Here is a 48946-nt window from a genome sequence, read left to right as displayed (position 1 = left end):
GCTTGCCCGAGAAGTTGATCCGCATCCCGTGGGTCAGGTGACCACCGTGGGCCAAGTCCAGACCCATGATGGTGTCACCCGGCTTGAGCAGCGCGAACATCGCCGCCGCGTTGGCCTGCGCACCCGAGTGCGGCTGCACGTTGGCATACGTGGCGCCGAAGAGCTCCTTGATCCGCTCGATGGCCAGCCGCTCGACGACGTCGACGTGCTCGCAACCACCGTAGTAACGGCGGCCCGGATAGCCCTCCGCGTACTTGTTGGTCAGCACCGAGCCCTGCGCTTCGAGCACGGCCTGGGGCGCGAAGTTCTCCGAGGCGATCATCTCGAGCGTGCTCTGCTGCCGGTTGAGCTCGGCGCCGACCGCCGCCGCGACCTCGGGATCCACCGCGGCCAGCTTGTCGTTGAACAGGTCCGGTGTCGACATGGTGTTGCCTCCTGTGTTTCTCTCAGGCGTTGCGGCGGTAGAACGGCAGCTCGACGACCTGCACCGCGACGGCCTTGCCGCGGATGTCTACCTGCAGCTGGGTGCCGGGTTCGCTGTGCTCGCGGTCCACGTAGGCCATCCCGATCGGGTGACCCAAGGTCGGGGACGGGGCGCCGCTGGTGACCACGCCGATCTCGGCGCCGTCGGCGTCCAGCACGCGGTAGCCGTGCCGGGGCGCGCGGCGCTGGTCGGTGCTGAGCCCGACCAGGGTGCGCTCGGTGGGCTTCTCCGCGACAGCCGCTAGCGCGGCCTTCCCGACGAAGTCGGCGGTCTTGTCGAGCTTGACCACCCGGCCGAGGTTGGCGTGGAACGGCGTGAGGTCGGCGGACAGCTCGTTGCCGTACAGCGGCATGCCGGCTTCCAGGCGTAGCGTGTCGCGGCAGGACAGCCCGGCGGGCTGCAGGCCGTGCTCCGCGCCCGACTCGGTCAGCGCCTGCCACACGGCCTCGGCGTCGCCGGGGGCGGTGAACAGCTCGAAGCCGTCCTCGCCGGTGTAGCCGGTGCGCGCCAGCAGCACGTCCTTGCCCGCGACCTGGGCCCGATAGCCCGCGTAGTACTTGACGCCGGACAGGTCGGTGTCGGTCAGCGGCTCGAGGATCGCGACGGCGTTCGGGCCTTGGACCGCGATCAGCGCGTAGTCGTCGGAGACGTCCTCGTGCTGGGCGTCGAACCCGCTGATCCGCTCGGCCAGCTCGGCGGAGACCACGGCGGCGTTCGCCGCGTTGGCCACCACCAGGAACTCCTGCTCGGCGAGGCGGTAGACGATCAGGTCGTCCAGCACACCGCCCTGCGCGTTGCAGATCATGGTGTAGCGCGCGCGGCCGGGCGTGATGCCGGAGGCGTTGGCGACCAGCGCGTGGTCCAGCGCGGCCGCGGCTTCCGGACCGCTGATCCGGATCTCGCCCATGTGGCTCAGGTCGAACAGGCCGGCCGCGGTGCGCACCGCGTTGTGCTCGGCGATGTCACCGGAGTACCGCAGCGGCATCTCCCAGCCCGCGAACTCGGTGAGGTTGGCGCCGAGCGCCTCGTGCACGTGGTGCAAGGGCGTCCGTCGTGGCGACGACATGGTGGTGGGACTCCTCCTGGTGGGCGCCGGTCGGCAGTCGAGGGCCGGTCAGCTCACTGTCCCAACCTTATCGGGGGCACCTCGACCCCGACCTGCGCGGGCTTGCGCTGGTCGGGCGGTCTCCCCGGAGTCATTGGCCTGAGAGTTTCGCCACCTCGGGAGGCGGCTTGCACCGTGGGCGAGAAGCGGGTGCTTCTGCTTTTCTCCGTGATCGCCTGGTGCCGTGCGGTGCCGGTGCCTGAGAGTTTGCTGGGGAGTATTGCTCCTTCGGCGCCCCGGTCCCGAGAAGGGCCGGAGTCTCTCCCGCACGACGTCGTAGGCGCGCTATTCGGTTCTGCTGAAGGACGCTACGAACCACCAGTGACCCACGTCAACCGGAAGGATGAGTGATCTCCACCGGGCTTGCCCCGGAGTTCTGAAGAAGTTCAGAATGGAGGCATGCGTGAGGTGCAGTGGAGTGAAGTGCAGCGCGATCCCAAGAGCGTCGCGGAGTTAGTCGATCAAGGCGACGTGCGCATCCGCCGCAGGGACGGCGCACCGCTCGTGCTCACCCGAGAGGACCGGGCGTCCGGGGAGTCTGACGGAGCCATGCTCGCTGGACGTGCGGTTCGTGCTGTCTTTGATCGCTTTTCCCCGGACGAACTGATCGACATCTTGTCCGAGGAGTTCCCGTGGGCGGCGCTGCTGCCGTCCGGCGCCCGATCGGAGTTCGCTCTCGACTTCGTCCGAACTTTTCGAGCGTCCGCGGAGTTGGGCAGCTGGGCGCCGCTGAACCAAACGGTCCACGAGTGGAAGGCCACGGCGCTCGTCTACACCGACCCCGAGCTGGTGAGAGCGCTGACCGAGCCTGCTAACGAGGACTTCGGCCGGGTTCCTCCGCCTGAAGGGGGCGACGGTGACGCCTAAGCGAGGCGACCGGGTAGCGCCCCCGGCGCCGCCCAACGGCTGGGAGGTCCGATTCCGCCAACAACGAAGCGGTCAAGGGTTGGGAAGAGCTCTGTCGGACAGCTCGAAGCAATACCTGGGAAGCCTGGGTGGTGCTCAGCGAACGGCCGCTAGAGCCGGAGAATCCGCGTCGCCAGCATCCGATGAAGTGGGAGCTCGCAACACACGTGGTGGGCGGGAAAACACTTGATCAGTGGCAGTACGAGGTGACGTCATCTGGACGCATCTGGTACTGCCCCGATCCTGACAAGCGCATCGTGTGGATAATGCGCGCGAGTCCGGATCATCCGAAGTGGACGGACTAGCTGCCATATCCCTGATCACGACGCGTCGCCCGGTCCATGTCCTCGCGGACGGCGCTCACTTCAGCGGCGTCCGCCGGGTCGTCCGGCGCTTCTTGGGACTCGCGGCGCATCCGCTCATCGCCCCCTAGCTCGCGGTACTGCTTCTGGAGGCCGTCGATGAGGGCTTCGAGGGCTAGTTCGAAGCTGGCCGCGTCGATCTCCGCTGCGTGTTCGCGGAGGAGGTGAGCCTTGTTGAGGTGGGGGAAGCGGTCGCCGTAGAGGTCCGCGTCGTCCGGGAAGCCGCCGCTGAACGAGCCCATCGCCGAGCCCACCACCAGGTACTTCGTCGAGGCGCCGATCATCGTGGCGTAGCGCTGCGGCCAGCCCGCGCTGGTCAGGCCGCCGTGCACCGCGTCGGCCCGGCGCAGGGCGTTCTCGCGGCGGGCCGGGCCGTAGGCCAGGAACGGCACCAGGTTGGGGTGGGCGACCAGGGCCGCGCGGTAGGAGCGGGCCCAGCTGCGCAGGCCGGTCGTCCAGTCCTGCTCGAAGTCCGAGACGTCCACCGAGGCCATCACGTCGTCGGCGATCTCGTGCAGCAGTTCTTCCTTGGTCGCGACGTGGTTGTAGAGCGAGGCGGCGCGCACTCCGAGCTGGTCGGCGAGGCGGCGCATGGACAGCGCTTCCAGGCCCTCGGCGTCGATGATCTCCAGCCCGACGCGGCGGATGCGTTCCGGCGACAGCCGGGGAGTGGTCGGTCTGGGCACGTCTTCTCCTCGTCGGATCCCTTGCGGCGCTCGCTGGGGCCGTCTTAGGCTGCCACAAAACTAACAACGTTAGTTAGATGGCCGCAGGAAAGGATCCGGCGATGGTCGACTTCTCGCTCTCCGACACCGAGCGCGACATCAGGGACTGGGTGCGCAACTTCGTCCAGCGCGAGCTGGTGCCGCTGGAGCCGGAGGTGCTGCGCCGCGAGCGGGCCGGCGAGCGCGGCCTGACCAAGGACGAGCAGCACGAGCTGCAGCAGAAGGCGAGGGAAGCCGGGTTCTGGGGCGTGCAGACGCCCGAGGAGTACGGCGGCATGGGCCTGTCGGCGGTGATGTCCGCGCTGATCGAGATCGAACTCGGCCGCACCTACGTGCCGTTCCGGTTCGGCGGCTACGCCGACAACATCCTCTACTACGCCAACGACGAGCAGAAGCAGCGCTACCTGCTGCCGACCATCGAGGGCACCCGCAAGTCCTGCTTCGCGATCACCGAGCCCGGCGCCGGGTCGGACGCCAAGGACCTGCGGACCACGGCGGTCAAGGACGGCGCCGAGTGGGTGATCAACGGCGAGAAGACGTTCATCACCGGCGGCATCGACGCGGACTTCGTGATGGTCTTCGCCGTCACCGACAAGGAGAAGGGCGCCAACGGCGGCGTCACCTGCTTCCTGGTCGACCGCGACATGGGCTGGAAGTCCGAGCCGATCGACATCATGGGCCCGTGGGAGCGCCAGCCCGCCGCGCTGGTCTTCGACAACGTGCGGGTTCCCGAGGGCAACGTCCTCGGCGAGGTCGGGCACGGCTTCAAGCTCGCGATGCAGTGGATCGGCCGCGGTCGCTACATGCTGCCCGCGCATGCGCTCGGTGCCTGCGAGCGGCTGGTCGAGATGGGCATGGACTACGCCAAGCAGCGCGAGACCTTCGGCAAGCCGATCGCCGAGCGCCAGGCGATCCAGTGGATGGTGGCGGACTCGGCGGTGGAGATCGAGGCGCTGCGCTGGCTGGTGCTGCAGGCGGCCTGGCAGATCGACCAGGGCATGGACTCGCGCCACGCGCAGTCGATCGCCAAGCTCTACGGCGCCACCCGCGCCAACGAGATCGTCGACCGGGTGCTGCAGATGCACGGCGGCATGGGCTACACGAAGGAGCTGCCGATCGAGCGCTGGTACCGCGACCTGCGCCTGCTGCGGATCTTCGAGGGCACCGACGAGATCCAGCGCCGCACGCTGGCTCGCAACCTGCTCAAGGGTCACGCCTCGGTGCGGGGCGTTCTGGGCTGATTCTCCCGAATCGCCGGTACGCTGGTGGCCAACGGTGAGTCCGACGTTCGGGGAGTAACGATGTCGCTGTTCGACAAGGTCACCCAGTTCGCCAAGAGCGAGCAGGGCAAGAAGGTCATCGACCAGGCGAAGAAGTACGCCACGGACCCGAAGAACAAGGAGAAGCTCGACCAGGTCAAGGACAAGTTCCTCGGCAAGGGCGACAAGAAGGGCTGACCCCAGGCCCAACGGCCCCCGACTCCTCGGTTTCCAGGAGCCGGGGGCCGTTGTCGTTCGGGATCAGACAGCGGGCGGGTAGTGGAAGACCGGGATCGGTTCGGATTCCGTGGTAGTCGACGTGCGCAGCAGAGCCAGTACCGCGTTCACTGTGTCGCTCGTCAGATCAGCCAGGCCGATGTGCATGGTTTTTCCCTCGGATCCTGCTGCAGCCAGGGCAGTCGGCAATCCTTGGATGAACTGCTCGGTGGCTTGCCGGTTCTTCACCCACTGCTGCTCGAAACCGGTGACCAGCACTACTGTTGTCGGTGATTGCAGGAGTGCTTGGTCGAGCGATTCGGCGGTCGGGGTGATCGCCTTGACCAGGGCGTCGAAGGCCATCCCGGTACGCACGTCGATCTGCTGCACCTGTGCACCCGGGGCGAGTTGGGTGAACGCATGGAGAAGCGATGGTGGTAGGTCCACGTGCAGTGTCGCAGGTTCGTTGCTGATCGGTGCGAACTGCCCTGGGGGTAGGTCGTGGACAACCGCAGCAAGCTTTTCAACGCGCTTGCTGTAGAAAGTGATCTGAGGTCCGTATGATTTGTCGTCGTCGTGGACTTCGACGGTGAAATCACGTTCTGGAAATTGCTTTTCGAGCAAAGATTTCCAGCATTCTGCGATCGTGCGAGCGAGTTGAGACAGATCTTCGTCGTATTCGGCCGTGTCGTCGTTGGTGAAGACGTCCCATAGGGTCGTCATGTTCGCGTGGAATTCGACGAGATCCACGCGATCTTCTCTTCCTGAGAACCATCCGTCGATGTTCTTCCGGCGAGGCTCGCTCGATCCTTCAGGGAACTTGGAGAAGAAGACGCCGCCACGGTGCTGGATGAAGCTTGGGCAGAAGAGCCATTGCGCAGCCAGCACGAACTCGATGCCACCCCCCCACCCGAGGTAGTCAAGTGGAGTGAACTCAGGGCCATTCGCCTTTTGCCACTCTGCCAGGAAACCTGGGAACTGGCGGCTGTTGGCCTGCTGATCGAGCTGGTTCACTGGTAGTCCGTTTCTTGTGGTGTCGCTTCGCGTACTCCGGATTCGCCAGGGCGGGTTTCACCGGTCTTGGGGTTCGTGTTGAGTTTGTACTCGTGCACATGTCCTGTCATCCCGGCATGAGTGCCCATGATGTCCACCCGTTTTATGATAAATCCTCGTTCGTCGTATACGGAATAGCCCGTGATTGGGCCAGTCCCTGGGGGATTGCGGAGGTAGAGCACCTGGTTCGGTTCACCTTGCTTGGGCAGCTTCCGTCCGCCGCGCCCACCTGCCGGCTCGGTCCATTCGGTTCCGTTTGCTATGAGTTCACGGGCGTGGGGTAGCGGTTCGTCGCGCCGGTAAACCGGTTTCGGCGGGGGAGGTGGAGGCAGCGGAGGCGGTTCCGGGCCGAACACGGTCTCGAAGAAGTCGATGATGATCTCGAACGCCCGCTTCAGGAAGTTCAGCACCGCAGATGCGGCGCTCCGGATCAGGCTGACGAGCTTGGAGAGCAGGGGGCGCAGCGCAGTGCCCAACATGCGCAGCAACGCGGCGATGAGCGGACCGATCAGGGCCGCCGCTGCTTGATCCTTGATCTGCTGTTGCTGGTGGTGGCCGGCAGTCAGGATGCCTGCTACTGCAGTCTTCGTAGTGAGCGTCGCTTGTGCGAGTGTGTCGACCACCGATGCTGCTTGATCTGCAGCGGCTGCGCCGAAGGCGATATGCGCTTCGATCTTCGACCAGCGCGCAGCGAAGGCGTCAACGGTCCTGCCTTGGTGTTCGGTGGACACGCGTTTCGCTGCAGCCGATGCTTCGTCTCGCAAGCCGGCCAGCTGCTGTCCGATGCGCCGCCAGCCATTGGCCAGATCGCGTAACCGGTCCTCGTCTGCATCCGGCCACTGACATCCTGCGTCGGCCAGCAGTTGCGCGAGTTCTGATGGCAGCGTCACTGCCATGGTGATGTCCCGAGGTCGTCGAGCAGACGTTTTAGCTCATTGGCATGCGTCTCGTCGGTTTCCACGGCGTCTTGGGCGGTGTCGTGGAGCGCGCCGCCGAGCTCGTCGAGCCCGCGTGCGATCGCTGCGATGGCTCGGTTGGCCAGGTCTGCGACCTCTTCGTGGGCAGCGCCGAATTCGAGTCCCGCTTCGTCCGTTCCCCATACGGCCCCGTCGCCCGTCGTCCCAGCGCGAAGTTTGCTGCTTTCGGCGTCTAGGTGGTAACCGAATCCGCTGAGGGCCTGGGCGGACTGACGCAGCAGGTCTGGGTTGAGTGAAAAGCCTTCGGTCACGTCTCAGCGTTCCTGGTCGTCGACGTTGATCGTCGTGGACACTAGTCGGTGAATTTTCGGCTGTGGGAGGATTCGCCGAAATCGGATATGGGAGCGGGTGTGGACGGGACTTCGTTGCAGGGATGCGGCAGCGCTGCGGACGGGCAGGTCCGCGCGATCATCGCGCCGGACGGGAGGCTGGCGGACTTGAGCTTCTCGTCCGAGCTGCTCTCGAGGGGGCCGTCGGAGGTTGCGGCCGCGGTGCAGCAGGCGGTGAATGCCGGGATTGATGATCTCGCTCGGCAGGTGCGTGGCGATTCGGGCGCGCTCGGCGCATTTGAGCAGCAGCTCGACCAGCTGACTGCGGGGTTCGAGCGAACGATCGAGAAGGTCACCCAGGATTTGGCAGAGGCGCAGAAGAAGCTGGGGACGTAGGTCCGAACTGGCGTCCGTGGGGGCGTTGGTTCGTTAAACTTCGCGCGCATTGCAGCAGCTGTTGAGAGGCCGAATTATGTCGCAGCCACCTTGGCCGGATGATCGGCAGGGGACTGGTGGAGCCATGCCACCTCATCGGCAGGCGCCTCTTCGGCAGTACCCCACGCCGTATCCGCGGCAGGGGCCGCCGCCGGGGCCGAATCCGCAGATGCCGGATCCGGTTCCTCCGTCCCCGCAGCAGGTTCCGAATCCGTCGTCGCAGCAACAGGTTCCGGCTCCTCCGCAGGCTCCGAAGCGGCCGGGGGCTGTGGTCGCTGCTGCTGCACTTGGGGGAATTGTTGCGCTGGTTGTGCTCGGGGTTGCTGTTTACACGTTGGTCGCCGGGCTTGCCGGGGCCAGTGGGGGCGGGGAGATCGCCGTCGTGCTGCTGACGCTCATCGTCGGTGCCGTTGGCGTCATGCACGTGCTCGGGGTTGTTCGGTTGCTGCACCGGCTCTTCCCCAACACCGGGACGATGGCGATGGCCGGGTGGATCACCGTCGCCGTCACCGGGTTCGGTGTGTTCCGCTCGTTCCTCGGACGCGGCGACAAGCCGGACCTCGTCACGATGTTGGTGTGGGTCGTCCTGGCCGCCGTGGTGATCGCGCTGATGGTGCTGATCACGCGTCCGTCCGTCACGCAGTGGGTGCAGGCGACCCACGCGCACTCCCGCCAGCTCGGCCACACCCCCGGGCAGCGCCGCTGATCAGCGGTTCTGCTTGGGGAAGACCAGGCGGTCCACCAGGAAGAACTTGATCACGAACATCACCGCGTAGGTGCCCAGGAAGGCTCCCCAGACGACCACCACCTGCGCGCTGCGGGCGTCCGGGAACAGGGAGCGGGCGAGGCCTTCGGCGTTGTGGGTGGCGAGGGCCGCCAGCAGGGCCGTGGTCACCGAGATGATCGCGTAGCGCAGGATTTCGCCGCGCAGGTTCGCCCGGTCGGTGCTGCCCCAGGTGCGTCGGTTGAGGGTGAAGTTCGGGATCGCGCCCGCCAGCCACGCCATGATCGTCGCCGCGACCGGTGCCGCGCCGAGGGAGTAGGCGAGCAGGAAGAAGACCTGGCTGATCGCGGTGGCCACCACCGATGCCGCGGCGAACCGGCTGATCAGCGGCCAGTACCGCTTGGCGCCCGTCGTCTCGGTGGCCTGCGGTGCCATCTCGCCTCCGTGGGATCCGCGTTCGGCCGACGATACCCAGCGGCGCTTCGTGCGGGTGCCGGAGGAGTGGAACCTCGTGACCGAGGCGAATTGCCTGGTTGCGCTGCGCTGATGTGGGCGCGGAGGATTGGGCCGCGTGGCGGCTGGAATATACCAACGAGCCGGTGCACACTTGATCGCGAAACGTTTGCGGTCGCGTTCAAAGGCCGCGGTACGGGGAGCGGTGCCCCGGGCGGGGAGTGCTGAACTCCTCACCCGGGGCACCTACCGTGTGTCGGGGGGCTTCCACACGGTCTACCGAACAGTAACTCGTTCGGTTGATCTCGGCGATACGGCACGTGGGTAAATCTTCGCTCAGAGTCAACATGCGTTCTCGTCGCTGAAGGTTGTGCTGAATTTGCGAAGGGGTGGCGGCTCCCGCGGAACCGCCACCCCCGTGCGCGATCAGCTGCGCACTGCCTCCGCGGTCTCCGCCACCTCGTCGGAGTCCAGTTCGCGGCGCTCCGCGAGGTGGACCCGGACGGTGTAGGCGACGGCGGCCACCCAGGCCACGACGATCACCGAGTAGATGATCGCGTGGGACGGTCCGGGCAGGTCGAAGTCCTTGATCAGGGTCCGCGCGTTGGTGAGCACGATCAGCCCGCCGGCCCCGACGCCGATCAGCCGCATCGGCACGATGCGCACCAGGTAGGCCGCCAGCGGCGCGGCGACGACGCCGCCCAGCAGCAGCGCGCCCACGGTCGTCCAGGACAGGTTCTGGTGCGACAGGGAGAACAGGAAGCCCAGGCTCGCCGAGGCGGCGATCAGGAACTCGCTGGTGTCCACCGAGCCGATGACCTTGCGCGGTTCGACCCGGCCGGTGCTCAGCAGCGTCGGGGTCGCGACCGGGCCCCAGCCGCCACCGCCGGTGGCGTCCACGAACCCGGCGACCAGTCCGAGCGGGGCGAGCAGCTTCGAGCTGACGCCGGTGAGCTGGCGGCGGCGCAGCGGGCGGAACGCGAACCGCGAGAGCACGTAGGCGCCGAGCACGAGCAGGACGATCGACATCCAGGGCTCGGCGGCCTCGGTGGAGAGGTTGCTGAGGACGGTGGCGCCGAGGAAGGCGCCGATCGCGCCCGGCACGCCGAGCGTGAGGACGACCCGCCAGTCCACGTTGCCGAACTTCCAGTGCGAGAGGCCGGAAGCCAGGGAAGTGCCCAGCTCGGCGAGGTGCACCGAGGCGGAGGCCAGGGCCGGGCTCATCCCGGCCGCGAGCAGGATCGTCGTCGAGGTGACGCCGTAAGCCATGCCCAGTGAGCCGTCGACCAGCTGCGCGACGAAACCGCCGAGCGCGAATATCAGGAACGCTTGCACGATGTTCTCCGAGGGTGCGAGGGGTGCCGAAACCGGCGCACGGGGAACGTGCGCTGCGATGCGAAGCCGGAAACGGGGGAGTGGACGGTGCGAGCGGGGCTACCGCGCTCGCCGACACCCTGCGGAGGTGACGCGGCGCAGGTCGACGTGGAGGCGCTGCACGAGCAGCCGCCACTGATCACCAGGCGTCATGCGCGTCAGTGAAGCAGATCCCGCGGTCGAGCGGCACCGCCTCTCAGAGTGCGGGAGGGCTGGGACGTCGGGCCTGTGTTCAAGGCCACTTCCGACGCCGGACGATCTTCCGGTGGGGGTGTTCGCTGGCCTCGTGACCGCAGTGTCCTCTGTGGACTGATGACGTGCCGGGGCCTTCCGGCGAGGTGGCGATCCTTGATCCCCGATCGGGATGCGGACCTGCGAAAACCGGCCTCTTCTCGATCGCCGTCGCGGCGCGCCGGGCGGGAATGTCCCGCCGCGGCCTTGGAAGATGACGGTCGTTACCTGATGGTCATCTTTGATGAACACCGAGAGTGATGGTCTACGCGGCTTCCGTTTCTTGATGTTCAGGTGAACGGACTATTGGTTGCGTCTGTTGATAACCCTCAGCTACGTTCACCGCTCGTACGTCACGGTTCGATCACGACGATGTCTCGCTCCCCGAGAGGCATCACCCGCAATCCCCCGAGCGGGAAGTGACCGGATCTCCCCGAGGCGGAAGGTGAAGATGGGCAAGCACAGCAAGGAGGGCGGCCATCCCCCGACGGCCGCCCTCCCGCTCCGGAACAAGGTCGTGGCCGCAGTGGTCGCCGGTGGCGCCTTCGCCGCCGTCGGGCAGCCGCTGGCCGCTGCCGACGACCAGCCGGGCGTCCCCGAACGCAGCGCGGCGGTGAACCCGCTGTCCGCGAGCAAGCAGCTGAGCCTCGCGGTCAGCGGAACGTCGACCAGCCCGGCTTCGGTCAAGCTGCTCGCCCCCGAGACCTCGACCGACTCGGTGGCGGAGTCCCGCCAGGTCGACAAGGCCGAGGCCATCGAGCAGCAGCACGAGGAGGCCGAGCGGGCCCGCCAGGAGGCCGAGCGCGCCGCTGCCGAGGCCAAGCGCGCTGAGGAAGAAGCGGCCCGCAAGGCCGCGAACGGCTTCGTCAAGCCAGCGGAGGGCACCTTCACCTCCGGCTTCGGCGCCCGCTGGGGCACCAGCCACAAGGGCGTCGACATCGCCAACAGCATCGGCACCCCGATCCGGTCGGTCGCCGCGGGCACCGTGATCGATGCCGGCCCGGCCAGCGGCTTCGGCCAGTGGATCCGGGTGAAGCACAAGGACGGCACGATCACCGTCTACGGCCACATCAACACCATCGACGTCAGCGTCGGTGACGAGGTCGGTGCCGGTGAGCAGATCGCCACGATGGGCAACCGCGGCCAGTCCACCGGCCCGCACCTGCACTTCGAGGTGATCGAGGGCGGCACCCAGATCAACCCGGTGCCGTGGTTGAACGAGCGCGGCATCGAGCTCTGACCGCCACCCCCTGAGCTGCCGCCCGGGACCCGACTCCCCCGACGGGTCCCGGGCGGTTCCCCATTTCCGGGCCCGGTTCCCGCGAGGACGCTCAATCCGCTGCTGTCTTGGCGGGTTTCTCCTCTTCGAGGCGCTGGCGGAGCCAGATGAGGGTCCTGGAGAGCAGGCGGGAGACGTGCATCTGGGAGATGCCGATCTGCTCGGCGATCTGGGTCTGGGTCATCCCGCGGAAGAAGCGCATCACCAGGATCCGGCGCTCCCGGTCCGGCAGGTCCTGCAGCAGCGGGCGCACCATCTCGCGGTTCTCCACCTCGGCGAGCTCGGCGTCGTCGGAGCCGATCGCATCGCCCAGCGGGATCTCGTCGGTGTCGGTGAGCAGCTCGTCCAGGGAAGCGCTGCGGTAGGCGTTGCCCGCCTCCAGCCCGCGGTACACGTCGTCGGTGCTGATGCCGAGGTGCTTGGCCAGCTCGCTCGGCGTCGGCGCGCGGCCCAGCTCCTGCGACAGGCGAGCGATCGCCGCCGACACCGACAGGTGCAGTTCCTGCAGGCGGCGCGGCATCCGCACCGCCCAGCCGGTGTCGCGGAAGTGCCGCCGGACCTCGCCCATGATCGTCGGCACCGCGTAGGACAGGAAGTCCACGCCGCGGGTCGGGTCGAAGCGGTCCACCGCGTTGATCAGCCCCAGGGTGGCCACCTGGGTCAGGTCCTCCTGAGATTCACCTCGATGGCTGAACCGGCGGGCGATGTGCTCGGCCACCGGCAGGTGCTCGGTGACCAGCTTGTCCCGGAGTGCGGAGTGGCGAGGATCTTGCTTGCTCAGCTTCGCGAGCTCGCCGAAGAGCGGCGCCAGCCGGTCGTAGCGCTCGTTGCGCGAATGCCCCGTCGGCTTGGAATCCGCTCGTTTCACACGTGGGCCGTCCGTCCCTTGGTCAATTCGATCCGCACCAGGTGGCTGCCGTTGGCGGCAGCGGGATCCGACTCGACCGAGGTTGACACAACGTCCGCAAGAGCGCTTAGCACGCGCCAGCTGAAAGTATCTTTGCGCGGGCCGAAGGCGTCGTCGCTGGGCACTTCGGCAGTGACCGACAGGGTTTCGCCCGCGGTGTGGAAACGGCACACCAAGGTGGATTCCGGTGCAGCCAGCCGGATCAGCGAGGAGCAGGCCTCGTCCACCGCCAACCGCAGGTCGGCGATCGAGTCGACGTCGTAGTCGGCGCGCATCGCGAGGTCGCCGACCACCGCGCGCATCACCGCCAGCTGGGCGGGTTCGGCCGAGATGCGGACCTCGACCACGTTCGCCGCGGATGTCATCGGCTCGCCCCTCGCGACCTCGCGTTCCACGCTCATCCCGGGCCACCTCGTCTCGGTCGGTGCGGCGCGACCAATCACTCGCAGTCACCTGCGTACCCGAGCCCCGCACCGAACAAACGGGCGCTCCCGGCTACAGGAGGCTGCTCCAGTAGTCCCAGAAGCGCAGCAGCACCAAGACCACGATCACCAGATACCACAGGACCAGCACGACGCTGTGGACCCCGCCCAGCGCCACGCCGACGGACTTGCCGCCGCCGAAGTTGCCCGCGGTGAGGTTGTGCAGCGTGGTGTACCAGAACAGCGGGATCGTCACGACCCACACGATCATGCAGTACGGGCAGAGCGCCCCGATCGAGTAGAGGCTCTGCACGATCAGCCAGTGGATGAAGGCCACCGCGAGCGTGGTGCCGAGCTGCATGCCCAGCCAGAACCAGCGCGGTGGGCGGTAGCCCGCCAGCACCGCGACCCCGGTCGTGACGACGACCGGGAACGCGGCGACCCCGATCAGCGGGTTCGGGAAGCCCAGCACCGCTGCCTGAGCGCTCTCCATCACCGAACCGCAGGAGATGATCGGGTTGATGCTGCAGGTCGGCACGTAGCCGGGGTTGGCCAGCTTCTCCAGCTTCTCGACGATCAGCGCGAACGAGCCGGCCAACCCGATGAGTCCGCCCACGACGTAGAGCCAGCCCAGGCCGCGGGGCTGCGGGGAGGTGCTGGGGGCACCGCTCTCGGTGCTTTCGACGGCGTGGGCGGCGCTCACTTGCCCAGCTCCGAGTCCAGCTTGCTGCGGAAGGCCTGGTTGAGCTGCTCGTAGCTCTGCACGTCGTTGCCGGGCTTGAACTGGCGGCCGTTGATGAAGATCGTCGGCGTGCTGTTGACGCCGGCCTTCTCGCCGTCCGCCACGTCGGCGTCGATCTTGGCCTTGACCTGCGGGGAGTTCACGTCGGCGCGGAACTTGTCCATGTCCAGGCCGATCTGCTGGGCGTACTGCTCGAACAGCCCGCGGGCCTTGGCCTCGTCGTTGCTGACCTGGCCGTCCGGAGTGGCCGCCCACGCCTCGTAGCTGTCGTAGATGGCGTGGTACATCTCCTTGAACTTGCCCTGCAGCGCGGCGGCCTCACCGGCCTGCGCGGCCGGTCGGGCCAGCGGGTGCATGTCCAGGGGGAAGTTGCGCGCGACGAAGGTGATCTTGCCCGCGTAGTCGGCCTCGACCTGCTTGGTCATCTTCGTGTAGTAGCTCCAGCAGGCCGGGCACTGGAAGTCGAAGAACTCGACCACGGTGACCTTGGCGTCGGGAGTGTCGACGAGCAGGTTGCTGTCCGGCTTGCGCAGCAGTTCGGCGGCCACCGGCGGGCCCGCGTTCTCATCGCTGCTGCCGCTGCCGCCGTCGCGGTTGAACCACAGCACGCCGCCGATCACCACCACGGCGACGACCAGCACGATGGCGGTGAGGATGACGTTGGTGGACGGTCCGCTTCCCTTCTTGGTCAGCGGATTCTTTTGCTTCGACATCGGGTGCTTTCACCTTCGGACAGGGCCAGGGGATTAAGTCCAGTTTCTCGCATTCACTCGTTCGTGAAGCATTGCGGGGTGGAACTCACAGGCCGTTCACAGCCAGTTCTCAGTTTCAGATCGGTTTGCGGTTCGCCGGAGCTCGGGTAGGCATGATTCGATGAGCGATCCGCTGCGCTTGGTCGACGACGCTGAGCAGGGCAGGCTCCGGCCCTGGGGCGGTGGCACCTGGCACGAGCCGGCGCTGGCCACGCTGACCCACCACCGGTTCTCCGACTCCGGCTGGATCTTCGAGCGCAAGCTCGACGGGGTCCGGGTGATCGCGGGTTGCGACGGCGGCCGCCCGCAGCTGTGGTCGCGCAACCGCAAGCGGGTCGACGCGGCCTACCCGGAGCTCGTCGACGCGCTGGCCGAGCAGGCCGCGGACCGGTTCGTGATCGACGGCGAGGTGGTCGCCTTCGAGGGCGACCGGACCAGCTTCGCCCGGCTGCAGAAGCGGATCCACCTCACCGACCCGAAGGCGGCCCGGCGCACCGGGGTGGCGATCTACTACTACGCGTTCGACCTGATCGCCTTCGGCGGCGTGGACCTGACCGGGCTGTCGCTGCGCACCCGGAAGCGGCTGTTGCGGGAGTGCTTCGAGTTCACCGATCCGCTGCGGTTCAGCGCGCACCGGGTCGGCACCGGCGAGGAGTTCTTCCGCGAGGCCTGCGAGCGCGGCTGGGAAGGGCTGATCGCCAAGCGCTCGGACCGCCCCTACCGCGGCGGCCGCAGCCGGGACTGGCTGAAGCTCAAGTGCGTCGCGGACCAGGAGTTCGTCATCGGCGGGTTCACCGAACCGAAGGGCTCCCGGTTCGGCTTCGGGGCCCTGCTGGTCGGCTACTACCGGGGCGGTCGGCTGCGCTACGCGGGCAAGGTCGGCACCGGCTACGACGAGCGAACGCTGCGGAGCCTCCGGACCGAGCTCGACGCCCGGTCCCGCGACACCTCACCGTTCGCCGACGAGGTCGCCGAACCAGCGGTGCACTGGGTGTCGCCGGACCTCGTCGCGCAGATCGGCTTCACCGAGTGGACCGACGACGGCAAGCTCCGCCATCCCCGGTTCTCCGGACTCCGCAACGACAAACGCCCCGAAGACGTGGTCCGCGAAGCCTGACCCGAACACCGAGATCCGCAAATTCCATTGAAATCGGAGGTTCGATTTCAATGGAATTTGCGTCGCACCGGGGGAGCCGGCGCTGGGGTTCCGCTGTCGAGGAGGCTCGAAAAGCCTTGTGTCAGCGCGAGATCTCGATCGCGGTGCCGTTGGCCGCCGGTTGTACCGGCATTTGAGTTTCCCCGGGATTGGGGCTCCACGTCGCGAGCAGGACGGTCGTGACGACCATCATCAACGTTCCGACAACCGACACGATCGTGCGGCTGTTGCTCTGCATGGCGTGGGCCCCCAACTTTCTTGCGCAGGGATGAGGTGGGTTTCGACGACACCTCGAACGGGTGTCTCACCCCGGATGTCGCCACTGGGGGCGACAACGTTAGCCACCAGAGTCATTGTTCCCGGTGTGATGCGGAACTCCCTGGTGAGAGGTGCTCTCCGAGCCTGACGACCACAGCCCCAGTTGCTGCAGGTGGTGGATCAGCAACTCTCCGGTGTGGGCCACGTGCTTGTGCATCGTGGCGCGCGCGTCGATCGGGTTGTGCTGCTGCAGAGCGATCAGCAGCGCCTCGTGGTCGGTGACCGCCATCTCGCGCCAGCCGGGCACCGACGCGGCGACGTGCTGAGGCGCGTAGCGCACCGCGATCCCCAGGAACCACGACAGCTTCGGTGATTCCGCGATCCGCCACAGCTCCGCGTGGAACCGGCTGACCAGACCGCCGACGTCGGCCAGCGCGAACCGCGCCGTCAGCCGTATCTCCTCCACCAGCTCGGCGAGTTCGGCGAGCTGCTCGGCCTCGATCCGCTGCGCGGCGCGGGCGGCCAGCTCCCCGGAGAGGCCGGCCTGCAGCTGGTGGGCGTCGGTGAAGTCGTGGCGGCTCAGCGGCGCCACCGTGAACCCGCGCCGCGGCTCCAGGTACACGAATCCCTCGCCGCGCAACGCGAGCAGCGCTTCGCGCACCGGCGTGACGCTGACGCCGAGGTTCTCGGCGAGCCGTTCCAGGTGCAGGTGATCGCCAGCCCGGAGCCGGCCGGTCATGATCCACTCGCGCAGCCGGCCGGCCAGCTCGTCCGGCAGCCGCGGGGACTGGGCGCGCATCGCCGCGTTGATCACCGCTCGGACGCCTCCCGCGCAGCGCCGGTCGGGGACGTCGCGGCGGACCGCGCGTCGGAGGTTGTGTCGCCTGTCACGGGCAACTTGATACCACCTGTCGGGAGTAGTTGGTTCTGGTCATGGACGTTCCTCACCTGCTGGACCTGCTCGACCTCGCCGAGCGGGGCGCCGACCGGTTCCTGGGCAGCACCCAGCCGCTGCCCGAGCACCGCACCTTCGGCGGTCTGCTGCTGGCCCAGTCGATCGCCGCCGCAGGTCGCACGGTGCCCGCGGACCGGCCGGTGCACTCGATGCACGCGCTGTTCGTGCGGGCTGCCGACCCGACCCGTCCGATCGAGTACGCGGTGGACCGGATCCGGGACGGCGGGGCGACCTCGTCGCGCCGGGTGGTCGCCGGTCAGGACGGGGTGGAGGTGTTCACCGCGCTGGTGTCCTTCCAGCGGGGCCGCGACGGATTGCGGCACCAGGCCGACTTCCCGCCCGCGACCGCGCCCGAGGAGCTGCTGCCGCTGCACGAGCGCTTCGCCGACTCCGACGTGCCGATCCCGGACTGGTGGCGCCTGCCGAGGGCGATCGAGCTGCGCCACGTCGACCGGACCCCGTACCCGCCGCCGGTCGAGCCCGGCGAAGCCTCCCGCCACCTGGTGTGGATGCGGGCTCCGGAGAAGCTGCCGGACGAGCCCCTGCTGCACGCCTGCGCACTGGCCTACGCCTCGGACATGACGTTGCTGGAGCCGGTGTTCCTGCTGCACGGCGTCGACCGGCACGCGACGGGGGTTCAGCTGGCCAGCCTGGATCACGCGATGTGGTTCCACGAGGACCTCCGAGCCGATGAGTGGCTGCTCTACGACCAGGACTGCCCGGTGGCGGCGGGCGGCCGGGTTCTTGGACGCGGCAACGTCTTCGACCGTTCCGGCCGGCACGTCGCAACAGTCGCCCAGGAGGGCCTCCTGCGCATCCAGCGCTGAGCCGGGGCCCGCAGTTTCAATTGAAACTGCGGGCCGGAGGGGCTGGGATCTGCAGTTTCAATTGAGCCTTTTCGTTCTGCCTGGCCTGCGACCGCGAGGCATGGCCCGCACCGCTACGCGGGACGAGGATGGAAGAACCTCGTTGAAACTGCGGGCCGGAGGGGCTGGTTCCGGGCGGTATCGTTCCAGGTGTGGTAGTTGATCCTGCCGAGAAGGCCGCCGATGTCACGCACGCGCTGGCCGGAGCGCGGCTCCAGGACTTGCCCAGGCTGACCGAGCGGCTGATGGGCGCCATCTTCACCGACAACCCCGAGTGGACCGACTACAGCCCGGTCCCGAAGGAAGATCTGTGGGAGGGCTGCCGCAAGTACCTGGAACGCATCCTGCACATCCTCAGCGGTGCGGTCGCCGGTCCGGACGGTGACGACGTGGCCGCCGCGATCGGCCGCCGCCGCGCCGAGCAGGGCGTGCCGCTGGAGGTGATGCTGCGGACCTTCCGGCTCGGCGGCCGGATCGTCTGGGAGTCGCTGGTCGACCAGGCCCACCAGGACGGTGCGGATCCGGACGCGATGCTGGGCGTGGCGACCTCGATATGGACGGTGATCGACGGCCTGTCCTCGACGCTGTCCACGTCCTACCGCAACACCGAGCTGGAGCGGGTGCGCCGCGACGACCAGCGCCGGCACGCCCTGGTGGAGGACCTGCTCGCCGGTCGCGCGCGCGACATCGCCTTCGCGCAGCGCACCGCCAAGGAGCTGGACCTGCCCACCGGCGGCGCCTACTTGGTGATCGTCGCGGAGATGATCGACGAGAGCGGGTTCGCGCTGCGCGGGCAGCAGGACGTGCTGAGCGCGCTGCACGTCCGATCGGTGTGGCAGGTGCGGGCCGACTCGCTGGTCGGCTTGGTCGCGCTCGAGCAGCGGCACAAGGAACTGGTGCTGGACGCGCTGCGCCCGATGGCGCGCGGCCGGGTCGCGGTGTCGCCGACGGTGCGGGGGCTGGCCGAGGTGGGCCTGGCCCACCAGCTCGCGCTGACCACGCTGGGGACGTCCTCCTACGGCACCTCGGAGCTGGTGACCCTGGAGGAGCGGTTCCCGGAGGCGCTGCTGGTGCAGTCGCCGGACCTGGCGCAGCGCCTGCTGGAGTCCCAGCTGGGCCCCGTGCTGGAGCTGCCGGTGCGGGAGCGGGACATGCTGCTGGAGACCCTGGCGGCGTGGCTTGAGGAGAACTGCTCGACGGCCAACGCGGCGGTCCGCCTGCACTGCCACCGCAACACGGTCCTGAACCGCCTGCACCGCATCACGTCGCTGATCGGCATGTCCCTGCACGGCCGAACGGCCTACGTTTCCCTGTCCCTCGCCCTCTCGGCCCTCCGCCTCCGCGACGGCCTGCGGGACTAGGGCAGGGGGCTGAGCACGTTGTTCTGCTCGCGCTGGTAGATCACGGAGCTGCGGAAGCTGACGATCTCGCGGCGCTTGCTCAACCGGTCGACGAGGAACGAGTGCAGCCGGTCGAGGTCCTGGACCGCGACGTGCAGGAGGAAGTCGTCGCCACCGGCGAGCACGAACACCGCCAGCACTTCGGGCATCTCGCCGACGGCGGCTTTGAAGGCGTCGATGACGTTCCGGCTGAGCGGGCGCACCTGGACGGAGATGAACGCCTGCACGCCGCGGTTGAGCGCTTTCAGGTCGATGTCGGCGTGGTAGCCGCGGATCACCCCGCGCCGGGTGAGGCTGCGGACCCGTTCGAGGCAGGTCGAGGGAGCTATCCCGAGCTTCCGGGCGAGTTCGCGGTTGGACTGCCGCGCATCCGTCTGGAGTTCCCCGATGATCGCCGAATCAAGTTCATCCACGGACGGCATCTTGCCATCCATTTCAGCCGAACGATCGGACTACGGCGTCAAAACCCGTGCAAATGGCTAATTTTGAGCAGGTAGCAACGATCGAACGTTCGGAGGAAGCAAGTGGCACTACCGACCAAACTGGTGCTCGTCGTCCGGTCGGATCTGGAGGCGAACGCAGCGGTGAACGCCGCCGTGGTCGTGGGGTTGAGCATGGGTGGGCGCTTGCCGCACCTGCTCGGCGAGGACGGCGCGGACGCATCCGGCGGAGTGCACGCCGGGCTGAACCCGAACCCGGTCCCGGTGCTGGTGGCCGATGCCGACCAGTTGCGCGATCTGCACGACCGGGCCCGGGAGCGGGAGGAGCTGACCGTCGTGGGGTTTAACGAGACCGCCCGCCGCGCCCGGGATTACGACGACTACCTGCGAGTGCTGTCCGGGACTCCGAGCGGTGACGTCGACCAGGTCGCGGTGGCGATCTTCGGTCCGCGGAACAGGGTGACGGGACTGACCAAACGACTGCCGCTGCTGGGAAGCGATCACCGGGGGGACGCCGCGTGACCACCGCCGCCGACCACTACGATCGCCTCCTCGCCGAGCACTACACCTGGATGCTCGGCGGCGACATCCACGCCGTCGCCTCGGCGCAACTGGAGCTCCTCCGCGAACTCGGTGTTCGCGGGGATTCCGACGACGCCATCGCGGTGGACCTGGGGTGCGGGTCCGGCGCTCAGGCCCTGGCGCTGGCCCGGCTCGGTTTCGCCCCGGTGATCGCGGTGGATACCAGCGCCGCTCTGCTCGACGAGCTCAGCGCGCGTGCGGCGGAGCTGGACTCGGGTCACGTCGTTCGGCCGGTGCACGACGACATCCGATCGGCCCTTCCCCAGGTCGTCGAACCCGGCGCGGCCGCAGCGATCGTGTGCATGGGCGACACCTTGCCGCACCTGCCCGCCGAGGCGGACGTGTCGGACCTGGTCGGCGACATCGCCCGCGCGCTCCGGCCCGGCGGTCAGTTCGTCGCCACCTACCGGGATCTGACGGGGGAGCTGGTCGGGCCTGATCGCTTCATCCCGGTCCGCAGCGCGCCGGACCGGATCCTCACCTGCTTCCTCGACTACGTCGACGACAGCACTGTGCTCGTCCACGACCTCCTGCACGTCCGCTCCGGGGACGGGTGGGAGCTGGCCGTGAGCAGCTACCCCAAGCTGCGGCTGCACCCGGAATGGCTGGCCGAGCAATGCCGGGCGGCGGGTTTGGACGTCCGCCGCGACGCCCCGGGTCCGCGCGGTCAACGTGTTCTGCACGTGGTGAAGCCGGCCTGAGGGCCGACTCGTGGCAGTGCTGCGGGGGGACGTTCTGAGGTGATGGGCTGCGGGACTAGGCGTCGGGTCGGGGGAGTTCCGCCGGTGGTAGCCACGGGTTGATCGGGATTGTGTCCGCGGCGTAGCCCTCCTCGTCGAAGAGACGTCCCATCAGCTTCACCTGGCGCAGGGCCACCGCCCGGTCGGCGAGCTGGAGTTCGGGGATCTTCTCGCCGAGCAGGGCTTCCAGCCGGGCCACGTCCGCGATCGAGCGCAGCCACACCGTGAACAGCAGGTTCTGCGGGCCGGTCACCGAGGCGCACAGGCGGATCTCGGGCAGGGCGCGCAGCCCTTGCACGACCTTGTCCAGCTGACCGGGAGCGACGCTGGCCCAGAGACTGGCGGACACCGGCCACTCGGTGAGCACGCGCGCGATCTCGCAGCGCAGGGAGATGTCGCCGTTGTGCACCATGCGCGTCACGCGGCGGCGCACGTTCGGCGTGCTCAAGCCGACCTGCTCCGACAACTCGACCGCCGAGGCACGGGCGTCGTGGGACAGCGCCGTGACCAGCCGCCGGTCGTGCTCGTCGAGATCGGCCCGGGTCGGCTGATCGGTGGTCGGCCGGGCCAGTTGCCGCTGCTGGGCGGGGGTGAGGCTGCGCAGTCGCCACCGGGAGCCTTCGGCGAACACCCGGGTGCCCAGCGCGGCCCGGGTGCGGACCACCCCGGGCAGCGGTGAGATGCGTCCGGACACCAGCTCCGACAGCGCGCCGAGGTTCCGGATCATCACGGTGATCAGCAGGTCCCGGCCGCCCGCCATGTGCTCGACTGTGATCACCTGCGGGTAGGTCGCCAGCGTTCGGGCCACCGACATCTGCTGTCCGGCCTGGACGTCGATCTCGATGAAGGCCATGCAGATCGAGTCCGCCAGTCTCGTCCCCGGGTAGCAGGTCGTCCACGCGCTGCCGTTGGTGTGCAGCCGTTCCCAGCGCCGGCCGACGGTCGCCGCGTCAACGCCGAGCACCCGGCCCACCTCCGCCCACGAGGTGCGGGGCGAGATCTGCAGCGCGTGCAGGATCGAGCGGTCCAGCTCGTCCAGGGCGAGTGAAGAGTCATGCATGAACAGCCGCTTTCAAGACGTTTCCATGCACTATCTCCCACATTCCTTCTCTTCACCAGCATCAGCGCGCACGCTGCTGCGCACCAAAGCACCTCGGAGGTGGATGTGGCGCAGGTGGACAACGCCCTGGTGGCGCGCCCGGTGGCGAAGAAGGGGCGTCGAGAACTGCTCGCCGGAACGGTCGGCGGAGTGGTCGAGTCGTTCGACTGGACGGTCTACGCGGTGCTGGCGCCGTACTTCGCCACGCAGATGTTCTCGGGCGAGGACGAGCTGACCAAGCTGCTGGCGGCTTACGCGGGGTTCGCGGTGAGCTTCGTGGTCCGTCCGCTGGGCAGCTACCTGCTGGGCCGGGTGGCCGACGCCCGCGGTCGCCGGTTCGCGCTGATCGTCAGCATGATCACGATCTGCCTGGGCAGCCTGCTGATCGCCGTGCTGCCGACGGCGGCGACGATCGGGGCGGCAGCACCGGTCCTGCTGGTGGTGCTGCGGGCGCTGCAGGGCGTCGCGATGGGCGGTGAAGCCCCCAGCGTCGCCGCCTACATCACCGAGACAGCGCCACCGAACCGCCGGTTCCTGTTCAGCGGCTTGTCCTACTGCGGCGTGGTCATCGGCAACGTCCTCTGCTTCGCGGTGGTCGGTGTGCTGCTGGTCGTGCTGGGCGAGCAGGGCGTCGTCGACGGCGGTTGGCGGATCGGTTTCGGCATCGCGGCCGTGCTCGGGGTGCTGGCGTTCTGGGTGCGCAGCGCGGCGGACGAGAGCGAGGAGTTCCGGACCAGCAGGCGCGAAGTGCGGCGGACGAAGCTGTCCGGGCACCTGCGGAACATGGTCGCGGTCTTCCTGATCACCACCGGCACGACGGTCGGCTTCTACTTCGGCACGACCTACATGCCGGAGTACGCGGCCCAGCTCGGCGCCACCCGCGCTGCGAGTTCGAACCTGAGCATGATCCCCAGCCTGCTCCTGCTGATCGCGGCGATGGCGGCGTTCGGCGTGCTGGCGGATCGCATCGGCGGCATGCGGGTGTTCCGGATCGGCATGGGGCTGCTGGCGCTGTGCACGGTGCCTTTGATGACGGCCCTCGCGCACGGCTGGCTCCCGGTGTGGGCGGTGACGACCCTCTACCTGGTGTTCGGAGTCGCGCCGACCATCGCGCTGGGCAACGTGCTGCTCTCGACCGGATTCCCGGTCGAGGTGCGAGTCGTGGGCATGGGAGTGCCGTTCACCCTCGGCGTGGCGTTGTTCGGCGGCACTTTCCCGATGCTCGCACAGGGTTTGGGCGCGGTCGGGCAGCTCTCCGCGGTGCCGTGGGTGGCTGCGGGTCTCGCCGTGGTGTCGCTGGTGGGCACCGCGGTGTTCAAGGTTGATGAGAACTGATCGAGGAACGGATGGTCATGACTTCGTTGTCGACGCTGTTGGACGATGCGCGGTCGTTGCACCCGGACCTGGTGCGGACTCGACGTGATCTGCACCGGATTCCGGAACTGGGACTGGAGCTGCCGCGCACCCAGGAACGCGTGCTGTCCGAATTGGACGGTCTCGGGCTGGAGGTGAGCACCGGCGCGGAGATCAGTTCGGTCACGGCGGTGCTGCGCGGCGGCGGATCCGGTCCGACGGTGCTGTTGCGCGGGGACATGGACGCCCTTCCGGTGGCGGAGCGGTCCGGTGTCGACTTCGCCGCGGAGAACGGTCGGATGCACGCCTGCGGGCACGACTTGCACACGACGATGCTGCTGGGCGCGGCGAAGTTGCTGGCACCGCGCCGGGATCAGCTCGCCGGTGACGTGGTGTTCATGTTCCAGCCGGGCGAAGAGGGTTATGACGGCGCGGGACGCATGCTGGACGAAGGCCTGCTGTCGGCAGCCGGCCGCAAGCCCGATGCGGCCTACGCCCTGCACGTGATGTCGGCGTGGATCCCGCGAGGGATGTTCACGACTCGCAGCGGTCCGATGCTGTCCGCGTCGAACCGGTTGCGGGTGACGGTGCGAGGGCGTGGCGGGCACGGTTCCGCGCCGTTCCGGGCGGTGGATCCGGTGCCGGTGGCGTGCGAGATGGTCACCGCGCTGCAAGCGTTCGTGACCCGCCGCTTCGATATCTTCGACCCGGTGGTGCTGACCGTCGGCATGATCCACGGCGGTACGCAGGAGAACGTCATCCCCGACGAGGTCACCTTCGCCGCCACCGTGCGCTGCTTCTCGCCGCAGGCCCTGGCCGTGGTCAAGGACGGCTCGATCCAGGTGTGCGAGGGCATCGCGGCAGCGCACGGGGCCGAACTGGACGCGGAGTTCATCGAGCTGTACCCGGTGACGGTCAACGACGGAGCTGAGACGTCGTTCGTCGCGGACACCCTGCGCGAGCTGCACGGCGAGCAGAGCTTCGCCACGGCCCCCAACCCGGTCGCCGGTTCCGAGGACTTCTCCCGGGTCCTCGAGGAAGTGCCGGGGGCGATGGTCGCCCTCGGTGCTTGCCCGGAGGATCTCGATGCGGAGACGGCGCCCAACAACCACTCGCCGCGGGCGGTCTTCGACGACGCGGTGCTCGGCGATGGAGCCGCCGCGTACGCAGCCCTGGCAGTGCAACGCCAGCAGCAGCGCTGACCGGTGGTCGTGAGCGGTGAAAGCGGATCGCCGCTCACGACCCAGCGGTGTGCGGTTCCGCTGGTTCCTTCGGCGGCAGCCACGGGTTGATCGGGACGGGGCCTTTTGCGCAGCCGCGGTCGTCGAGGAGTTGACCCATCAGCTTCACCATGCGCAGGTTCACCGCCCGGTCCACCAGGTGGAGCTGGGGGAGCCGGTCGGCCAGCAGGGTTTCCAGCCGGGGCAGGTCGGCCACCGACTTGAGCCACAGCGTGAACAGCAGGTTGTGCGGACCGGTGATCGATGAGCACATCCGCAGCTCGGGCAGCGCGCTCAAGCCCTGCGCGACCTTGTCGATGTCCCCGGGCGGGACGCTGGCCCAGAGGGTCGCCGCGATCGGCCACTCGGTGAGCCCGCGCGCGATCTCGCAGCGCAGCACGGCGTCACCGCGGTGCACCAGCCCTGCGATGCGGCGTCGGACGTTCGGCGCGCTCAACCCGACCTCCTGCGCCAGCTCGACGGCGGGGGCCCGGGCGTCCCGGGACAGCGCGGTGATCAGCCGGTGGTCGTGCTCGTCGAGCTCGCCGCGCGGCGGGTCGGCCGCCGGGCGGGCCAGCTGCCGCTGCTGCGCCGGGGTGAGGCTGCGCAGCCGCCACCGGGAGCCCTCGGAGAACACCCGGGTGCCCAGCGCGGCGCGGGTGCGGGCGACCCCGGGCAGCGCGGCGATGCGCTCGGTGACCAGCTCGGACAGCGCGCCGAGGTCCTGCACCAGTGCCATCGCCAGCAGGTCCCGGCCGCCGGCCAGCTGCTCGACGGTCACCACCTGCGGGTAGCTCGCCAGCGCTCGCGCCACGTCCATCGCGCGTCCCGGCTGCGCGTCGATCTCGACGTAGGCGTTGAAGCTGGTCTCGATCAGGCGGACGCCCGGGTAGCAGGTCGTCCAGGCCCGGCCGGTGCTGCGCAGCCGTTCCCAGCGCCGCGCCACGGTGACCGCATCCACCCCGAGCACCTTGCCGACCTCGGTCCACGACGCGCGCGGCGAGATCTGCAGCGCGTGCAGGACCGAGCGGTCCAGCTCGTCCAGCGTGTTTTCCTGCATGTGCATCCAGCTCTCGTGCTTTTTCCTGCATTGTTGCGCAGGTTCCTTTCGGTGCACGACATCGGCTCGCAGTCTGCTGCGCACGAACACACCTCGGAGGTGAGTGTTGGTGCAGGTCGATGGAGCCCTGGCAGCGCGGCCAGGGAGAGCGGCGGTCTCGATGAAGGGACGTCGCGAGCTGATAGCGGGTGCAGTGGGTGGCATCGTCGAGTCGTTCGACTGGACGATCTACGCGATCCTGGCGCCGTTCTTCGCATCGCAGATGTTCGCCGGCGAGGACGGGCTGACCAAGCTGCTCTCGGCGTACGCGGGTTTCGCGGTGGGCTTCGTGGTCCGGCCGCTGGGCAGTTACCTGCTCGGCCGCATCGCCGACGCGCGCGGCCGGCGGTTCGCGCTGGTCATCAGCATGGCCACGATCTGCCTCGGCAGCCTGCTGATCGCGGTGCTGCCGACCGCGGCGACCATCGGGGTCGCGGCCCCGGTCCTGCTGGTGCTGCTGCGCGCGCTCCAGGGCATCGCGATGGGTGGCGAGAACCCCAGCGTCGCGGCCTACATCACCGAAACCGCGCCGGAGAACCGCCGGTTCCTCTACAGCAGCCTGTCCTACACCGGCGCGTTCATCGGCAACATCGTGTGCTTCGTCGTGGTCGGTGCGCTGATGGCGGTGATGGGTGAGCAGGGTGTCACCGACGGCGGCTGGCGGATCGGTTTCGTCGTCGCGGCCGTGTTCGGGGTCCTCGCGTTCTGGGTGCGCAGCTCGGCGGCCGAGAGCGAGGAGTTCGAGAGCGAGAAGCAGGTCGAGGAACCGCGGCCGAAGGTGCGCGAGCACCTGCGGAACATGCTCGCGGTGTTCCTGATGACCACCGGTACGACGGTCGGCGTCTACTACGGCACGGTGTACCTGCCGGAGTACGCCGCGCAGGTCGGGGTCGAGCACTCCGTGGCGACGAACCTGGAGATGGTCCCGGCCCTGCTCGCGCTGATCGCCGCGATGGCGGTGTCCGGCCTGCTCGCGGACCGGTTCGGCGGTATGCGGGTGTTCCGGGTCGGCGCGCTGGCGCTGGCGGTGGGCACGGTGCCGCTGATGACCGCGCTCGCCCAGGGCTGGCTGCCGATGTGGGCGGTGGCGACCTGCTACCTGGTCCTCGGCGTCGCGCCGACCACCGCCGTGGCGAACGTGATGTACAGCGAGGTCTTCCCGGTCGCGGTGCGGGTCGTGGCGATGGGCGTGCCGTTCACGCTCGCGATCGCGCTGTTCGGCGGCACCTTCCCGCTCCTCGCGGAAGGCCTTGCGGCGCTGGGAAGTCTGACCGCCGTGCCGTGGGTCGCGGCCGGTACCGCGGTCATCACCTTGCTGGGCACGTGGGTGTTCAAGCGCGGCTGAGCCGCTGCGCAATTCCCACCAGGATTCGGAGAAGAACTCGACGATGATCGCTTTGCTGACGCTGCTGGACGACGCTCGTGCGCTGCACCCGGACCTGGTGCGGATCCGCCGCGATCTGCACCGGAATCCGGAGCTGGGGCTGGAACTCCCGCGCACCCAGGAACGGGTCGTGTCCGAATTGGACGGTCTCGGGCTGGAGGTGGGCACCGGCGCGGAGATCAGCTCGGTGACGGCGGTGCTCCGCGGTTCCCGCCCGGGCCCGACCGTGCTGCTGCGCGGGGACATGGACGCGTTGCCGGTGGCGGAGGAGACCGGGCTCGACTTCGCGGCAGGCAACGGGCGGATGCACGCCTGCGGGCACGACCTGCACGCGACGATGCTGCTGGGCGCGGCGAAACTGCTCGCGCCGCGGCGGGATCAGCTCGACGGGGACGTGGTGTTCATGTTCCAGCCGGGAGAGGAGGGCTACGACGGCGCGGGTCGCATGCTCGACGAAGGTCTGCTGTCGGTCTCGGGGCGCAAACCCGACGCGGCCTACGCCCTGCACGTGATCTCCGGGCTGGAGCGAGGTCTGTTCACCACGAAGGGCGGCCCGATGCTCTCGGCCGCGAACCGGCTGGAGGTGACCGTCCGCGGGCGCGGCGGGCACGGTTCCGCGCCGTTCCGCGCGCTGGACCCGGTGCCGGTGGCGTGCGAAATGGTGTTGGCCCTGCAGACTTTCGTCACCCGGCGCTTCGACGTCTTCGACCCGGTGGTGCTGACCGTCGGCACCATCCACGCCGGGACCCGGGACAACGTGATCCCCGACGAGGTCACCTTCGCCGCAACCGTCCGCTGCTTCTCCCGCCGAGCGCAGGCGGTCGTCGCGGACGGCGCGGTGCAGGTGTGCCGGGGCATCGCGGCGGCGCACGGGGCCGAGGTGCGGGCGGAGTTCGTCGAGCAGTACCCGGTGACGGTCAACGACGAGTCGGAGGCGGAGTTCGTCGCCGATGCCGTGCGCGAACTGCACGGCGAGCACCGCTTCGCCACCGCCCCGAAGCCGATCAGCGCCTCGGAGGACTTCTCCCGGGTGCTCGAGGAGGTCCCCGGCGCGATGATCTCCCTCGGCGCCTGCCCGCCGGACCGGGACCCGGCCCGGGCCCCGGACAACCACTCGCCGCAAGCGGTCTTCGACGACGAGGTCCTGGCCGACGGAGCAGCGGCTTACGCGGCCCTCGCGGTGCAGCGCCAGGAGCAGCCGGCCTGAGCGCTGACCCGGACGTCCTCCTCGCGGCGGTGCTGCGGGGAGGGCGTTTTGCTGTGCGGCGGAGACAACCGGGCGAATACGACTTTTCGGTACATCGGGAGCCGGGTCTGCGCGGGGTCGACCCGGCTCCTGGGGTTTCACGCCTGAGGCTCGGTGGGGCGCGTGATGGCGATCTCAGCCACGGACGGTAGTGTCCGCGTTACATGTTGTGTGCGTCACGCTGGGGAATGTGCGGTGTGCACAGTGGCGCCAGAAGAAGTCTGGGCGAGCGGGCATAGCGGAGAAGTGGTCGTCCTCACGACACTCTGAGTAAGAATTGCCCGCTCGATCCGGGCTTTCGGTAACCGGCGCGTGCGTTCAAAGGAGCACAGCGAAGTGCAGGAGTTCGACCTTCTCGTGGTGGGTGGCGGCCCCGGTGGGTACGTCGCCGCGATCCGGGCCGCGCAGCGCGGCCTCTCGGTCGGTGTGGTGGAAAAGGAGCGGCCCGGCGGGGTCTGCTTGAACTGGGGCTGCATCCCGACCAAGGCGATGCTGCGTTCGGCCGAGGTTTACGAGACCGTGCTGCACGCTGCCGACTTCGGGATCAACGTCGAGAACGTGAGCGTCGACTACGACGCCGTCCGACGTCGCAAGAGCAGCGTCGTCAAGGGCCTCACCGACGGCGTCGCCGGCCTGCTCAAGGCCAACGGCGTCACCGTCATCAACGGCCACGCCCGGTTCACCGGCCCGACCGCGGTGGACGTCTACGCCACCGGTGAGTCGCCGCTGGGCGCCGAGGGCCCGCGCTACGCCGCCGAGCCGACCGGCGCCAAGCCGATCGAGCAGGTCAAGGCCCGCGACATCATCATCGCCACCGGCTCGGTCCCCGTGCAGCTGCCGCTGCCCGGCGCGGACCTGCCCGGCGTGATCACCTCCGACGGCGCCTTCGGCCTGACCGAGGTGCCCAAGCGCATCGCCATCATCGGCGGCAGCGCGGTCGGCGCCGAGTGGGCGACGCTGTTCGCCACCCTCGGCAGCGAGGTCAGCATCATCGAGATGCAGAAGACCCTGGTGCCCGCCGAGGACGCCGAGGTCGGCAAGGCCCTGGGCCGCTCGTTCACCAAGCGCGGCATCAAGGTCCTCACCGAGGCCACCGTCTCCCGCGTCGACCAGGCCGCCGACGGCCTGAAGGTCACTGTGGACGGTGCCAAGCCGCAGCAGATCGACGCCGACGTGGTGCTGGTCGGCGTGGGCCGCAAGCCCAACACCGCCAGCCTCGACCTGGACAAGACCGGCGTCGCCACCAGCCAGCGCGGTTTCATCGAGGTCGACGAGAAGCTGCGCACCAACGTCGAGCACGTCTACGCGATCGGCGACGTCACCGGCAAGGCGCTGCTCGCGCACGTCGCGTCCCACCAGGGCATCGTGGCGGCCGAGACGATCGCCGGGCAGCACGCCGCGATCGACTACAACGTCATCCCGGCGGCGACCTTCACCCACCCGGAGATCGCCAGCGTCGGCCTCACCGAGGCGCAGGCCAAGGACGCCGGGCACGACGTCGTCGCCGCGAAGTTCCCGTTCGCCGCGCTGGGCCGCGCCCAGAGCTACGGCGACACCGAGGGCTTCATGAAGATCGTCGCCGGCAAGAAGTACGGCGAGGTCCTGGGCGTGCACATCATCGGGCACTCCGCCAGCGACCTGATCACCGAAGGCGCGCTGGCGATGGCCCTGGAGGCCACCCTCGACGAGCTCGCCGAGACCATCCACGCGCACCCGACCCTGGGCGAGATCGGCATGGAGGCGGCCATGGCCGCCCTCGGCCTGCCGGTCCACGTCGCCCCGCCGAAGAAGCGCTGACCACGGAATCGAACTCCAGAAGCGGCCTGCGTAGCGGTGCCAGTAGCGGAACCTCAGACGCCGTCTCACTCCGGGAGCCCCGACATCATGAATGCCAATTCACCACGTCGGAGCTGTCCTCGCGAGACGACGTCTGAGAACCCGCGGCGGTGCCGGTGAGCAGCCCCGCACCGCAAGCGGCTACCGCCGCTTCTGAATACAGTCGATCGAAAAGGGGACTGTGATGGCAACGACAGCCACGCGCAGCAAGCCGGCCACCCGCAGCACCGCCAAGTCGCGGCGCAGCGGCGGTGCGGTACGCGGCTCCGGCGGCGGACGCTTCGCCGGGGAGTCGCCGGAGCTGCTCCAGGACTACTTCCACGAGATGACCCTGATCCGCCGCTTCGAGGAGCGCGCGGCCCAGGGCTACACCCAGGCCAAGATCGGCGGGTACTGCCACCTCAACCTCGGTGAGGAAGCGACCGTCGTCGGCCTGATGCGCTCCCTGCGCAAGTCCGACCTGCTGTTCACCAACTACCGCGAGCACGGCTACGCGCTGGCCAAGGGCATCGAGCCCGGCCGCGTGATGGCCGAGCTGTACGGCCGCACCACCGGCACCTCCAAGGGCTGGGGCGGCTCGATGCACATGTTCGACGTGGAGGCCGGGCTGCTCGGCGGCTACGGCATCGTCGGCGGCCAGATCCCGCTGGCCACCGGTGCCGCGCTGGCCATCGACTACCGCGGCGGCGACCAGGTCGTGATGTGCCAGATGGGCGACGGCACCACCAACATCGGTGCGTTCCACGAGGCGCTGAACATCGCCGCGCTGTGGAACCTGCCGGTGGTCTTCGTGGTGATCAACAACCACCTCGGCATGGGCACCACGGTCGACAAGTCCTCCGCGGAGCCGGAGCTGTTCAAGCGCGCCTCGGCGTACAAGATGCACGGTGAGCGGGTGGACGGCAACGACCCGCTGGCGGTCCGCGAAGCGGCCACCCGCCTGGTCGAGCAGGCCCGCAACGGCGGCGGCCCCGCCCTGCTGGAGTGCGTCAGCGAGCGGCTGAAGGGCCACTCGGTGGTCGACCCGGCCAAGTACCGCAGCGAGGAAGCGGTCGAGAAGGCCAAGGAGGCCGACCCGGTCGCCGCCTTCCGCGCCGAGCTGATCGAGGCCGGTGTCCTGGACGAGGACGCCGCCGTGGAGATCGAGCGCAAGGCGCAGGCCGAGGCCGACGCTGCGGTCGCGTTCGCCGACGACAGCCCGCACCCGGACCCGTCGACGCTGTTCGACTACACCTACGCCACCCCGGTGGCCAACGATTCGCGACGGCTTCCCGCCGACCCGGTCTTCTGACGCCCTTCCGGGTTTTCCGCGAAAGTTCTCGTCGCGGTATTTGCGACACCCCGCCACTTGATCCGTGAGTGTTTTGGGCTGCTATCGCAGCTCAAAACACTCACGGCTCCCATTGCTCTTTTCCAGGAGAAACACCCTTGGCCGTCATCACGTACCGCCAAGCGTTGCACGACACGCTTCGCGAGGAAATGCTGCGCGATGAGGACGTCTTCCTCATCGGCGAGGAAATCGGGGTCTTCGAGGGCTCCTACAAGATCACCGCTGGTCTGCTCAAGGAGTTCGGCGAGAAGCGGGTGCGCGACACCCCGATCGCCGAGGAGGGCTTCGTCGGTGCCGCGGTCGGTGCGGCCATGCTGGGCCTGCGCCCGGTCGTCGAACTGATGACGATCAACTTCTCGCTGGTCGCGCTGGACCAGATCGTCAACCACGCGGCCAAGATCTACGGCATGTTCGGCGGCCAGACCTCCGTGCCGATGGTCCTGCGCACGCCGGGCGGCGGCGGCCAGCAGCTGGGCGCCACCCACTCGCAGAACATCGAGCTGTACTACGCCTTCGTGCCGGGCCTGAAGGTCGTCGCGCCGAGCACGCCCGCCGACGCCAAGGCGCTGCTGCTGGCCTCGATGCGCGACAACGACCCGGTGCTGTTCCTGGAGAACCTGGCGCTCTACAACACCAAGGGCGAGGTTCCCGACGTCGTCGAGCCGGCCGAGATCGGCAAGGCGAAGGTGACCCGCGAGGGCACCGACATCACCATCATCGGCTACTCCCGGATGGCGCTGGTGGCCCAGCAGGTCGCCGAGAAGCTGCACGCCGAGGAGGGCATCAACGCCGAGGTCGTGGACCTGCGCAGCTTGCGGCCGCTGGACCGGCAGACCATTGTGGACTCCGTGCGCAAGACCGGCTGCGCCGTCGTCGCGGAGGACGACTGGCTGACCTACGGCATCGGCGCGGAGATCGCCGCGTCCATCTCGGACGGTGCGTTCGACTACCTCGACGCCCCGGTGCGCCGGGTCGCGGCGGCGGAGGTGCCGCTGCCGTACGCCAAGCCGCTGGAGCGCGCCGCGCTCCCGTCCGCCGAGTCCCTGACGACTGCGATCCACCAGACGCTGGACGCCGTCGGCCGTCGCCGCTGAGGCCTGTCTCACCCGAGGAAGACGATGACTGAGATTCAGATGCCGAGGCTCTCCGACACCATGGAGGAGGGCGTGATCTCGAGCTGGCGCAAGAGCGTCGGCGACAAGGTCAGCCGCGGCGAGGTGGTCGCGGAGATCGAGACCGACAAGGCCCTCATGGAGCTGGAGGCCTACGACGACGGGGTGCTGGAGAAGATCCTCGTCGACGAGGGCGCGACGGTGCCGATCGGCACCCCGATCGCGGGCCTCGGCGACGGCTCCGGCGCTGCGGCGGAAGCGGCTTCCGCCCCGGCCCCGGCCGCCGCTCCGGCTCCCGCGGCTGAAGAGGCCCCGGCCTCGGCCGCCGAGCCCGCTGCGGCTGCTCCGGCCGCCGCCCCGGCTGCGCCCGCCGAGCCGGGCACCAAGCCGAAGGCGTCGCCGCTGGCCAAGGCGGTCGCCAAGGAGAAGGGCGTCGACCTCGCCACGGTGCAGGGCACCGGCCCCGGTGGCCGGATCATCCGCGCCGACATCGAGGCCGCCGCTGCTGCCGCCCCGAGCGCTCCGGCCGCCGCCCCCGCTGCTGCCCCGGCCGCCCCGGTCGTCGCGGCGAGCGAGGACGTCGAGGAGATCCCGCTCAACAAGATCCAGAAGGTGAGCGCCAAGCGCCTGACGGAGAGCAAGCAGCAGGCGCCGCACTTCTACCTGACCAGCGCCATCGACGTCACCGAGCTGATGTCGTTCCGCGGCAACCTCAACGAGCGGCTGCAGGCCGCCGGCGGCCCGAAGGTCAGCGTCAACGACCTGGTCGTCAAGGCCGTGGCCACCGCGCTGCGCGCCAACCCGTCGGTGAACGTCTCGTTCGGCGGCGACAAGCTGCTGCAGCACAAGCGGATCAACCTCGGCGTCGCGGTGGCGATCGAGGGCGGTCTGGTGGTGCCGGTGGTCAAGGACGCCGACCGCAAGAGCGTCTCCGAGATCGCCAAGGAGAGCCGCGAGCTGGCCGGGCGCGCCCGCGAGGGCAAGCTGAAGCTGGACGAGATGTCCGGCGGCACCTTCTCGATCTCCAACCTGGGCATGTTCGGCATCGAGCAGTTCAGCGCGGTGATCAACCCGCCGGAGGCGGCGATCCTGGCGGTCGGCGCGGCCCGCGACGAGGTGCAGGTCCGCGACGGCGAGTTCGTGGCCCGCAAGATCCTGCGCGTGACCCTGTCGGCGGACCACCGCGCGGTGGACGGCGCAGTCGGTGCGGCCTTCCTCCAGCAGCTGACCGCGCTGCTCGAGGACCCGATCCGCATCATCGCCTGATCACCGAGTGACCAAGGCCCCTTCCGCGAAGACCCCGACTCTCGCGGAAGGGGCCTTTTTCATGCCCTGGCGGCTCTGCAGGTCCGCGTGTGGGGCTATCAATTCGCCATTCTCGGCGTGTACCGCCAACTGGGTTGCATTTCTCGCCAAGTGTTTCGGTGCTTTCGTGATCGATGTGATCTGGAACGCCGATTTGTTGTGATTGCCTGCGAGATCACCGATGCGTCTGGAAAACTCCGCGCCCGAATTCCGGTGGCGAGCAGGGGCTCGCCGATCTCTAGGGGAGGGAATCGGAATAGTGGCATTGACCAGGGGGAGGAGCACGGCCCTGCCCGCGCTGACCGCTGCTGCGGCGGCGCTCTTGGCGGCCTGCGGCCAGAACCCCGCACAACAAGCACCACCACCCGCGACGGTCACGGTGACCCAACCTGCGCCGCAGGAAAGCTCGGAAGCGAAGGAAGACGCCGAGGCTCAGGAGAGTTCGGCAGCCGACGAGTCCACAGCGGACTCCGCTGGTAGTGCTGAGGAGAACCCCTCGCAAGGTCCTTGCCGGACCTCGCAGCTGCGAGCGCGGTTCTACCCGAACTCGGTGGATGGTTTGCAAAAAGACCCGTCGCAGCCGCCGGACCGCGCGCACGCGATGCTGCGGTTCGCGAACGTCGGCGCGTCACCTTGCACCGTGGAAGGTGCAGCCAGGCTCGAGTTCGTCGGCCATTCGGGCGAACTGCTGGGGTCAACGCTGGACGAGGTGACGCACGCGCCGACCGAGGCGATCTCCATCGGTACCAGGGAAGGCGTCGGCCAGGACCTCTGGTGGAAGTACGACCCGTTCAAGGACGGGGCCTGCATCGACCCGGCGAAGGTACGCGTGTACCCGCCGGAGAACACCGAACCGATCACGCTGGACTGGAACCTCAGCGTCATCTGCGCGGGCGGCACGCTCGAAACCAGCCTCTTCTTCCGAAACTGACGTTGACGTACCAAAAACCTGAGCAGGAAACGAGAGAATGAACTGGAGACTAGCGGGCAGCCTCGAGGTGCTCCGGGATCAGATCAACCGTGCGTTCCCGAACCGCAGCATCGCCAGCGACGGCGCGCTCGGAGACTCAGCGCATCAGAACCGGGAAAGCGACCACAACCCGTCGAATGGCATCGTGCACGCGGTCGACATCACGCATGACCCGGCCAACGGGGTGGACATCAACAGGCTCACCGACGAACTCGAGCGCAGTCGCGACCCCCGGATCAAGTACATCATCGCCAACGGGCTCATCCTGGACTCGCGCGAGGGGAACAACCCGTGGCAATGGGTCAAGTACAACGGCCCGAACCCGCACACCAAGCACTTCCACATCTCCGTCTTGGCGGGCCCAGCGGCGGACGACCGGCGTCCGTGGAACCTGCCGAGCCTGGTCGGCGCGCCCCCGCCTCCGCCGCCGCCCGCGCAGCCGCCGCAGGGGAATCCTCCGGTGCCGCCGCCCCCGGGACAGCCGCCTGCGCCGGCTCCGCTGCCGCCGGCTCCTCCTGGCCCGCCTGCGCGTTTCGGGCCTCCCGGGCCACCTGATCCTGAAGTCATGCGCACCGTTTACTTGGTGGGCAAGGAGATGCAGGTTTCCGACAAACTGATGCTCGCAGCGTTCGAAACCGGTCTCGTCGAATCGAGGATGTCGAACCTCGACGGAGCGCGCGACGCGGACTCGCTCGGAGTTTTCCAGCAACGCCCTTCGATGGGGTGGGGCTCCCCTGAGCAAGTGCTGAACGTGAACTACGCAGCGCACAAGTTCTTCGAGGCTGCGGTCAGAGAAGAGCGCCAGGATCCGAACCGCACAGCTGGTCAGATCGCTGCGGATGTGCAGAAACCTCGGCGGGACCTCCGGGGAAAATACGACGAGCACGAGGCTGAAGCTCGTAAGCTCCTCGACGAGACCGCTCGGTCGTTCCCGGCACCGCCACCTCCTGGACAACCGCCGGTGCCACCTCCGCCGCCGCAGCCGCCCGCGCCGGATCAGCCTCCGGCTCCGCCGCCGCAGCCGCCCGTTCCGCCGCAGCCCCCGGCTCCGGGGCAGCCGCCGCAGCAAGGGCAGCCTCCGATGCCTCCGCCGGCTCCGCCTCAGCCTCCGGCTCCGCCGGAGCGGGTGGTGCCTGCTGTGTTCGGGTCTTGGATCATCCCTGGGCCGGACGGGGCCCTTTCGGCCTTCGCCACCAGCACTTCCGGGGAGGCCGTCACCGCTTGGCAGGTCGCTCCCGGTGGGGACTGGGTCGGTTGGCTCGGGATCGGTGGGGAGCCGGTCGGGCACCCGGTCGTCGTGCGCGAGCCGGGCGGTGGGCTGTCGGTGTTCGCCCGGAACAGCAACGACGAGATCATCACCTCGTCTTGTCCGCAGCCCGGCGCGAAGTGGGGGCCGTGGAGCGGTTTGCGGGGCGACATCGCCGCCGATCCGGTTGCGGTGGTGCGGCCTGACGGTGCGTTGGCGCTGTTCGCCGTCGGGCGGGACGGCAAGCTCTACGGCACCGCGCAGGCCGGTCGCGGTGGGCACTGGACCGAGTGGGACGACTTCGGCGGCGAGCTGATCGGTCGGCCCGCGGTCGCGTTGCGGCCGGGCGGCACCGTTTCGGTGTTCGCGCGCAACTCCCAGCAGGAGATCGTCGTGTCGACGCAGGGCACTGCGGGCGCCGCTTGGTCGGCGTGGCAGGGCTTGGGCGGCAGCATGGTCGACGATCCGGCGGTCGTCACGCTGCCCGACGGCGTCGTCGTGCTGTTCGCCGTCGGCAACGACCAGCAGCTCTACGTCATGTCGCACCCGGGCGAGGGCGGTTTCTGGTCCGGGCTCGGCGGTGACTTCGCCGGCACCCCGGCGGTGGCCGTGGGCCCGGAGGGGAAGCTGTCGGTGTTCGTGCGCAGCACGTCCGGCGAGGTCCTGACCGCCGAGCAGGAAGGGCTGCAGGGCGGTTGGTCCGCGTGGGCGAACCTCGGCGGGGAGCTGGAAGGCGATCCCGTGGCGGTGAGCCGTCCGGACGGGGCGTGCTCGCTGTTCGGCGTTGGTCGCGGCGGGGACATGCTGACCGCCAGCCAGCCCGGGCCGGGGGCGCCGTGGACGCCCTGGCAGGAGCTGGTCGACTCGCTGAAGGCCTGATCTCGTTGGTGGACGGGCGCTTTCGCGGTGGAAGCGCCCGTCCACCGGTCAGTGCGCGGTGTCCTCCTGGTACGCGCGAGTGAGTTCCGGGGCGTAGGCCAGGAAGAGCTGGAGGATGCTGATCGGGGCTCCGACCGGGCTCGGCAGGGCCAGGTCGTGGGCCACGTGGGCGCCTCGGTGGGTGGGGACGGGCGTGGTCACGTCGGTGAACCAGCGCAGGAAGTCGACCGGGGCCAGCGGGATTCCCGTGGTCTGGCCCAGGTTCTCGTTGAGCATCAGCAGCGCGGACTGGGGGTTGCGGAGCATCCAGCGGTAGAACTCGCTGAACTGGTAGATCTGCCAGTCGACCCGGGTCGGGCGGGCGCCGTTGGCCTCGGCCAGGCGCACGCCGTGCTCGGTCGAGGCCTGCTCGGCGTTGCCCCACGCCGGGTCGTGCGTCCAGCGATCGGTCAGCTCGCCGCGCTGCATGCGGCGGAGGTAGTCGGCCCACAGGTGCGATCCCGGGTTGCCGCCGTCGTCATCGGAGACGCCGAGGGCCATCGCGGTGCCGCGCTCGATGCCCTCCAGGATCCCGGCGTCGACGTGCGAAACCCAGGAGCCCCGCTCGCCGAAGCCCTTCTCGATGAAGAAGCCGATGATCCCCTCGATGTTGCGCCAGTGCCGGAAACCCGGGATGTACTCGGCCGAAACCCGGTCCTGCACGGCGCGGACGAACGCGAGCCGCTCGGTCAGCGGCATCGCCTCCAGCTCGGCGGCAGTGCAGTCCAAAGTGGACGCGCAATGTCGGCCGGTGCTCGCCTGCGCGCTCGCCGGAATCGGCAGTGCGGCAAGGACGAATGCGAGCAGCAGGGTCACTAGGCGGACGCAAACGGCCACGGAGATCCTCCTCGATCTGGACATCGAGGAGGAAGTGAACCACCAAGACGATCATCGCCCGCCCCAATCCGCCACACCGCCCACACGTGTTCACCGGATCGGGTCATCGTTGCGCCCACGGGAACCACAGTTTCAATGGAAACTGTGATCCGCCGTGCCTGGGTTCCGCAGTTTCAATTGAAACTGCGGTCCCCCGGCGTGTCGGGACCCGACATGCCGACGGGTGTGGACAGGTCGTCCGGGCTGTGGAGAACTTCCGCAAGTTCAATGGAAATCGGAGGTCTGATTTCCATTGAATTTGCGGGAGGGCGGGTCAGAGCTTGGTGCAGGCTTCGGTGAGGACGGAGCGGAGGATCTGCTCGACCTCGTCGAAGTGGTCCTGGGTGCAGATCAGCGGTGGGGCCAGTTGGATCACCGGTTCCGCGCGGTCGTCGGCGCGGCAGTACAGGCCCGCTTCGAACAGCGCGGGGGAGACGAAGCCCTGCAGGACGCGCTCGGCGTCGGCCGCGGTGAAGGTCTCCTTGGTCGCCGCGTCCTTGACCAGCTCGATGCCGTAGAAGTACCCGGCGCCGCGGACGTCGCCGACGATCGGCAGGTCCAGCAGCTTGTCCAGGGTGGCGCGGAAGTTCGCCTCGTTGGCGCGGACCTGGCCGTAGAGGTCCTCGGACTCCAGCAGGTCCAGGTTGGCCATGGCGACCGCGCAGGCCACCGGGTGCCCGCCGTAGGTCGAGCCGTGCGTGAAACTGCTGTCACCGGACAGGAACGGCGCCATCAGCCGCTCGTCGGCGATCATCGCGCCGAGCGGGGCGTAGCCGGACGTGAGTCCCTTGGCCACCGTGATGATGTCCGGCTGGTAGCCGTAGCGGTTCGCGCCGAAGTCATGGCCCAGCCGGCCGTACGCGCAGATCACCTCGTCGGAGACCAGCAGCACGTCGTGCTCGGTGCAGATCTCCCGGACGCGCTGCCAGTAGCCGGGCGGCGGCGGGAAGCAGCCGCCGGTGTTCTGCAGCGGTTCCAGGAACACCGCGGCGACCGTGTCCGCTCCTTCCCGTTCGATCGCGCGGCCGATCTCCTCGGCCGCCCAGACGCCGAACGCCTCGTAGTCGTCGGCGTACACCGGCGCCCGGTAGAAGTTGGTGTTGGGGACCTTGATGGCGCTGGGCACCAGCGGCTCGAAGTCCTGCTTGGCGCCGGGGATCCCGGTGATGGACAGCGCGCCCTGGGACGTGCCGTGGTAGGCCAGCGACCGGCTGATCACCTTGTGCTTGCCGGGTTTTCCGGTCTTGCGGAAGTACTGCTTGGCCAGTTTCCAGGCGGTTTCGACGGCTTCGCCGCCGCCGCTGGTGAAGAACACCCGGTTCAGGTCGCCGGGGGCCTGGGCGGCGATCCGCTCGGCGAGCTCGACGGCGCCGGGGTGCGCGTGCGACCACAGCGGGAAGTAGGCGAGCTGCTTGGTCTGCCGCGCCGCCGCCTCGGCGAGCTCTTCGCGGCCGTGCCCGACCTGGACGGCGAACAGGCCGGCCAGGCCGTCGAAGTAGCGCTTGCCGCGCTCGTCGTAGACGTAGGGGCCCTCGCCGCGCGTGATCACCGGGATCTCGCTGTCGGCGTAGCCGCCGTGCTGGGCGAAGTGCAGCCACAGGTGGTCCCGCGCCCGGTCGCCGAGCGTGCGGTTCGCGGCAGGGTGCTCCGTCGCGGTCATGATCAACCTCGCATCGATTGTGGTCTTCGAAATCAATCGTATAAGAGAACGAAAGCAACTGAAAACGTTGTTGAAGGTCATATCAACAACTGATCTAGTTGTCTGTGATCACCCAGTGGGTGTCATGACGTCGTCGCAGGTGCACCGCGTAGTACGCCCCGGCCAAGGCCGCCAGTGCGGCGGTGAGAAGCAGGTCCGCGACGTCCTGGTTGACCAGGGCGAGGGCGATCGCTGCCGCGGTGACCAGCGCGGGCAGCGGCCACAGCGGCATCCGCCACGCCTCCGGTTGGCGCGACCGGCGGACCCGCAGCGCGGCGATCGCGATCAGCAGGTAGAGCGCGGCCACGATCACGCCGGTCAGGCCGATGAGTGCTTCGACGTCCACGAGTCCGGCGAGCGCGGCGCCGGGCACGCCGACCAGCAGCGTCGACACCCACGGCGATTTCCAGCGCGGGTGCAGCCGGGACAGCGCCCGATTCATCCGGGTTGGCCACGCCTGGTCGCGCGCCGAGGCGTAGAGCACCCGCGCGTTCTGCAGGACCATGACGATCACCGCGTTCAGGATCGCCGCGGCCACGGCCAGGCTCACGAAGGTCGACAGCACCGGCCCGCCCCACGCTTCGACGATCGCCGGGAAGTCGGCGGTGGCCAGATCGGCGTCGGTCGGAGCGCCCAGCACGATCGCCACCGTGGGCAGGCCGATGATCAGCACCGCGGCCAGCAGCGACCACAGCACCGTGCGCGCGACGCTGCGCTTCGGGTCGCGCAGCTCCTCCGACAGGTAGACCGCGCTCCCGAAGCCTTGGAAGGTGAAGATCGCGACGGCCAATCCCGTCAGCAGCACGGTCGTCGTGAACGGCGCGGAACTCCCTGCGGCGTCCGGAATCGTCGGCTCGGTCAGGGCGCTCAGCGGACGGTTGGCGTGCGAGAAGCCGAGGACCGCCACCAGTGCGGCGGCCAGCACCTCGATGCCCAGGAAGATTCCGGTCACCAGCGCGTTGGACCGGACGTCCAGCACGGCGGTCGCGGTCGCCAGCAGCATCACGACGGCGCCGGTGGTGGCGGTGTCGAGCTCGACCAGCGAACTCAGGTATTCGGCGGTGCCCAGCGCGATCACCGGTGGCACCACGACGATCATCGCCAGGCTCATCACGAACGTGATCCACCCGGCGCCGCGCCCGAGCACCCGGGCCACGATCGAATATTCGCCCCCTGCGTGCGGGAACCGGGTGCCGAGTTCGCTGTAGCAGAACGCGACGCCGAGGGACACCAGCGCGCCCAGCGCCAGGGTCAGCACGACACCGGTGCCCTGCGTTTGCACCAGTGGTGGAACCACGATGAACAGCGACGACGCCGGAGTGACGCAGGACAGGGTCAGCAGGACGCCGCCGAACACGGTCAGCACCCTGGGCAGTTTTTCCGGTCTGGTGGCAGCAGGAGGCGACGCGGCCTCGTTCGTCCAGGACATGAGGGCCTCGTTGGGGGAGAGGGGATCCGGGGCGTGGCGTCCCATTGAAAGTGGCCGCCTGTGCAGCGTCAAGAGATTGGCAACGAAAAGAGCATCTATTGCGGCCTATTGCGATTGAAAGCGTTGTCAGTCAACATGTTCGCAACTGAATCAGTAGTGCAACGCTGAAAGAGGTGTCGTGTGGGCCGGCAAGTGTTCGACAACTTCATCGACGACCGTCGCGTGCCTGCGGTCGACGGGCGGACCCTGGACGTCATCGACCCGGCCACCGGGGAGGTCTACGCCGCCCAGGCGCTCTCCGGAAAGTCCGATGTGGACAATGCGATGGTCGCTGCGGGCAAGGCGTTCCGCGGCTGGCGGCGCACCACCCCGGCGCAGCGGCAGACGGCGCTGCTGCGCATCGCCGACGCTGTCGAAGCCCGCGCGGCCGAGGTGGTGCGCGTGGAGTGCGAGAACACCGGCAAACCGGTCGAGCTCACCCACAGCGAAGAGATGACCATGGTGCTGGACCACCTGCGGTTCTTCGCCGGTGCGGCGCGGGTGCTGGAAGGCCGCGCCGCGGGCGAGTACATGGCGGGCCACACCTCGATGATCCGCCGCGAGCCGATCGGCGTCTGCGCCCAGGTGACGCCGTGGAACTACCCGCTGCTGATGGCGATCTGGAAGATCGCGCCCGCGCTCGCCGCGGGCAACACCGTGGTGCTCAAGCCGTCCGAGACGACTCCGGCGAGCACGGTGCTGCTGGCCGAGATCGCTGCTGAGCACTTGCCCGCCGGGGTGTTCAACGTGGTCACCGGGGATCGCGACACCGGGCGCTGCCTCGTCGAACACCCGGTGCCGCAGATGGCTTCGATCACCGGCTCGGTGCGCGCCGGGATCGAGGTGGCGGGGTCGGCGGCGCGGGACGTCAAGCGCGTGCACCTGGAACTCGGCGGCAAGGCGCCGGTCCTGGTCTTCGACGACGCTGACGTCGCTGCGGCGGCAGAGGGCATTGCCGCCGCGGGGTTCTTCAACGCGGGGCAGGACTGCACGGCGGCGACCCGAGTGCTGGTGCAGGAGGGGGTGCACGACGAGTTCGTCGCGGCGCTGGTCGAACAGGCGCGCAACACCCGGACCGGCCCGCCCAGCGACACCGACGTGCTCTACGGTCCGCTCAACAGCGCCACGCAGCTGGAGAAGGTTGCCGGCTTCATCGATCAGCTGCCCGAGCACGCGACCGTCCACTGTGGTGGACACCGGGTCGGGGAACGCGGCTACTTCTACGCTCCGACGGTGGTTTCCGGCCTGCGCCAGGACGACGACATCGTGCAGAACGAGATCTTCGGCCCGGTGCTCACGGTGCAGCGCTTCAGCGACGAGGACGACGCCTACGCCAAGGCCAACGGGGTCCGCTACGGCCTGGCCTCGTCGGTGTGGACCGCCGACCACCAGCGGGCGATGCGCGCGAGCGCGGAGCTGGACTTCGGCACGGTGTGGCTCAACACCCACATCCCACTGGTCGCGGAGATGCCGCACGGCGGGTTCAAGCACTCCGGCTACGGCAAGGACCTGTCGATGTACGGCCTGGAGGACTACACCCGCATCAAGCACGTGATGTCCAGCCTGGGCTGAAAACCTGCCTGAAGCACTCGTCCTGCGTGGCAGTGCGAGTGGCGAGGGTGGGTGATGCGCCTGGCGGCGCATCAAAGACAAAGACCAGAACTCAGGATCAAGAACGGGCGCTCAGCGTTCTAGCGGGTGCCCCAGGCGTAGGTCTGCTTGCGCAGCTTGAGGTAGACGAAGGTCTCGGTGCCGGTCACCGCGTCCAGGCTGCGGATCCGCCGGTTGATCACTTCCAGCAGCTGCTCGTCGTCCCGGCAGACCACCTCGACGAGCAGGTCGAACGACCCGGCGGTGAGCACCACGTACTCGATCTCCGGGATCTCCGCGAGCGCGTCGGCGACCAGCTGGGCGTCGCCGGAGACGTTCACGCCGATCATCGCCTGGCGCAGGAAGCCCAGCTGCAGCGGATCGGTGACCCCGACGATCTGCACCATCCCGGAGTCCAGCAGCCGTTGCACGCGCTGTCGCACCGCGGCCTCGGACAGGCCGACGGCCTTGCCGATCGCGGCGTAGGACCGCCGGCCGTCCTCCTGCAACTGCTCGATGATCTGCTTGGACAACTCGTCCACGGGCACGGGCGATTTCGCGTCGGAGCTGTCCTGCTCCTGGGACTTGCGGGTCACAGCACAGCATCGTTGCTGCTGCAAGCCCCCCGGTGCAAGCCGGTGCCCCGGGACTCGCGGGTCAGCTCAGCGCATCGACGAGCTTCGGCGTGAGGTGGTCCAGTGCGAACGGGATGCTCGAGACCGTGGCCGAGCCGAGGGCCATGGTCAGGTCGTAGTCGTCGAGCAGGACCAGTGCGCCGCGCTTGGCCGCCGGGAGGTTGTTCAGCAGCGGGTCGTTTCGGACCGCGTCCACGTCGGTGGCCTTCGCCGTGGTGACGATGACGACGTCGGCGTCCAGCAGCGAGACCTGCTCCTTGCTGATCTTGACGTTGAACTTGCCGCCGCTGTCCAGGCCTTCGATGGCCGGGGACAACCGCAGGCCCAGCTGCTCCAGCAGTGCGGTCCGGGCGTCCTGCTTGGTGTAGGCCGCGTAGGTGCCCGCCGAGTCGGTGCGGACGGTGACGTGCGTCTTGCCCTGGAGCAGCTTGTTCGCGTCGCGGGTCTGGTCGATGCGCGCCTGGGTGTCGGCGACGAGCTTGGCGACCTCCGCCTGCTTGCCCAGCGCCTGGCCGATCGTCTCGGCCTGCACCCGCCAGTTCACCCCGTAGTCGATCGAGTTCGGCGGCTGCGCCACCACCGGGTTGAAGCTGGTCAGGCGGTTGTACTGCTCCTGGGTCAGCGCGCTCTGCAGCGCGAGCATGACGTCGGGGGCCAGTGCGATGACGCCCTCCGCGTCGACCTCGCTGCCGAAGATCTTCGGCTTCTCGCCGCGCAGCATCGGCTCCACCCACGGGCCGACGCCGCTGGCCCACGGGCCCCACTGGGTCAGCCCTGCCGGGATGACGCCCAGCGGCAGCAGCACGTCGTGGTCGGTGATGCCGAGGCTGACGACGCGCTGCGGGGCGGCCTTGATCTCCGCGGTCCCGTACCGGTTCGGGATGCTGGTCGGGAAGCCCGGTCCGCCCTGCGGGGCGTCGCCCTCACCCGGGGCGCCGCTGGTGCCGCAGGCCGCCAGCCCGGCGGCGGCGAGCACGCCGGTCGCGCCGATCAGGAAGCCCCGGCGGCCGAACCTGCTGCTGGCAAGAGCTGGGGGAGGAGTCATCTCCGCGTCCTTCGTAGTCCGACATTTCGTTGTAAGGAAGGCTAACCTAACTCGGCTTGCGGGTGATCCGTTGGTGAACCGGATCACCCGGGTGTCGCGGAGGCGTATCGTTGGCGGGGAGCGAACGCACGTTCTGCGCGCAAACAACTGGCGTTGGAGTCGCGATGAGTGACGATGACGTTTTCGACCGCCGCTGGGTGCTCACCGAGGACGAGTTGCTGCGGATGCTCTGGCGCAGCTACGCCGGGGAGAACCCCGACGTCCTGCTGGTGGAGCTGCACGCCAACCACCGGCCCGACCGGCGGAATCCGGGGCCGTTCGGCGCCCGCACGCCCAAGTCCACGCGGCACAAGCGCCATCGCGTGGTGCGCTGATCGCCCGATCCGCTCCGGGGCGTCCTCCGCTGCCGGTACGGTGGCCGTCGATCAACGCCGTACTGGAGACACGCCCTGATGAGTTCGTTCCTCGCCGGATCCCGCGCCTTGGGCACCGGATTCGGCATCATCGCGCGCCGACCGAAGCTGCTGGTCCTCGGAGCGCTGCCCGCGCTGATCAGCGCCGCGCTGCTGCTCGGCTGCCTCGGCGCGCTCATCTACTCCAGCGGTGACCTGGTCAGCTGGATGACCCCGTTCGCCGACGGCTGGGGCGATGTCGGACGCCGAGCGCTGCGGATCCTGGTGGGGATCGCGCTGGTCGGTTCGGCTGCGCTGCTGGCCTCGGTGTCGTTCATCGCGATCACGCTGCTCGTCGGCGGACCGTTCTACGAGCACATCGCCGAGAAGGCGGAGGAGGAGCTCGGGCTCGACACCTCCGACGACGGCGCGGGCGCGCTGCGGCAGATCGGGCGCGGGGTGCAGGACTCGGTGAAGCTGGTGCTGATCGCGCTGGTCGGGGCGATCGTGCTGTTCGCGATCGGGTTCATCCCGGTGGCCGGGCAGATCGCGGCGCTGGTGCTCGGCGCGCTGTTCGGGGCGTGGCTGGTCGCGGTGGAGATGGTCGGCCTGGTCTTCGCCCGGCGCGGCCTGAAGCTCGCCGACCGGCGCCGGGAACTGCGCAAGCACCGGGCGGCGGTGTTCGGCTTCGGCCTGCCGACGTACCTGCTGTGCCTGATCCCGGTGCTGCAGCTGGTGGTGATCCCGTCGGCGGTGGTCGGCGGAACCCTCCTGGCCCACCAGGTCCTCGACCCCGCCCGAACCGGGGCTCGGCGCTGAGCCCAGGCATTTCGATGCGGGGTGGGGGAGCGAGCAGGCTTTAGAGTCGGGGTGTGACGAAGCCTGTGCAGCCGGACGACTCCTACCTCCGCGCCGTATCCGCCGCCACCGAGCGGGCCGTGGCCGCCGCTGAGCCGATCCGCTCCGAGCACGCCGGGGCCGGCGCGGAGCTGTGCTCCGAGGTCGAGGCGTGGGTGGACGGCCATGCGGACGAACTCGTCGGGTTGAGCCGGGATCTGCACGCGTATCCGGAAGAGGCCTTCGCCGAGCACCGGTCCGCCGCGCAGGCCGCTGAGCTGCTGCGGCGCCACGGGTACGACGTCGAGGTTGGCGTCGGTGGGCTGGACACCGCTTTGCGCGCGGTCGCGGGCACCGGTGGGCCGCACGTCGCGGTGCTGGCGGAGTACGACGCGCTGCCCGGCATCGGGCACGGGTGCGGGCACAACATCATCTGCTCTGCCGCGGTGGGCGGGTTCCTCGCCGCAGCGTCGGCGATGGCGCAGGGACGGGTGAGCCTGTTCGGCACCCCGGCGGAAGAAGGCGGTGGCGGCAAGGAGCACTTGGCCCGGGCGGGGCTGTTCGACGACGTCGACGCCGTGGTGATGCTGCACCCGTTCTCGCACGACATCGCCACCCACCCGTTCCTCGGGCGCCGCCAGCTCGAGGTGGTGTTCCACGGCGTGGCCGCGCACGCCGCCGCGCAACCGTTCATGGGGCGCAACGCCCTCGACGCGGTGGTGGCGACCTACCAGGGCGTCGCGGCGATGCGACAGCACATGCCGTCGACGGACCGCGTGCACGGCATCATCACCGACGGCGGCAAGCGCCCCAACGTGGTGCCGGACCGCGCGGCGGCGCTGTTCTACGTGCGTTCCGCCGAGCCCGGATCGCTGCGCGACCTGGCGTCCCGGATCGAGGCCATCGCGCACGGCGCGGCGTCGATGACGGGTTGCGGCGTCGAGCTGAACTGGGACAACAACCCGGCATACCTGCCGATCCGGCACAACGACGCGCTGGCCGCGCGCTGGGCCGCGCACCAAGCCCGCCGCGGCCGGACGTCGTTGCCGCGCGGCGTGGTCCCGGAGTACCTGACGGGCTCGACGGACCTCGGCAACATCAGCTACCGCGTCCCGGCGATCCACCCGATGATCGGCCTCGGCGACCCGAACCTGGCCCTCCACACGGAAGAATTCGCCGCCGCAGCAGCCTCGGAAGCCGGAGACCGCGCGGTGATCGACGGAGCCATCGGCCTAGCCCTGACCACAGTGGACTACCTGGTGGACGCTGGTCTCCGCCAGGCGGTCGAGACCGAGTTCGCCGCCGCCGGAGGGCCTCTCGACGTGGTGGCGTACTTCGACTGAGCCGGTCACGGCGCGCCGGGCCGGATGAGGCCCGACTCGTAGACGATCTGCGACGACCACTGGTCGCGGGCGCCTCGCGGCGTTCCCCTGGTCGGGTGGAGTTTGCAGTTTCAATTGAAACTGTGCTCCACCGGCGTGTCGGGACCCGACATGCCGACGGATGTGGACACCTGACCCCGATCTGCTGAGAACTTCCGCAAATTCAATGGAAATTGGACCTCTGATTTCCATTGAATTTGCGGGACCTCGGGAACCCGGGATCCGGGGCGGTACCCGGATGGGGGGAGCATGGGCGAACGGCCCGTTCGCCTCGGTTGGTGAGGTGAACGGGCCGTTCGCTGTTGGGTCACTGGCCGCGGAGGAAGGCTTCCACGGTGTCCTTGGTGACGACCTGGACCGGGATGTTGGTCGGTTGGCCGGGGCCGAGGTCGTGGGTGCGGGCCGCTCGGACCGCCTGCTCCACCGCCGCCTTGCCGAGCAGCTTCGGCTGCTGGGCCACGTCGGCGCTCTCGGTGCCTGCCTTGACCGCCTCCAGGCCCTCCGGGGTTCCGTCGAAGCCGACGACCTTGACGTCGGTGCCCGCCCGGGCACCCAGGGCCTTGATCGCGCCCAGCGCCATCTCGTCGTTGGCCGCGAAGACGCCGCGGATCTCCGGGTGGGCCTGCGCGATGTTCTGCATCACGTCCAGCGCCTTGGTCCGGTCGAAGTCGGCCGGCTGCGAGGCCACCACCTGGATGCCCGGGTGGTTGCGGATCTCGTCGGTGAAGCCCTGGCCGCGCTCCCGCGCCGCGGACGTGCCGGGCTCGCCTTCCAGCACCGCGATCGGGCCGGAGCCCACCTGCTCCGCCAGCTGCTGAGCGGCCAGGCGGCCACCCGCGACGTTGTCGGAGGCGACGGTGGTGACCACGTTGCCTGCGCTGGGTGCGCGGTCCACGCCGATCACCGGGATCTGCGCCGAGTTCGCCGCCTGCACCGACGGCACCACCGCGTCGGAGTCGACCGGGTTGACCACGATCGCGTCGACGTTCTGCGCGATCGCGTTCTGCACCGCGTTCGCCTGCTGCGAGGCGTCCTCGGACGCGTCGGTGACCCGCAGGTCCACGCCGAGCCGGTCGGCCTCCTGCTGCGCGCCTTCGCGCAAGTCGACGAAGAACGGGTTGTTCAAAGTGGACACCGACAGCGCGACCTTCAGCCGCCCGTCGTCGGCGGCGTTCTGCCGCTGGTAGATCGCCCAGCCCGCGGCCACCACCAGCAGCGCGGTCACCGCCGCCGTCGCGCGGCGCACCGAAGGACTGCGCAGCAGCCCCGGACCGCGCTTCCCGCTGCGGCGACGCTGGCGCGCGGTGTCGAACAGCACCGCCGCGGCGATCACCGCACCGATGACGACTTGCTGCCAGAACGCCGAAACGTCGAGCAGGTTCAGGCCGTTGCGCAGCACCGCGAGGATCAGCGCGCCGACGAAGGTGCCCAGCGCCGAACCGACACCACCGGCCAGGCTCGCCCCGCCGATCACCACCGCCGCGATCGCGTCCAGCTCGTAACCGGTGCCCGCCTCGGGCTGCGCCGAAGCCAGCCGCGCCGCGAGCAGGATGCCCGCCACCGCGGCGAAGAGCCCGGACATGGCGTAGATCAGCAGCCGCTGGCGGGTGACCTTGATGCCGGACAGCCGCGCGGCCTCGTCGTTGCCGCCGATCGCGTACATCGCGCGCCCGGCGTAGGTGCGGCGCAGCACGAACGCCGTGATCAGCCCGATCACCAGCATCACCAGCACCGGGTAGGGGAGCACGCCGAACAGGGCACCGCTGCCGATCTCGGTCAGCCAGCCGTCCAGGCCGATCGGGCGACCGTCGGAGATGACCAGCGCCAACCCG

Annotated in this window: 47 protein-coding genes, 1 pseudogene and 2 riboswitches; of the genes and pseudogenes, 25 read left to right on the top strand and 23 right to left on the bottom strand. The window is 69.0% G+C overall.

Annotation, left to right across the window (positions count from 1 at the left end; genetic code table 11):
- Window positions 1-424: pseudogene (locus tag OU415_RS26085) on the bottom strand (serine hydroxymethyltransferase); the annotation flags it as partial.
- A gap of 22 nt (window positions 425-446) precedes the next feature.
- A complete protein-coding gene (gene gcvT / locus OU415_RS26080; protein WP_270951864.1) occupies window positions 447-1550 on the bottom strand; it encodes a glycine cleavage system aminomethyltransferase GcvT in 1104 nt (367 codons plus the stop codon).
- Between the two features lie 117 nt (window positions 1551-1667).
- Window positions 1668-1766: riboswitch (glycine riboswitch) on the bottom strand.
- A riboswitch (glycine riboswitch) is annotated at window positions 1767-1866 on the bottom strand.
- Window positions 1867-1988: 122 nt separating this feature from the next.
- Here gcvT and OU415_RS26075 point away from each other — a divergent pair.
- Window positions 1989-2456: a hypothetical protein gene (locus tag OU415_RS26075; protein ID WP_270951863.1), complete on the top strand. Its 468-nt coding sequence runs from the start codon at window positions 1989-1991 to the stop codon at window positions 2454-2456.
- Between the two features lie 340 nt (window positions 2457-2796).
- On the opposite strand, the gene OU415_RS26070 is transcribed toward OU415_RS26075, so the two are convergent.
- Window positions 2797-3543 (bottom strand): TetR/AcrR family transcriptional regulator, encoded by a 747-nt coding sequence (locus OU415_RS26070; protein ID WP_270951862.1) that lies wholly within the window; start codon window positions 3541-3543, stop codon window positions 2797-2799.
- A 101-nt stretch (window positions 3544-3644) separates the two neighbouring features.
- Here OU415_RS26070 and OU415_RS26065 point away from each other — a divergent pair, with 101 nt between their 5' ends.
- Entirely contained in the window at window positions 3645-4823 is a 1179-nt protein-coding gene (locus OU415_RS26065) for an acyl-CoA dehydrogenase family protein (protein ID WP_270951870.1), read from the top strand.
- A gap of 60 nt (window positions 4824-4883) precedes the next feature.
- Complete coding sequence (locus OU415_RS26060; protein WP_270951860.1) at window positions 4884-5039, top strand: hypothetical protein; 156 nt, start codon at window positions 4884-4886, stop codon at window positions 5037-5039.
- Between the two features lie 63 nt (window positions 5040-5102).
- On the opposite strand, the gene OU415_RS26055 is transcribed toward OU415_RS26060, so the two are convergent.
- Genes OU415_RS26055 through OU415_RS26045 form a run of 3 tightly spaced genes read right to left on the bottom strand, consistent with a single transcriptional unit; the run spans window position 5103 to window position 7338 of the window.
- Window positions 5103-6071, bottom strand: a complete 969-nt coding sequence (locus OU415_RS26055) for a hypothetical protein (protein ID WP_270951859.1) — start codon at window positions 6069-6071, stop codon at window positions 5103-5105.
- The gene (locus tag OU415_RS26050; RefSeq protein ID WP_270951858.1) at window positions 6068-7006 is read right to left on the bottom strand and encodes a WXG100-like domain-containing protein; all 939 of its coding nucleotides are present in this window, start codon (window positions 7004-7006) and stop codon (window positions 6068-6070) included. The genes OU415_RS26055 and OU415_RS26050 overlap by 4 nt, the downstream gene beginning before the upstream one ends.
- Window positions 6997-7338, bottom strand: a complete 342-nt coding sequence (locus tag OU415_RS26045; RefSeq protein WP_270951856.1) for a hypothetical protein — start codon at window positions 7336-7338, stop codon at window positions 6997-6999. Before OU415_RS26045 ends, OU415_RS26050 begins: the two co-directional genes overlap by 10 nt.
- Before the next feature lie 99 nt (window positions 7339-7437).
- Between OU415_RS26045 and OU415_RS26040 the strand changes: the two genes are divergently transcribed.
- Window positions 7438-7752 carry a hypothetical protein gene (locus tag OU415_RS26040; RefSeq protein WP_270951855.1) on the top strand — a complete coding sequence of 105 codons (315 nt, stop codon included), beginning with the start codon at window positions 7438-7440 and terminating at the stop codon, window positions 7750-7752.
- A gap of 373 nt (window positions 7753-8125) precedes the next feature.
- A complete protein-coding gene (locus tag OU415_RS26035; RefSeq protein ID WP_270951854.1) occupies window positions 8126-8497 on the top strand; it encodes a hypothetical protein in 372 nt (123 codons plus the stop codon).
- Here OU415_RS26035 and OU415_RS26030 read toward each other — a convergent pair whose 3' ends face one another.
- Together OU415_RS26030 and OU415_RS26025 are read right to left on the bottom strand one after the other, a co-directional pair.
- On the bottom strand, window positions 8498-8950 hold the full coding sequence (locus OU415_RS26030) for a GtrA family protein (protein WP_270951853.1): 453 nt from the start codon (window positions 8948-8950) through the stop codon (window positions 8498-8500).
- A 444-nt stretch (window positions 8951-9394) separates the two neighbouring features.
- On the bottom strand, window positions 9395-10303 hold the full coding sequence (locus tag OU415_RS26025) for a sulfite exporter TauE/SafE family protein (protein ID WP_270951852.1): 909 nt from the start codon (window positions 10301-10303) through the stop codon (window positions 9395-9397).
- 721 nt (window positions 10304-11024) lie between these two features.
- Here OU415_RS26025 and OU415_RS26020 point away from each other — a divergent pair.
- Window positions 11025-11813 carry a M23 family metallopeptidase gene (locus tag OU415_RS26020; protein ID WP_270951851.1) on the top strand — a complete coding sequence of 263 codons (789 nt, stop codon included), beginning with the start codon at window positions 11025-11027 and terminating at the stop codon, window positions 11811-11813.
- A gap of 91 nt (window positions 11814-11904) precedes the next feature.
- Here the strand turns inward: OU415_RS26020 and OU415_RS26015 are convergent, their stop codons facing one another.
- From OU415_RS26015 to OU415_RS26000, 4 genes are all read right to left on the bottom strand, one after another.
- Entirely contained in the window at window positions 11905-12720 is an 816-nt protein-coding gene (locus OU415_RS26015) for an RNA polymerase sigma factor SigF (RefSeq protein WP_270951850.1), read from the bottom strand.
- Complete coding sequence (locus OU415_RS26010; protein ID WP_270951849.1) at window positions 12717-13160, bottom strand: ATP-binding protein; 444 nt, start codon at window positions 13158-13160, stop codon at window positions 12717-12719. Before OU415_RS26010 ends, OU415_RS26015 begins: the two co-directional genes overlap by 4 nt.
- Before the next feature lie 94 nt (window positions 13161-13254).
- Window positions 13255-13884 carry a vitamin K epoxide reductase family protein gene (locus tag OU415_RS26005; protein WP_333778728.1) on the bottom strand — a complete coding sequence of 210 codons (630 nt, stop codon included), beginning with the start codon at window positions 13882-13884 and terminating at the stop codon, window positions 13255-13257.
- Window positions 13881-14636, bottom strand: a complete 756-nt coding sequence (locus OU415_RS26000) for a DsbA family protein (protein ID WP_270951848.1) — start codon at window positions 14634-14636, stop codon at window positions 13881-13883. The genes OU415_RS26005 and OU415_RS26000 overlap by 4 nt, the downstream gene beginning before the upstream one ends.
- A gap of 160 nt (window positions 14637-14796) precedes the next feature.
- Here OU415_RS26000 and ligD point away from each other — a divergent pair, with 160 nt between their 5' ends.
- Window positions 14797-15792 (top strand): non-homologous end-joining DNA ligase, encoded by a 996-nt coding sequence (gene ligD, locus OU415_RS25995; RefSeq protein WP_270951847.1) that lies wholly within the window; start codon window positions 14797-14799, stop codon window positions 15790-15792.
- 121 nt (window positions 15793-15913) lie between these two features.
- Here the strand turns inward: ligD and OU415_RS25990 are convergent, their stop codons facing one another.
- Window positions 15914-16069 (bottom strand): hypothetical protein, encoded by a 156-nt coding sequence (locus tag OU415_RS25990; RefSeq protein WP_270951846.1) that lies wholly within the window; start codon window positions 16067-16069, stop codon window positions 15914-15916.
- Between the two features lie 99 nt (window positions 16070-16168).
- The gene (locus OU415_RS25985) at window positions 16169-16903 is read right to left on the bottom strand and encodes a GntR family transcriptional regulator (RefSeq protein ID WP_270951844.1); all 735 of its coding nucleotides are present in this window, start codon (window positions 16901-16903) and stop codon (window positions 16169-16171) included.
- Window positions 16904-17022: 119 nt separating this feature from the next.
- Here OU415_RS25985 and OU415_RS25980 point away from each other — a divergent pair, with 119 nt between their 5' ends.
- The gene (locus OU415_RS25980) at window positions 17023-17871 is read left to right on the top strand and encodes an acyl-CoA thioesterase (protein ID WP_270951843.1); all 849 of its coding nucleotides are present in this window, start codon (window positions 17023-17025) and stop codon (window positions 17869-17871) included.
- 191 nt (window positions 17872-18062) lie between these two features.
- Entirely contained in the window at window positions 18063-19271 is a 1209-nt protein-coding gene (locus tag OU415_RS25975; RefSeq protein WP_270951842.1) for a PucR family transcriptional regulator, read from the top strand.
- On the opposite strand, the gene OU415_RS25970 is transcribed toward OU415_RS25975, so the two are convergent.
- On the bottom strand, window positions 19268-19723 hold the full coding sequence (locus OU415_RS25970; RefSeq protein WP_270951841.1) for an Lrp/AsnC family transcriptional regulator: 456 nt from the start codon (window positions 19721-19723) through the stop codon (window positions 19268-19270). The genes OU415_RS25975 and OU415_RS25970 overlap by 4 nt on opposite strands.
- A gap of 111 nt (window positions 19724-19834) precedes the next feature.
- On the opposite strand from OU415_RS25970, the gene OU415_RS25965 reads away from it, so the two are divergent.
- Window positions 19835-20272, top strand: coding sequence for a DUF2000 domain-containing protein (locus OU415_RS25965; RefSeq protein WP_270951840.1), 438 nt, complete (start codon window positions 19835-19837; stop codon window positions 20270-20272).
- A complete protein-coding gene (locus OU415_RS25960) occupies window positions 20269-21033 on the top strand; it encodes a class I SAM-dependent methyltransferase (protein ID WP_270951839.1) in 765 nt (254 codons plus the stop codon). The genes OU415_RS25965 and OU415_RS25960 overlap by 4 nt, the downstream gene beginning before the upstream one ends.
- Before the next feature lie 55 nt (window positions 21034-21088).
- On the opposite strand, the gene OU415_RS25955 is transcribed toward OU415_RS25960, so the two are convergent.
- Window positions 21089-22132 carry an Lrp/AsnC family transcriptional regulator gene (locus OU415_RS25955; RefSeq protein ID WP_270951838.1) on the bottom strand — a complete coding sequence of 348 codons (1044 nt, stop codon included), beginning with the start codon at window positions 22130-22132 and terminating at the stop codon, window positions 21089-21091.
- 105 nt (window positions 22133-22237) lie between these two features.
- On the opposite strand from OU415_RS25955, the gene OU415_RS25950 reads away from it, so the two are divergent.
- Both OU415_RS25950 and OU415_RS25945 read left to right on the top strand, forming a co-directional pair.
- Complete coding sequence (locus OU415_RS25950) at window positions 22238-23506, top strand: MFS transporter (protein ID WP_270951837.1); 1269 nt, start codon at window positions 22238-22240, stop codon at window positions 23504-23506.
- Between the two features lie 17 nt (window positions 23507-23523).
- Window positions 23524-24726: a M20 metallopeptidase family protein gene (locus OU415_RS25945; RefSeq protein WP_270951836.1), complete on the top strand. Its 1203-nt coding sequence runs from the start codon at window positions 23524-23526 to the stop codon at window positions 24724-24726.
- Window positions 24727-24760: 34 nt separating this feature from the next.
- Here OU415_RS25945 and OU415_RS25940 read toward each other — a convergent pair whose 3' ends face one another.
- On the bottom strand, window positions 24761-25810 hold the full coding sequence (locus tag OU415_RS25940) for an Lrp/AsnC family transcriptional regulator (protein ID WP_270951835.1): 1050 nt from the start codon (window positions 25808-25810) through the stop codon (window positions 24761-24763).
- 103 nt (window positions 25811-25913) lie between these two features.
- On the opposite strand from OU415_RS25940, the gene OU415_RS25935 reads away from it, so the two are divergent.
- The 8 genes from OU415_RS25935 (at window position 25914) to OU415_RS25900 (ending at window position 37151) form a co-directional block, all read left to right on the top strand.
- Entirely contained in the window at window positions 25914-27188 is a 1275-nt protein-coding gene (locus OU415_RS25935; protein WP_270951833.1) for an MFS transporter, read from the top strand.
- 43 nt (window positions 27189-27231) lie between these two features.
- The gene (locus tag OU415_RS25930) at window positions 27232-28434 is read left to right on the top strand and encodes a M20 metallopeptidase family protein (RefSeq protein WP_270951832.1); all 1203 of its coding nucleotides are present in this window, start codon (window positions 27232-27234) and stop codon (window positions 28432-28434) included.
- A 375-nt stretch (window positions 28435-28809) separates the two neighbouring features.
- Window positions 28810-30270: a dihydrolipoyl dehydrogenase gene (gene lpdA, locus OU415_RS25925; RefSeq protein ID WP_270951831.1), complete on the top strand. Its 1461-nt coding sequence runs from the start codon at window positions 28810-28812 to the stop codon at window positions 30268-30270.
- A 223-nt stretch (window positions 30271-30493) separates the two neighbouring features.
- Window positions 30494-31600: a pyruvate dehydrogenase (acetyl-transferring) E1 component subunit alpha gene (pdhA, locus tag OU415_RS25920; RefSeq protein ID WP_270951830.1), complete on the top strand. Its 1107-nt coding sequence runs from the start codon at window positions 30494-30496 to the stop codon at window positions 31598-31600.
- A gap of 137 nt (window positions 31601-31737) precedes the next feature.
- Window positions 31738-32733 carry an alpha-ketoacid dehydrogenase subunit beta gene (locus tag OU415_RS25915; protein WP_270951829.1) on the top strand — a complete coding sequence of 332 codons (996 nt, stop codon included), beginning with the start codon at window positions 31738-31740 and terminating at the stop codon, window positions 32731-32733.
- A 24-nt stretch (window positions 32734-32757) separates the two neighbouring features.
- Entirely contained in the window at window positions 32758-34017 is a 1260-nt protein-coding gene (locus OU415_RS25910; RefSeq protein ID WP_270951828.1) for a dihydrolipoamide acetyltransferase family protein, read from the top strand.
- 220 nt (window positions 34018-34237) lie between these two features.
- Complete coding sequence (locus OU415_RS25905) at window positions 34238-34987, top strand: DUF4232 domain-containing protein (RefSeq protein WP_270951827.1); 750 nt, start codon at window positions 34238-34240, stop codon at window positions 34985-34987.
- Between the two features lie 37 nt (window positions 34988-35024).
- Complete coding sequence (locus OU415_RS25900; RefSeq protein ID WP_270951826.1) at window positions 35025-37151, top strand: hypothetical protein; 2127 nt, start codon at window positions 35025-35027, stop codon at window positions 37149-37151.
- 48 nt (window positions 37152-37199) lie between these two features.
- Here OU415_RS25900 and OU415_RS25895 read toward each other — a convergent pair whose 3' ends face one another.
- The 3 genes from OU415_RS25895 to OU415_RS25885 all read right to left on the bottom strand — a co-directional run bounded on the left by OU415_RS25895 (window position 37200) and on the right by OU415_RS25885 (window position 41194).
- Window positions 37200-38027, bottom strand: a complete 828-nt coding sequence (locus OU415_RS25895) for a hypothetical protein (RefSeq protein WP_270951825.1) — start codon at window positions 38025-38027, stop codon at window positions 37200-37202.
- A 313-nt stretch (window positions 38028-38340) separates the two neighbouring features.
- Window positions 38341-39726, bottom strand: coding sequence for an aspartate aminotransferase family protein (locus OU415_RS25890; RefSeq protein WP_270951824.1), 1386 nt, complete (start codon window positions 39724-39726; stop codon window positions 38341-38343).
- A gap of 94 nt (window positions 39727-39820) precedes the next feature.
- Window positions 39821-41194, bottom strand: a complete 1374-nt coding sequence (locus tag OU415_RS25885) for an APC family permease (RefSeq protein ID WP_270951823.1) — start codon at window positions 41192-41194, stop codon at window positions 39821-39823.
- A 207-nt stretch (window positions 41195-41401) separates the two neighbouring features.
- Here OU415_RS25885 and OU415_RS25880 point away from each other — a divergent pair, with 207 nt between their 5' ends.
- Window positions 41402-42805, top strand: a complete 1404-nt coding sequence (locus OU415_RS25880; protein ID WP_408641918.1) for a gamma-aminobutyraldehyde dehydrogenase — start codon at window positions 41402-41404, stop codon at window positions 42803-42805.
- A 119-nt stretch (window positions 42806-42924) separates the two neighbouring features.
- On the opposite strand, the gene OU415_RS25875 is transcribed toward OU415_RS25880, so the two are convergent.
- Window positions 42925-43419 carry an Lrp/AsnC family transcriptional regulator gene (locus OU415_RS25875; RefSeq protein ID WP_333778719.1) on the bottom strand — a complete coding sequence of 165 codons (495 nt, stop codon included), beginning with the start codon at window positions 43417-43419 and terminating at the stop codon, window positions 42925-42927.
- Between the two features lie 61 nt (window positions 43420-43480).
- Complete coding sequence (locus tag OU415_RS25870; RefSeq protein ID WP_270951822.1) at window positions 43481-44503, bottom strand: iron-siderophore ABC transporter substrate-binding protein; 1023 nt, start codon at window positions 44501-44503, stop codon at window positions 43481-43483.
- A 164-nt stretch (window positions 44504-44667) separates the two neighbouring features.
- Here OU415_RS25870 and OU415_RS25865 point away from each other — a divergent pair, with 164 nt between their 5' ends.
- The 3 genes from OU415_RS25865 to OU415_RS25855 all read left to right on the top strand — a co-directional run bounded on the left by OU415_RS25865 (window position 44668) and on the right by OU415_RS25855 (window position 47075).
- On the top strand, window positions 44668-44877 hold the full coding sequence (locus OU415_RS25865) for a hypothetical protein (RefSeq protein WP_270951821.1): 210 nt from the start codon (window positions 44668-44670) through the stop codon (window positions 44875-44877).
- 78 nt (window positions 44878-44955) lie between these two features.
- On the top strand, window positions 44956-45714 hold the full coding sequence (locus tag OU415_RS25860) for an EI24 domain-containing protein (protein ID WP_270951820.1): 759 nt from the start codon (window positions 44956-44958) through the stop codon (window positions 45712-45714).
- Between the two features lie 65 nt (window positions 45715-45779).
- The gene (locus tag OU415_RS25855; protein WP_270951865.1) at window positions 45780-47075 is read left to right on the top strand and encodes a M20 family metallopeptidase; all 1296 of its coding nucleotides are present in this window, start codon (window positions 45780-45782) and stop codon (window positions 47073-47075) included.
- Between the two features lie 346 nt (window positions 47076-47421).
- Here the strand turns inward: OU415_RS25855 and OU415_RS25850 are convergent.
- Window positions 47422-48946 (bottom strand): ABC transporter permease/substrate-binding protein (locus tag OU415_RS25850; RefSeq protein ID WP_270951818.1); only part of this gene is annotated, 1525 nt, incomplete at its 5' end.

The sequence above is a fragment of the Saccharopolyspora oryzae genome (assembly GCF_027853915.1).
GTDB classification, from domain to species: Bacteria; Actinomycetota; Actinomycetes; order Mycobacteriales; family Pseudonocardiaceae; genus Saccharopolyspora; species Saccharopolyspora oryzae.
This window is presented reverse-complemented; position numbering and strand designations above follow the sequence as displayed.

What these genes read in the sequence shown, in the direction of transcription:
- pdhA (WP_270951830.1), top strand. Translation starts at nt 30,494, where the DNA reads ATGGCAACGACAGCCACGCGCAGCAAGCCGGCCACCCGCAGCACCGCC.
- OU415_RS26065 (WP_270951870.1), top strand. Translation starts at nt 3,645, where the DNA reads ATGGTCGACTTCTCGCTCTCCGACACCGAGCGCGACATCAGGGACTGG.
- OU415_RS25955 (WP_270951838.1), bottom strand. Translation starts at nt 22,132, where the DNA reads ATGCATGACTCTTCACTCGCCCTGGACGAGCTGGACCGCTCGATCCTG.
- OU415_RS25945 (WP_270951836.1), top strand. Translation starts at nt 23,524, where the DNA reads ATGACTTCGTTGTCGACGCTGTTGGACGATGCGCGGTCGTTGCACCCG.
- OU415_RS26075 (WP_270951863.1), top strand. Translation starts at nt 1,989, where the DNA reads ATGCGTGAGGTGCAGTGGAGTGAAGTGCAGCGCGATCCCAAGAGCGTC.
- OU415_RS25905 (WP_270951827.1), top strand. Translation starts at nt 34,238, where the DNA reads ATGCGTCTGGAAAACTCCGCGCCCGAATTCCGGTGGCGAGCAGGGGCT.
- gcvT (WP_270951864.1), bottom strand. Translation starts at nt 1,550, where the DNA reads ATGTCGTCGCCACGACGGACGCCCTTGCACCACGTGCACGAGGCGCTC.
- OU415_RS25910 (WP_270951828.1), top strand. Translation starts at nt 32,758, where the DNA reads ATGACTGAGATTCAGATGCCGAGGCTCTCCGACACCATGGAGGAGGGC.
- OU415_RS25885 (WP_270951823.1), bottom strand. Translation starts at nt 41,194, where the DNA reads ATGTCCTGGACGAACGAGGCCGCGTCGCCTCCTGCTGCCACCAGACCG.
- OU415_RS25980 (WP_270951843.1), top strand. Translation starts at nt 17,023, where the DNA reads ATGGACGTTCCTCACCTGCTGGACCTGCTCGACCTCGCCGAGCGGGGC.
- OU415_RS25865 (WP_270951821.1), top strand. Translation starts at nt 44,668, where the DNA reads ATGAGTGACGATGACGTTTTCGACCGCCGCTGGGTGCTCACCGAGGAC.
- OU415_RS25870 (WP_270951822.1), bottom strand. Translation starts at nt 44,503, where the DNA reads ATGACTCCTCCCCCAGCTCTTGCCAGCAGCAGGTTCGGCCGCCGGGGC.
- OU415_RS26000 (WP_270951848.1), bottom strand. Translation starts at nt 14,636, where the DNA reads ATGTCGAAGCAAAAGAATCCGCTGACCAAGAAGGGAAGCGGACCGTCC.
- OU415_RS26030 (WP_270951853.1), bottom strand. Translation starts at nt 8,950, where the DNA reads ATGGCACCGCAGGCCACCGAGACGACGGGCGCCAAGCGGTACTGGCCG.
- OU415_RS26050 (WP_270951858.1), bottom strand. Translation starts at nt 7,006, where the DNA reads ATGGCAGTGACGCTGCCATCAGAACTCGCGCAACTGCTGGCCGACGCA.
- OU415_RS26010 (WP_270951849.1), bottom strand. Translation starts at nt 13,160, where the DNA reads ATGAGCGTGGAACGCGAGGTCGCGAGGGGCGAGCCGATGACATCCGCG.
- OU415_RS25990 (WP_270951846.1), bottom strand. Translation starts at nt 16,069, where the DNA reads ATGCAGAGCAACAGCCGCACGATCGTGTCGGTTGTCGGAACGTTGATG.
- OU415_RS25860 (WP_270951820.1), top strand. Translation starts at nt 44,956, where the DNA reads ATGAGTTCGTTCCTCGCCGGATCCCGCGCCTTGGGCACCGGATTCGGC.
- OU415_RS25900 (WP_270951826.1), top strand. Translation starts at nt 35,025, where the DNA reads ATGAACTGGAGACTAGCGGGCAGCCTCGAGGTGCTCCGGGATCAGATC.
- OU415_RS25930 (WP_270951832.1), top strand. Translation starts at nt 27,232, where the DNA reads ATGATCGCTTTGCTGACGCTGCTGGACGACGCTCGTGCGCTGCACCCG.
- OU415_RS25940 (WP_270951835.1), bottom strand. Translation starts at nt 25,810, where the DNA reads ATGCACATGCAGGAAAACACGCTGGACGAGCTGGACCGCTCGGTCCTG.
- OU415_RS25890 (WP_270951824.1), bottom strand. Translation starts at nt 39,726, where the DNA reads ATGACCGCGACGGAGCACCCTGCCGCGAACCGCACGCTCGGCGACCGG.
- OU415_RS26060 (WP_270951860.1), top strand. Translation starts at nt 4,884, where the DNA reads ATGTCGCTGTTCGACAAGGTCACCCAGTTCGCCAAGAGCGAGCAGGGC.
- OU415_RS26020 (WP_270951851.1), top strand. Translation starts at nt 11,025, where the DNA reads ATGGGCAAGCACAGCAAGGAGGGCGGCCATCCCCCGACGGCCGCCCTC.
- ligD (WP_270951847.1), top strand. Translation starts at nt 14,797, where the DNA reads ATGAGCGATCCGCTGCGCTTGGTCGACGACGCTGAGCAGGGCAGGCTC.